A 54,936-nucleotide genomic window follows, 5' to 3' on the forward strand; every position below is an offset into this window, starting at 1 on the left:
TGCCTATATTTCTCCTTTGAAGAATCCGCCAACCAGTTGCTGCGCAACATGCAGTCGGTGGGCATCGATCTGGGCGGTTATCAGGACAGCGGTCTGTTAAAGATCGAATCGGCGCGACCGAGTTTGTACGGGCTTGAAGTGCACTTGGCCCGCATGCACCGCGAGATCAAGACCTTTCAGCCTCACGCCGTCGTCATCGATCCGATTTCGGCGTTCCGTGGCCCGGAATCCGAGGTGCATGCGACATTGCTGCGGCTGGTCGACCTGCTCAAATCCCGTGGCATCACCGCTATTTTCTGCAGCCTCGCCGATGTTGCGGTGCGCTCTCCGGGCCTCGAACGCGAGATTTCCTCGCTGATGGACACCTGGATTTCCCTGACCAACATCGAGGCCGATGGCGAGCATAACCGCTTGCTGTTCGTGCTGAAGTCCCGGGGCATGGGCCACTCGAACCAAGTGCGCGAATACCAGATCGGCCATGACGGGATCAACCTGTTGCAGCCTTATATCGGGCCGAACGGCGTGTTGACCGGCACGGCGCGCTTGCGTCAGGAAGCGTTCGAACAGCGCGCGGAAGATGCCCGGATTGAAGCGGTCGAACGGCGCAAGCGGGAGGTCATCAAGAAGCGGGCTGAGCTGGAACGGCAGATCGCCGCGATGCAGGCTCAGTTGGAGACCCAAGACCTGGACGAAGCCTTCCTCTCCAGCGACGAGGCCAACCAGGCCAGCGCTGAAGATCGGACCCGCAAGACGCTGGCGTCCGTTCGGGGGTTCACCGAGTGAGTAACGACCCGCAAGCCATCGACCCCGAACAACCCGGCGACACCGGTCACTACGCGTTGCGCCTGTACGTTGCGGGCCAGACGCCGAAATCCATGATCGCGCTGAACAATCTGAAGAAGATCTGCGAAACCTACCTCGCTGGCATCTACAGCATTGAGGTCATCGATTTGCGAGAGCACCCGCAACTGGCGGCCGGTGACCAGATTCTCGCGCTGCCGACCCTGGTGCGGCACCTGCCGACGCCGTTGGTGAAGATTATCGGCGACCTGTCCAACACGGAGAAGGTACTGGTCGGACTCGACATCCGTCCTCGGCAGACCCTCGCGTGAACGGCGAACCGGCGGTGAAGGAGGGCCAGCCCACAGAGGCTTCTGTCCAGCACCTGAAGCTGTACATCTCGGGCAATACGTCCCGGTCCTCCTTTGCCGTGCATCAGCTCAAGGCCGTGTGCGAAAAGTACCTTACCGGGCGCTATGTGCTCGAAGTCATCGACATTTATCAGGACAGCAGCGCCGCTCGGGAAGACCGTATCGTGGCGGTGCCGACCCTGATGAAGCTCGACCCCGATTTCAGCCGCCGACTCATCGGCGACTTGTCGGACGTGGAAAAACTGAAGCTGTTCCTGGGGATTGCCCCGGGCACTGAGAGCGCGTCTTGATCGCCCGGCCCGTCGGCATGACGGACGCCCAGTACATCGAACTCCTGAGCCGTCGCTTGCAGGAGGCCGACGATGTGCTGGAGGCGATCAGGACCGGCAGCGTCGACGCATTGTTCATTCAGGGCGAACAGGGCGAGACCGTCTACACCCTCGACAACGCTGACAAGCCCTACCGCCTGCTCGTCGAACAGATGCAGGAGGGCGCCGTGTCTATTTCCGCTGACGGCACGATCCTTTATGCCAACCAGCGCTTCAGCGAGATCATTGGCGCGCCCCTCGAACAGATCTTCGGGCATGCGTTTCAGGATTACCTGACCCGTGCCGATGCCGATCATTTCAGCGTCTACCTGTCCACGGACAGCGATAAGGCCATTCGCCGCGCCGCTTCATTCAATCGCCCCGATCAAACGGTGTTTCCCGGTCATCTGTCATTCAGCAAACTGCCGGACGACTTCTCCGGGGAAGCGATCTTCTGCGGGGTGATCACCGACCTGACCGACCAAAAGCTGATGGAGGCCCGCCTGCATCAGTCGCAAAAAATGGAAGCCCTGGGGCAGTTGACCGGTGGCCTCGCTCACGACTTCAACAACCTGTTGCAAGCCATTCAAGGCAGTTTCGACCTGATCATCCGTCGTCCGGATTCGGAGAAAGTCACGCGCTGGGCGGAAAGCGGCTTGAGGGTGGCGGACCGGGGCGCCAAGCTGACGTCGCAACTGCTGGCGTTCTCCCGCTCGCAGAAGCTGGAATTGAAAGTCTGCTCGGTCAATGCCGTGATTCACGGCATGTCGGACCTGCTCATCACGACCTTGGGACAGGGCATCAAGCTGGTGTTCGAGCTCGACGTGACCGACAGCCACGTCCTCACCGACCCGGTGCAGCTCGAACTGGCGATCCTCAATCTGGCGATCAATGGCCGGGATGCCATGGGCGGTTCGGGCCAGTTGCTGATCGGCACACGGCACCTGCAACGCCATGAATTCCTGTCGTCCGCATCCGGTTTTCTGGAAGTGCGCGTCGTCGACACCGGCGCGGGCATGAGCGAGCAGACGCGCCTCAACGCCTTCAACCCGTTCTTCACCACCAAGGACGTGGGGCAGGGCACGGGGCTGGGGCTGTCGCAGGTCGAGAGCATCGTGCAGCAGTCCAGCGGTGCCGTCAGCATTGCATCGGAGCTGGGCAAGGGCACGAGCATTTGCCTGGCCTTTCCGTGCGTGGACGACGCGAGAGTGCCTGAGGAGCACCTGCCATCGGCATTGGCCGACGCGGCAGGTGACCTGAAGATTCTAGTGGTCGATGACGATGACGAGGTGCGCCGGACCTTGGTGGACATGCTCGACATGTTGGGTCACGAGGTGGTTGAAGCCGCCAGTGGTCCCGCCGGGCTCCACGCCATCGTGCAGCAAGCGTTCGACCTGGTGATTCTCGACTTCGCCATGCCTGGCATGAATGGCGCCCAAGTCGCACTGGAAATCCACCGCTTGGACGCCCTCAAGCCTATCGTGTTTGTCAGCGGCTATTCCGACACCGACCAGCTGCGGCCTGTGATGAACACCAACACCGCGCTGCTGCGCAAGCCGTTCACCCTAGACGGGTTAAAGGCCACGCTGCAGGCGATGGTGCAGCACTAGGCACGTTTCGCTTTGCCTTCCAGCAACTCCGCCACCGCCGTCAACGCCATCCGGTAACCCAGCGCGCCTAGCCCGGCGATCACGCCGGTGGCGGCCTTCGACACATACGAGTGATGCCGAAAGCTTTCGCGCTTCCAGATGTTGCTCATGTGCGCCTCGATGATCGGACCGTCGAACGCGAGCAGGGCGTCCAGAATCGGAATCGAGCTGTAGGTCAGCCCCGCCGCGTTGATGATCACCGCGTCGGCGCGCAGACGGGCTTCTTGAATCCAGTCCACCAGCACGCCTTCGTGATTGCTCTGGCGAAACTCCAGGGTCAAGCCCAGCGCGATGGCGTGTTTCTGGCAGCCGGCTTCGACGCTGGCGAAGCTTTCCGTGCCGTAAGTGCCGGAGGTGTCCAGGCCGTAAAGGTTGGCGTTGGGGCCGTTCAGGAAAAATACGGTGTAAGGCATGGTGACTCCGGGGCGTTATTCGAAAGGGCGGGTGGCGCGCATGGCCGGGTGTTGATCGAACGCGGCGAACCAGTCGGCAGTGGCAGGGTGCGCCGCGCGCCAGTTCAGGTGCGGGAAGCGGAAATCCAGATAGCCGAGGCCACAGCCCAGGGTGATCAGCCCGATGTCATCGGGGGTGCGACTGAACTGCGCGGCGTGGGTTTCAACGTCATCAAGGACGGCGCGGACCTTGGTCAGTTGCCCGTCGAGCCAGCGATCCCAGTGCTTGTCCGGTGGTCGTGCCACCGTCTCGTAGCGGGCGAGCAACGCGGCGTCCAGCAAACCATCGCCCAACGCGTGTCGGGTCAGGCTGACCCAGCGCCGGTGGCCGTCTTGGGGAAACAACGTGCCTCCGGCGTGATCGTTCAGGTATTCGCAGATCACTCGGCTGTCGTACAGCGACAGGCCGTCAGCGGTTTGCAGGGCGGGTACTTTCGCCAGCGGGTTGAACACGGCAATGCGCTCATCACGATTGACCGGGTCCGCCGTCGAATCGAGGCGTTCGATCTGCCCGTCCAGCCCCAGGCAATGGGCGACCACCATCACTTTGCGCACGTAGGGCGAGGTCGAGGCGTAATACAGTTTGAACATCGGAATCTCTCGGGTCATGACACTGCGCCGGTGACCAACAGCACCTTGCCCAGATTGGCGTTGCTCTCCAACAGCCGATGGGCGTCGGCCGCCTGATCGAGGGGCAGGCACGCATGGATCTGCGGCGTGACCTGCCCGAATGCGAGCCAAGGCAACACGTGCTCACGAATGCAAGCGGCCAGCCGCGCCTTTTCCTCGGGGCTTTTGGGGCGCAAGGTGGACGAGGTCAGGCTCAGGCCCTTGCGCATCACCGTTTGCAAGTCCACTTCCACCTTCGCGCCTTGCAGGAACGACAGGCTGACGTGACGACCGCCCATGGCCATGGCCTGAAGGTTGCGCGCCACGTAAGGCCCGCCGACGTTGTCGAGGACCACGTCGACGCCACGGCCCTCGGTGCAGGCTTCGATAACCGCGACGAAATCCTCGGTGTGGCGATCCACCGCTCGCCAGACGCCTATGGCCTCCAGCATCGCGACCTTTTGCGCGCCGCCCGCCGTGGCAATGACCCGCGCACCGGCGGCGTGGGCGCATTGCACCGCAAAGCTGCCGACACCACTGGCGGCGCCATGGATCAGCACGGTGTCACCTGCGCTCAACCGGCCCAATTCGAACAGGTTGTGCCACACCGTAAACGCCGCTTCGGGCACGCCAGCGGCATCGATCAGCGACAACTCGGCAGGAACGGGGAGGCACTGATCCGGCCGTGCGACGCAAAATTCCGCATAGCCACCGCCGCTCAACAGCGCCATGACCCGATCCCCCACGGCCACCCCGACGACATCGCTGCCGAGCGCGACGACGGTACCCGACACTTCCAGTCCCAGCACGTCCGTGATTCCCGGTGGGACGGGCATGCCGCTGCGTTGCATCAGGTCGGGGCGGTTCACGCCCGCTGCTGCCACCCTTATCAAGACCTCGCCTGCGCCGGGTTGCGTCATCGGACGTTCGACTGAGGTCAGCACCTCAGGGCCACCAGGCTCGCGGGCGATCACGGCCCGAAGGATGTCGGGCAAAGCGTTCATGAGTGACGCTCCGTTGAAAGAGCGCGCTGAGCGATGCAGGAAAAGGCCGTCATGGAACATCCGAATTCAAAGAGGAGAAGGGGGCTCTGCCGCCACCGCGCTGAGCCCCTGTACGTCGAAACTCAACCCGGCCGCCGCGCCGATGGGCCAGCGGGTGAGGGCGTCGATGCCCGGTTGTCGCACGAACAGATTCGAGCCCAGTGCCGGAACATCCACCTGGATCTCGACGTGGTCGCCGTGAACCACATGAGCAATGACCGTGGCGCTGAGCAAGGTGTCCGGCCCCAGTGCATCGAGACGAATGCATTCAGGGCGTAGCGAAATCGTCAGGCGTTCACCGACGTCGGCCCGGACCCGCTCGAACGGCACCCGCAACAACGCACCGCCGAACGCCAGCACGGCCCCGTCGTCACGGCTCTGGTAACGCCCAAAGAGCCGGTTGACGCCATCGAGGGCATTTGTCGTCAGTGTTTCGAGTGGCGCGTTGTGTGGGCTGGCCATGGGAGGCTCCGGTGGCGAGGAAACGCAGGAATCAGGCGGCGGTCCAGTCGTCCGGGATCACGGCAATGACGTCGATTTCCATCAGCCATTCCGGCTGACCCAACCCGGAAATCACCAGCCCGGTAGAGATCGGGAACACCCCCTTGAGCCACTTGCCGACTTCGCGGTACACCGGCTCGCGGTAGCGCGGGTCGATCAGGTAGGTGGTGGTCTTGACGATGTGCGAGAGGTCCGAACCGGCCTCTTCCAGCAGTTGCTTGACGTTTTTCATCGCCTGTTCGGCCTGTGCCCGTGGGTCGCCCAGACCCACGAGATTGCCCGCAAAGTCGGTGCCGATCTGGCCCCGGACGTACACCGTGTTGCCAGCGCGCACGGCCTGGCACAGGTCGTTGTCCAGCGACTGATTGGGGTATGTCTCTTTGGTGTTAAACATGCGGATGCGAGTGTGGGTAGGCATGGCGTAGCTCTCGTTGAAATAGCGCTCGTTGAAATAGATCGCGTTGAAGTCGGTCGCGTGGAAACAGGTCGCGTGAAAACCGTGAATGGCCCCAGCTTCACACTGCCCCCAACAGGGCGAAACCAGCATTTGCGTGGGGCAGTGATTAGGAAAAACCGAAGGGCATGTAAACCCTCATCCGGCGCGACGTTTCGTGGGTCAGCGCCGGCCGGCCATTCAGTGTCAGGAGCGCTCGTAGGTCATGTAGCCGTTCTGCAGCACGATGTGGTCGGCGATGTATTTCGCGTCGTGCCACACGCCGTAGATGAATGAGGATGCGCGGTTCACCAGGTTCGGCAGGCCGAGAAAATAGATCCCGCTTTCCGCGCAGATGCCCCGCTTGTGGAAGGGTTCGCCCTTGTCATCGAAGGCGTTGACCTGCAACCAGCTGAAGTCGAATTTGAAGCCGGTGGCCCAGAGAATCGTGGTGATGCCTGCGGCTTCCAGATCGAGGCTGAGGATCGGGTTGATCAGGCAATCCGGGTCCGGCAGCAATTCCCAGGCGTCGGGTTCCGGCGGGAACGGCAGGCCGTTCTGTTCAATGTACGTGTCGGCATCACGCAATACGTCGAAGTAGGCGCGGTCGCCTTCGGCCACGTTGGCGGCCAGCCCCGGTTCGAAGCTCATCACGCCGTTGTCGAAGGCTTTCGTCAGCCCCACCAGGTTGATCCCTTGGTGCGCCAGACGACGGAAGTCCACGGTCTTGCCGCCTTCATAACCGCTGACCGCAAACGCCACGTGCTTCTTTTTCGGCGTGATCCGCACTTCGTCCCACAGGCCCAGCGCGCCCAGCCACCAGCAGTAATCACGGCCACGGTAAGCGCGGGGAGGGCGGTAGTGTTCACCCACCGAAAGGTAGACGGTCTTGCCGGCCTTTTGCAGTTCTTCGGCGATCTGCGAGCCGGAAGCCCCGGCACCCACCACCAGCACGGCACCCTCGGCCAACTGGCCCGGGTTCTTGTAGCTGGAGGAGTGCAACTGCTGAACCTTGGCGGCCTCGGGCACGATGTTCGGCACGGCAGGGCGCTGGAACGGCCCGGTCGCGGCCACCACGTTGTTGGCTTCGATCACGCCTTGGGAGGTGGTCACCTTGAAGCCGGGGCGGCCGACGTGGCGCTCGACTTTCAGCACCTCGACGCCAGTGCGCACCGGTGCCTTGAGCATGGCCACGTAGTCTTCGAAATAGTCCGCCATGCGTTCTTTCGGCGGGAAGGCTTCAGGCGACAGGTCACTGAATTTCAGGCTCGGAAAACGATCGTGCCAGGCCGGGCCGTTGGCGACCAGCGAGTCCCAGCGCTCGGAGCGCCAGCGTTCGGCGATGCGGTTGCGCTCCAGGACGATGTGCGGCACTTCCATCAGCGAGAGATGCTCGCTCATGGCGACACCCGCCTGGCCTGCGCCGACCACCAAGGTGTTGATTTTTTCGACTGACATGTGAACTTCCTAAAGAGAGCGACCTTGATCGGTTGGGCCGATGCCTGGGCACCGACAGCGTGTCGAGAAGGCACAGGCGCCTTGCAGACGTCGTCCATCTGCGAGGGCAGTGTGATCAAGGGGCTGTCGTATAGGAATTCTGCTTTTTGAACGTAGAGCTTAGGAAAAACCGAACCCTGCTTCGGCACCCCGCACTGGATGATGGCACTTCGTCGCATGCTGTCGGGGTCACGAACGACCCGGCATGAAGCGTGCAAATGCAGTCAGTCGAGGGGCCGCGCAATCCTGCGCCCTGTCGTCAACATCGCGGAGGGCGTGATGCTCAGTCGTATTACTCAACGTCAGTTGGAGTATTTTGTCGCATCCGGGGAAGCGGGCAGTATCAGCGCCGCGTCGGAACGCATTCACGTGTCGTCGCCGTCCATTTCGGCCGCCATCACCCACATGGAATCCGAGCTGGGCATTCAGTTGTTCGTCCGGCACCACGCCCAGGGCATCTCGTTAACGGCCGTGGGCCGGCAGGTGATGCAAGAGGCCAAACTCATTCTTGAACAGATGAGCAACCTTTATACGATCGCGTCGGAATCCTTGAACACCGTGCGCGGGCCATTGCGCGTCGGCTGCATGCATTCGCTGGCACCGATGATCACCCCCGAGCTGGTGTTCGGCTTTGGTCGGGCGTTTCCGGGCGTGCGCATCAGCCAGGTCGAAGGCGACCATGAACAGCTGCTGGACAAGCTGCGCAGTTCGGAAATCGACATCGCGTTGACCTACGATTTGATCGCCAGTGAAGGCATCGATTTTCAACCGCTGGCGAAGCTCCCGCCGTACGTGATGGTCGGCGAACACCACCCCTTGGCCAACGTTTCGGCGGTGGGTATTCAGGACCTCGAACCCTATCCCATGGTGCTGCTGGACATCCCGTGGAGCCGGGAATATTTCCTCAGCCTGTTCATTCCCGCAGGCGTCACGCCCAACATCGTGATGCGCTCCAGCAACCTCGAAACCGTGCGCGCTTTGGTCGGCAACGGCATCGGCTACAGCATTGCCAACGCCCGGCCCAAAGGCAACATTTCCCAAGACGGCAAGCGCCTGATCCGCATCCGTCTGGCCGGTGAACAGCACGCCTTGCAACTGGGTTACGCCACCGCCAGCAACGCGCAGCCGTCCCGCGTGGTGTCAGCCTTCATCGAACGTTGCCGGATGTTCGTGTCGGACCAATACATCCCCGGCATGGCCGCGCCAAGCTTCTTCGACCCCCACGCCGTGCGGGCCGCCGCCGACGCCGAGTGATCGACCGCGCACCACGGTCGATCATCCCGCGCCGCCTCCGCTGCTTCGGATTTTCTCGCCCCAGTTCCAAGTCAGAAACGAATTTAACCGACGCCACCGTGCCTGCAGACTGCAGGCACAGGATGAGCCCAGGGACGATCACGGACACGCCGCACTGAAATGTGGCGCCCGCCGGAAGGCGGCCTGAGTGATGCGCCATTGCGGGGCGTTTTCGTTGCACGCCGATCGAGTGCGTTCCATCGCACATTTTTTGATCGCACGGCTGCATCGGATCTGCCTACTCACTGGTCCGGTTAATCCTAATTGACCGTTAGCGCGTCTCTCCCCGAATCTCGTTTCAACGGTGCAGCCGTGAGACGGGGTCGAGCGAGACGCCCGGTTGGACTTTCTGATTTTTTGGTAGAGCGCGGCGACGATGACATTCGACTGGAATTACATGTTTGGTTTGCTTTTCGATGCCGAGTTCTGGCGTGCGACGTGGACCGTCATCAAGCTGAGTTTCGTGACCTGGCTCGTCAGTATCGGCCTCGGGTTTTTCGTGGCGCTGGCCAAACAGTCCAAACGCCCGTTGCTCAGTGCCCCGGCCCGCGCCTACATCTGGCTGTTCCGCAGCGTGCCGCTGCTGGTGCTGCTGATTTTCGTCTACAACATTCCGCAGGCCTTTCCCTTGGCGTCAGTGGTCCTGGGCGACCCGTTCTGGGCCGGCTTGCTGGCGATGGTGATGTGTGAAACGGCATACGTGGCGGAGATTCATCGCGGCGGGTTGCTGTCGATTCACAAGGGGCAGACCGAAGCCGCACGGGCCCTCGGGCTGCGCTTTCTCGGCACGCAATGGCGGGTGGTGATCCCCCAGGCATTGCGGGTCGCGTTGCCGTCGCTGGCCAACGAATACATCTCCATCGTCAAGCTCAGCTCGCTGGTGTCGGTGATCTCGCTGACCGAGATTCTCATGGTCGGTCAGCGCCTGTATTCGCAGAATTTTCTGGTGATGGAGACGATGGCGGCGGTGGCGTTCTATTACGTGCTGATCGTCACCGTGTTCGACTTCCTGCTCAAGCGGCTGGAGACATACCTCGACGTCAACCAGCGCAACGTGTCCCGCGTCCCCGATGCCGCCGTGCTGGCCCTCGCCACGCAGCAACGTGAAGCCGTGCAACGCCCGATCACCACGGGTTTGCAAGCTCCGGCGTTGCAGGCCAACCGGTTGCACAAGGCCTACAACGACGTCGAAGTGCTGGGGGCGGTCAGCCTGAAGATTCAGCCCGGTGAAGTGGTGTCGGTGATCGGCCCGTCCGGTTCCGGCAAGACCACGCTGATTCGCCTGCTCAATGGCCTTGAGCAGATCGACAACGGCGACATCCAGATCAACGGCCAGCCGTTCATTCACCTGAACAAACAAGGTGCGCAAAAGCCGCAATACGTGGAGCACGCCGAGCACCGGTTGAACATCGGCATGGTGTTCCAGAGCTTCAACCTGTTCCCGCACCTGACCGTGCTGGACAACCTGCTCATGGCGCCGCGTTACCACCGTCTCGGTCGTCTCGATGACCTCAAACAGCAGGCCTACGCCTTGCTGCACAAGGTCGGGATGCTCGACCACGCCTGGAAATACCCGAGCCAGTTGTCAGGCGGTCAGCAGCAGCGCGTGGCGATTGCCCGGGCCTTGATGATGCGCCCGCAGATCATGCTGTTCGACGAGCCGACCTCCGCGCTCGACCCGGAAAAAGTCAACGAGGTGCTGCAGGTCATCGAAGCCCTCGCCCAGGAAGGCATCACCATGGTGATCGTCACCCACGAAATGAACTTCGCCTTCAAGGTGTCCGACCGGATCGTCTTCATGGAGAAGGGCCGCGTGGTGTGCGACGACGAGCCTCAGGTGCTGCGCAACGGCCATAACCCACGCGTCGACGCATTCCTCAAGGATGTCTCGCTGGCGTGATTCCCCCCATCGTCCACATTTGAAGAAAGGTAAGCAGATGATCGAGCAAGCGCAGATTGAGCAGTTCCACCGCGACGGCGTTCTGGTGGTGGAAGGGGTCCTCTCGGCGGACGAAGTGGCGGCATTGCAGCACGACTTCGACCAGTGGGTGGAAGAGAGCCGCAGCCACGAACAAGGCTGGGGTGAAACCATCGACGGCCGGGCGCGTTTCGACCTCGAAGGCGACCACCGTGCGGATCACCCGTCACTGCGTCGGGTCAGTTCGCCGACCGAGATTTCGGCGGCTTATTTCCAGGTCGCGCTGCAATCGCGCATGGCGCAAATCGCTGCGCAATTGATCGGTGGCAACGGCACGCGCTTTCACCACAGCAAGATCAATTCGAAGCTGCCCCACACCGCGACTCAGGTGAAGTGGCACCAGGACTTTTTGTTCACGCCCCACAGCAACGACGACATCGTCACCGCGTTGTTGATGGTCAGTGAAGTGACCCCGGAAAACGGCCCGTTGAATGTCATCCCCGGCAGCCACAAGGGGCCGCTGTGGTCCCACTGGCATGACCAGCGTTTCACCGGTGCCGTGGACGACGAGGTCGTCGATGAGCACTGCCAGACGCCTGTGGCCTGCTTCGGCCCGGCCGGTTCCGTCTGCTTCATGCACACCCGTTTGCTGCACGCTTCAAGCCCTAACGAGACCGAACTGCCGCGCACCCTGTTCATCGGTGTTTACGCCGCTGAAGACGCGCTGCCATTCGGCGAAAACCCTCTGCCCAGTGAGCACGCCGGCCTGATGGTGGCCGGTCAGGAAAGTGGCCTCGTGCGCTCCACGGCCAACCAGATGCGGTTGCCGCAGAAACCCCGTGGCGCTTCTTTCTTCGTGCAACAGGCCGGGCAAGACCGAACCACTGCCTAACTTCTCTTAACCTTGCGGGGATTCACCATGACAGCGTTGCACCAGATTGTTCGCCCTATTGCCCTGAGCCTGGTTGGCGCAGCGGTTGCGATGACCTCGTTGGCGGCCTCGGCCTTCCAGCAGGATGGCAAGATCATTGCCGGTTCCGATGTGACGTTTTTCCCGTACGAGTACATGGACAACAACCGTCCTGCCGGCTTCGACATCGAGCTGATGGATGGGTTGGGCAAGGTCATGGGGCGCAAGGTGGAAACCCTCGACACGCGCTTCCCGAACCTGATCACGGGTCTTCAGGGCGGTCGTTTCGACGTCACCAACTCGTCGATGTACATCACCGGCGAGCGGGTAAAAGTCATCGACATGATCCCCTACCTGAAAAGCGGCGAGTCGATCCTGGCAGTTAAGGGCAGCGCTTATCAGCCCAAGCGTCCAGAAGATTTCTGTGGCCACAAGATCGGCTCCATGGCCGCCACGTCGTGGTTGCAGCAGATGCACAAACTCTCCGATGAGTACTGCGTGAAAAACGGCTTGCAGCCGATCGCGATCAGCGAATACGCCACCGACCCGCAGACCACCCAGGCGATGCTCGCCCACGCCGTCGAAGCGCAAATCACCGACGCCGCCGTGGCCCGTGGTGTGGTGGACAAGCTCGGCACCCGCGTGGTGATTTCCTCCGACACCCTGATCTACCCGGTGCTCAACGGCTTCGGCGTGAAGAAGGGCAACGATGCGGTCAAGACGGCACTGGTCGATGCGTTGGCCAAGTACCGTGCCACCCCGGAATACACGGCGCTGCTGAAGAAGTACAACTTCGAAGCCCCGACTGACGAAGACATCGCCGCACTGATGCCAAAACCCTGACACCAGCCGGTAGCGTGCGCCGCATCCCACGGTGCGGCCACGCCCTGTGGAGACCTGATTCATGGCGTTATCACTCGAAGAGCAGGCGCGCATCGACCTGGCCGCGACCTTTCGCATCGTCGCCCACTTGGGCATGCACGAAGCGGTCGCCAACCATTTCAGCGCCGCCGTCTCGGCCGATGGCAAGCAATTCCTGATTAACCCGAAGTGGAAACACTTTTCCCGCATCCGCGCCAGCGACCTGTTGCTGCTGAACGCCGATGACCCGGCCAGCGCCGAGCATCCCGACGTCGACTCGACCGCGTGGTCGATCCACGGACAGATTCACCAGCGCCTGCCGGAAGCCCGCGCGGTGCTGCATTTGCACCCGGTCTACACCACCGCCGTGGCCTGTCTGGCCAAGCCTCAAGTGCTGCCCATCGACCAGAACACCGCCCGCTATTTCAACCGCATCGCCGTGGACGACATGTACGGCGGCATGGCCGACACCGAAGCCGAAGGCGCGCGCCTCGCCGGTCTGCTCGACGGCAAACGCCGCCTGCTGATGGGTAACCACGGCGTCATGGTCATCGCCCCGAACATCGGAGAAGCATTCGACGATATCTGGACCCTGGAACGCGCCTGCCAGATCTACGTGACAGCCCTGTCCACCGGCCAGCCGCTGCGGGTGCTGGCCGATGACGTGGCGGAAAAGACGGCGAAAGGTTGGGAGAAAATCACCGACTTTTCTCGGCGGCATTTTGAAGAGATGAAAGAACTGATGATTGAGATGGATGGGTCGTTGGTGGATTGAATCCGCGAGTGGGCGCCGGTTGCTGTTCCAAGGTGGACGGCGCCCAGGCGGGTTCAGGTGCTTGCCCCTGTGCGTTCCAATGCTGCGTTCTCTCGCACCGGCCAGCTCTGAGCAATCCCGAACGCCACCTCAAACACGGTAAAGCCCAGCAGCAGAAAGCTCGCCCCGTGGGTCACGGCATACAGTTGCCACAGGGCGAACAACCCACGGGCCAGCGCATCGTAGAGGCCCACGATTCGGCTGGCATGTCTCAAGCGCCACAGGGACCAGACCACCACCACGCTGCCCAGCAAATTGGCGAGCAGCATGGCCGTGACGTCCAGCGTCGGTATTGGGCGATCCAGTCCCAGCGTGTCGGACATTTTCGCAAACCCCTCGAACACCCACGTCGCCGTCCAGGGCGTCATGAAGCCTGCCGTCACCACCAAGTCATATCCGGCGCTGGCCCGGACGATCTGTTTATTGCGCTTTACGCTGACCATCGTCATCCCTCACAGTTTGAGCCCGCAGGCTAAAGCCTGGTCCTAAGTCCAGAGTCAATACGGGCGTCGAGCATCATGAGAATTGGCGAAGTGGCAGCGCTGACCGGGGTCTCGGTGGATGCGTTGCGGTTTTACGAAGAGAAGCAGTTGATCAAGCCGCAACGGACGGCCAACGGTTATCGGCTGTACCCCGAGCAGACCGTGCAGTTGGTGGGGTATATCAAGCTGGCGCAGCAGTTGGGGTTTTCACTGGCAGAGATTGGTGAAAATTTGCCGCTCTTGTGGAACAGCGAGGCGGTGTCGGCAGAGGTGCTGGCGCGGCTGTTTGCGGAGAAGATCGCGGTACTGGACGCGAGGATCGCGCAGATGAGCATGTTGCGAGGGTTGTTGGTGGAGCGGGCAGGGCAGGTGTGTCCGTTGTTGGCGTCGAACTAAGAGGGTTCTTCGGCACGCTGCAGATCCCTGTGGGAGCGAATTTATTCGCGAAAGGACTTGGCAAGCGACACATTCGTGTCGGATGTACCACCTTCGCGAATGAATTCGCTCCCACAGGGTGATGTGGATTGCCAGGATTTTGTGACTGAACCGATGACTTTTTAGCGGCACGGTGTGCTGCAGGGTGTGGGTCATTCAAAGGGCTTCGGCACGCCGCCAATCCCTGTGGGAGCGAATTCATTCGCGAAAAGGTTTGGTAAGCGACACATCTGGGTCGGATGTACCGCCTTCGCGAATGAATTCGCCCCTACAGGTTCCGAGGCTCAACGAGTATTGATCGACGCGCTGGCCCATGCATTCACTTGCTCAAAAACTTCGCCGCATAGATCGCCCTGGCCCGGTCCATGTGGCCGTAGGACAGGCGGTCGAGGCGTTCGCGGTCGCAGGTGCGCAGGGCGTCGACCATGTCGGCGTGTTCCTGACAGGCTTGCGCCAAGGCTTCGGTGTCGGCCACGCCGTAGGCGCGGGCGGGGAAGCTGAGCCAGTCGTGGAGGCGGATGGATTCGGCGAGGTAGGGGTTGTCGCACAGGCCGTACAGCTCGCGATGGAACTGCATGTTGGCGCGGTTGATCTGGATGATGTCGCCACTCTGGGCGGCGTCGGCGTGGGCCTGCATCGCGGCGGTCACCCGGTCGAGACGTTCGGGGTCGACCGGCAGTTTCATCATCGTTACGGCGGCGCGGTGCAGCACGCTGCGCATGCGATAAAGGTCGTCGAGGGCCTGGGCGTCGAAGCGGCGGATCTGCGCGCCAAGGTGCGGCGGTTTCACCACCACGCCCAGTCGTTCAAGCTCCACCAGCGCAGCGCGAACCACGTGGCGTTTGGCGTCGTAATCGTCCATCAGATGATCTTCGATCAGCCGCGTACGGGGCAGAATCCGGCCTTTGATGATGTCCGTTTCAATCGCTTCGATCACCGCCGCCACCGGTTCGGGCAGGGCGTGGTGGCTGTGTTCCGCGCTCATGTGGCCGTCAAACTTGCTCATCGATTGTTCTCGTTATTCTCAAATTCGTTCATCCGGGATTGGCAGATCGATGCCAGATCCCTGTGATTTCACGACCGTTCCCTGGAGGATGGCAGCAAGGCGTTATCAATAATCTTATCACCATTAATGGCGACAACGTGCTGGTTGTTTCGGCGCCGGACATGCACGCAGACTGGCTTCAATCAACAAGAACTGGAGCCGTCATGAACGCTTTCACACCCGAAGAATTCCTCATCAGCACCGACCCTGCCACCGGCCTGCAAGTGGGCAGGGTACGGGTGACGCCGGTCGACGAACTTGACGCCATTGTCGCCCGTGGCTGGAAGGCATTCAACGAGTCCGGCTGGAAAGCCCTGTTGCCCCATCGCCGCGCGGCGGTGTTGCGTGCCATCGCTGACGGCCTGGCGGCGGAAAAGGAAACCCTCGCGCAACTGCAAATGCGCGACAACGGCAAGCCCATCGGCGAATGCCGTGGCATGGTCGATTCGGCCGTGGGTACCTTCCTGTATTACGCCTCGGTGTGTGAAACCCTGGAAACCGACGTCACCCCGGCGCGGGGCGATTACGTGTCGTTCACCGTGCTCGAACCCTACGGTGTGGTCGCGGCCATCACCCCGTGGAACTCACCGATCATGAACGACGCCACCAAGGTCGCCCCGGCTTTGGCGGCGGGCAACGCGGTGCTGCTCAAACCTTCTGAAGATTCGCCGCTGCTGGCCCCTGAACTGCTGCGCATCGCCCTGGCCGCCGGTCTGCCGGAGGGTCTGCTGCAAGTGGTGCAAGGTCGCGGCGCCACCGTCGGTGCGGCGCTGGTTGCGCACCCTGGCGTACGCATGGTGTCGTTCACGGGCGGCACTCAATCCGGTCAGGCCATCGGCAAGGTGGCCGGCGAACGTCTGATTCCGGTGGCGCTGGAACTGGGCGGAAAATCTCCTCACGTGGTGTTCGCTGACGCCAACATCGAACACGCTGTCGCTGCCGTCGTGGCCGGGATTTTCGGCTCTGCCGGGCAGTCTTGCGTCGCCGGTTCGCGCCTGTTCATCGAAGAAAGCATTTACGACGACGTCCTTGAGCGTGTGGTGCAGCGTGCACGAGGACTCAAGGTCGCGGCCCCTGACGCTCAAGGCGTGGAAATGGGCCCACTGGCCTCGTTCCACCATCGTGAGCGGGTGATCCGTTTCGTGGACCGCGCCCGCGACGAAGGCGGCCGCATTCTGTGTGGCGGTGGCGTGCCGGTGGGCGTGGAGTACGCGAAGGGCGCCTATTACCTGCCGACCGTGATCGACGGTCTGGGTCCGGACGCATTGTCGTGTCAGGAGGAAGCCTTCGGCCCGGTGCTGGTGGCGCTGCCGTTCAAGGACGAGGCCGATCTGATCGCTCAGGGCAACGGCACCGCCTTCGGTCTGGCCTGCGGCATCTGGACCGAAAGCTTCAAGCGCGCGTGGCGCATCGGCCGTGCCCTCGAAGCCGGTTCAGTGTGGATCAACACCTACAAGCAGTCGGTCACCAGCACGCCGTTTGGCGGGTTCAAGAACAGCGGCATTGGCCGCGAAAAAGGCATCGATGGCCTGCGTCTATACGCGCAAGTGAAGAGCCTGTACTTCGGCCTCCACGAGAGCCCGCTGGCAGTCGCCAAGTAATGCGGGAATGCGGGTGATCGGCGCCTGGCGGAGCAGGGCCGATCACCCGTCGAACACGTCCGGATCTGCCGACCGTTTTGTGTGCAGCGGTCATCGAAAATAACAATAGCCACCTTAAGGTGATGTCATGTCCGAAGCGAATCGCTTGCTTGAATCCACGACCATGAAACGCGTGATGTTTCGCGTCGTGCCGTTGTTGGTCATCTGCTACATCGTGTCTTACCTCGACCGGGTCAACGTGGGTTTCGCCGCGTTGACCATGAACCAGGAGCTGGGCTTTTCTTCGGCGGTGTACGGGCTGGGGGCGGGGATTTTCTTCCTGACGTATTTCCTGTTCGAGGTGCCGTCGAACCTGATGCTGCACCGCTTCGGCGCCCGTCGCTGGATCGCCCGCATCATGTTCACCTGGGGCATCTTGTCGGGAGCGATGGGGCTGATCCCGCAAATCTCCCACGCCACCGGCCTGAGCACTGAAACCGTGTTCTACACCCTGCGCCTGTTGCTCGGCGCGGCGGAAGCCGGGTTCTTTCCCGGTGTGATTTTCTTCCTCACGCTGTGGTTTCCCAGCGCGTACCGGGCGCGGGTCGTGGGCTATTTCATGACCGCGCTGCCGTTCTCCAGTGTGATCGGCGCGCCGCTGTCCGGCTGGTTGCTCGGCATGGGCAGCCACGACGGGCTCTCGGGCTGGCAGCTGATGTTTCTGCTGGAAGCAGTCCCGGCGTTGATTCTCACCGTCGTCGTGCTCAAGTGCCTCACCGATCATCCCCAACAAGCGACCTGGCTCGCTCCTGAACAGCGCGACTGGCTGACTCAGCGCCTGGCCGATGAAGAACGCGCCGGTCCGCAGGACAGCAAACCGGGCGTGTGGAAGACCCTGTCCCACCCGATGGTGCTGCTGCTCGGGCTGGTGTATTTCAGCGTGGTGTACATGAACTACACCATGGGCTTCTTCCTGCCGACGATCATTCGTGACTTCGGCCTGACCACCTTGCAGACCGGTCTGGTCGCAGCGATCCCGCCCATCGTCGGCACCCTGAGCATGGTCTTCTGGGGCCGTCGTTCAGACCGCCATGGCGAGCGCAAATGGCACCTGGTGTTCGCGTTGGCCGTCGGCGCCAGTTGCTTCGCGGCAGCGGCGCTGGTGAGTTCGCCGGTGTTGATGATGATCTGCTTCGCCGTCGCCGCGTTCGGCATCTACGGCTGCCAACCGGTGTTCTGGACCTTGCCGGGCACGTTCCTTTCGGGCGGCGCGGCGGCCGCGGGGATCGCCACCATCAACGCATTGGCCAACCTGTCCGGTTTCATGGGGCCGTCGGTGATGGGCTGGATCAAGACCTCGACCGGCGCCTACAGCGGCGGGCTGTTGCTGGCCGCTGGCATGGCGGCACTGGCGACGCTGGTGGTGGCGAGTTTCGGTCGCGAACGCTTCCCCGTGCGCACCGTCGTCACCGGTCAATAAAACAAAAAGGAGCGCTTCATGAAGTGGGAAATCTACGCGTTGCGTTATGGCATGCAGAACCGACAGGCCGGTGACAATTTCTTGCATGCCCCGGACCCCCATGACGCCGACATGCCCCTCGATTATTTCGTCTGGCTGTTGCGCGCGGACGGGAGGGAGATTCTGGTGGACACCGGGTTCAGCATCGAGACCGCGCAACAGCGTGCGGCCAAGGCGCCCAACGACCGCCGCACCCGGACTATCCTGCGCCCGGTGGACGAGGCGTTGCGCGCCATGGACTGCGACCCGGCCTCGATTCGCGACGTGGTGATCACGCACCTGCATTACGACCACGCCGGGAACCTGAACCTGTTCCCCAACGCGCGCTTCCATTTGCAGGACCGTGAGATGCAATTCGCCACGGGCCGGCACATGTGCATGGGCTGCATGCGCGGCGCGTTCGATGTCGAGGACGTTGTGACCATGGTCCGCGCCGTGTACGCCGAGCGGGTGGAATTTCACGACGGCAACGCGACCATCGCCCCCGGCGTCAGCCTGCACCACGTCGGTGGTCATACCGATGGCCTGCAGATGGTGCGGGTCGAAACGGCGCGAGGCCCCGTGGTGCTGGCCAGCGATGCCGCGCACTTCTACGGCAACCTGGAGCGCAAGGACCCGTTCCCGATCTACTTCGACCTCGGGGCCATGACCCAAGGCTGGCGCGTGGCGCGGGCGCTGGCAGGCGGTGATGACACGCGGGTGATCCCGGGCCACGACCCGCAGGTGCGGCTGTCGTTTCCACCGTTGCCCGGTTCCGACGGGGAGACTGTGCAGCTGCACTTGCCGCCGCTCAGATCCTGAACATCGGCGCTGAACGGCCTGAGTCTGAATTGACCATAAAAAGGATAAAAACCATGACCACTCTGTCTGCCACGCTGGCCGCCGAGGACAACTCGGCGATGAAGTCGGCGGTGCGCAAGTTCTACCAGCGCATGGTGCCGCTGACCGTGCTAATGCTGCTGATCAACCAGATTGACCGCACGAATCTGGGTTTCGTCCAGGATGCACTCAAAGCCGATCTTGGCATCGGCGCCGCAGCATTCGGGCTGGGCGCCGGGCTGTTTTTCATCGGCTACGCGCTGTTCGAAGTGCCGAGCAACCTCTACCTGAAAAAGCTCGGCGCGCGGGTGTGGCTGACCCGGATCATGATTTCCTGGGGCCTGGTTACGCTGCTCATGGCGTTTACCCAGGGCGAGACCAGCTTCTACGTGCTGCGTTTTCTGCTGGGGGCGATGGAGGCCGGGTTTTTTCCGGGGGTGATTTACTACTTCAGCGTCTGGCTGCCGGACGCCCATCGCGGGCGGGCCGTGGCAATTTTTCTCAGTGCGTCGGCCCTGGCCTACATCGTCACTGGCCCGGTCAGCGGCGCGCTGCTGGAAATGCACGGCTGGCTGAACCTGGCAGGCTGGCGCTGGATGTTTCTGATCGAAGGCGGCGTGTCGATCCTCATCGGTCTGGTGAGCATTCTGTGGCTGGTGTCGAACATCAAGGATGCCAAATGGCTGAGCGCGGAAGAGAAGGACGCCCTGCAAACGGCGGTCGATGCTGACGATGCGGCGCGGGTCACGGACCAGCAGCACCAGTCGCAGCTCAAGCTTTTGATGCAGCCCACGGTGCTGAAACTGTGCGCGATCTACTTCACCTCGACCATGACCGGCTACACCGTGACGTTCTGGCTGCCGGGGATTCTGCGTCAGATCGATGGCATCAATAATTTCCAGGTGGGGCTGCTGTCGGCGGTGCCGTGGATCTTCGCGGTGATCGCGATGTACACCCTCGCCAAGCTCACCGATAACAAGGGCCATCGCAAGTTGCTGGTCGCCGGGGCATTGCTGCTGATGGCCATCGGCATGCTGCTCGCCACCTTTGGCAGTCCGTGGTTTGCGCTGTTTGCGCTGACCATCGCGGCGGTCGGTTACAAGTCCTGTAACTCGGTGTTCTGGTCCATGACCGCAGTGTCGCTGGAGCCGAAAGCGCTGGCCGCAGGCATCGCGCTGATCAACTCACTGGGCAACCTCGGCGGGTTTGCCGCGCCCGCCACGTTGGGCGTCATCAAGGAACAGACCGGTTCCATTCAAGGCGGCTTGCTGGGCCTGACGGCGTGCTCGCTGATCGGCCTGGCGTTGGTGCTTTCCCTGAAGACGCGCAAGGGCGTCTGACTGTTTTTTCGGCGTCGTCAGGTTCGAACCGGCGCCGATCTTTTTTACATTCGTTGGAGATCGATATGCAAAACGCAGTAGCCGTCTATGGCCTGGGTAACATGGGTTTTCTGATCGCCGAGCGCATCGCCAAGGCGTTCCCGGTGAAAGTCGCCGATCTGGATCAGGGGCTGATCGCTCGCGCCGCCGATCAGTTTTCCGCCGTGGCCATTGGTGGGCCGGAGACGCTGAGCGAAACGTCGGTGATCGTCCTGTCGCTGCCCAGCCCGAGCATTTCCCAGGCGGTGGTCAAGCAGATCGCGCCGCACCTGAGCGCAGGGACCGTGGTGGTCGAAACCAGCACCGTCAACCCGGAAGACATGCACGCCTTGCAGCGCCTGCTCAAACCCCACGGCATTGAAGTGATCGACGCGTCGGTGCTGGCCGGTGTGGGGCAAATGGCGGCAGGCACGGCGTCGCTGGCCATTGGCGGTTCTGCTCAGGCGGTGGAAGCGGCAAAGCCGGTGCTGGATGCGATTGCCGACAAACAGATTTATTTCGGTGAGACCGGTGCGGGCGCCGCAGCGAAAGTCATCAACAACGCCGTCGCCCACGCAGTGATGGTGGTGATTGCGGAAGCAGGTTCGATGGCGACGGCGGCGGGGGTGGATACGCAAAAACTGATCGCCATGCTGTCCGACGCGCAAATGGGCATCCAGCGCCCGCTGACCCACCGCTACGCCGAGCGCATCGTCGACGGCAATTACAGCGGCGGCATGCCACTGGATGCCGCGCGCAAAGACTCGGTCCTCGCCCTGCAACTGGCGCAAAACCTCGGCGTACCGCTGTTCGCCATTCAGGGTTCGCATTCGGTTTACGAGATGGCCGCGAATGCCGGTTACGGGCGTGAAGACTACGCCGCCATCGCCAAGCTCTGGGCCGATTGGGGGCGTCCGGCGGTGCCGGGTTCGAAGGGCTAAGCCCGATTTGCAAATGACATCTGTGGGATTCTGAGGTGTTCACACGTCTTCGGCACGCCACCAATCCCTGTGGGAGCGAATTCATTCGCGAAAGGATTTGGCAGGCGACACATGTGCGTCGGATGTACCACCTTCGCGAATGGATTCGCTCCCACAGGGTTATGTGCATCGCCAGGATTTTGTGAACGACGCCATGCCTCTATAGCGGCACGGCTTGCCGGCGGTGGCGCACTCACGATCGCTGCCGCCAGCAAACAGGACGTTTACGGAATCACAACTTCGGCAATTGCCCGATCCGTCCAAACATCTCGGTCACGATCTGCAAGTCCAACAAAAACTGCTCGGTGGTCTTGAACTCGCTGTCGGTGTGGCCGGTGTATTTGACGTCGGGGCGGGCCAGGCCGAATTGCACGCCGTTGGGCAGTTCATGGACCGAGGTTGCGCCCGCCGAAGTGCCAAATGTATGCGCCATGTTCAGGTTTTCACTGGCCACGGTCAGCAGCGCCTTGACCCATTCGCCTTCCGGATTGCGGTACATCGGCTCGGCAATCGACACGTCGAACGCCGGAGTGATGCGCGCTTTCTCGGTCCAGGCATCGAGCTTTTTACCGATCTCGGCCTTCAGGCTTTCCGGCGACTTGCCCTTCGGCACACGCAGGTTGACTGCCAGCTTGAACGCTTTGTCGTCCTGCGCCACGTAGGTGAGCGAAGCCGTCAGCGGGCCCATGAAGGCATCCGAAAAACCAACGTCCAACTTCTCGCCCAGATAACCCAGCCCCCAGTTGTCCGTCGCATAACGGGCCGCGTCGGTAATCGCGTTGTGTTTGAGCGCCACCTTGCCGTCGAGGCTGTTGAGGAAGCCCAGCATCCGCGCCACCGGATTCACACCCGATTCCGGCTCGGAGGAGTGCGCCGACACGCCGGTCACGGTCAGGCTGACGCCTTTGCCCTCGACCTTGGTGTTGATGTCGAAATTGCCGCCGTTGCGCTGCACGTAATCGACCCCGGCTCTTTGCAGCTCGGCTGCCAGCGCTTCGGGTGTGTCGGTGACGAAGGTGGCCACCGAGCGCGACGGAATCTGGTTCGTCGCCATGCCGCCGGTCATCGACGTCACCTCGGCGCCTTGACCTTCAGCGGCACGGCGAGGAAAGGTCGCCATGACCGTGCCGTAGCCTTTCTCGGCGATCACCACCGGGTAGCTGCCGTCCAGCGCGAGGTTGTATTCCGGCACCGGGTTGCGCTCGAAATAATAGGGAATCGCGTCGCCTGCGGTTTCTTCCGTGGTGTCCACCAGCAGCTTGAACGTGCGGGCCAGCGGCAGCTTTTCTTCCTTGATGATCTTCATCGCGTACAGCGCCACGACGATGCCGTTCTTGTCGTCCTCGGTGCCCCGGCCGTACATGCGGTCGCCGATCAGCGTGACCTTGAACGGGTCGAGGTGCGTGCCGTCTTCCAGCACCCAGTTCTCCGGCGTCACCGGCACCACGTCAGCGTGGGCGTGAATGCCGACCACGTCCTTGCCCGCGCCTTCGAGGGAAATCTCGTAGACCCGATTGTCGATGTTGCGGAAGTTCAGGTGGAAGGATTCGGCGAGGCTTTTGATCTTCGCCGCGATCTCGATGAACGCGGGGTTCTCGTGCTGTGGCACGCCGTCTTTACGAACGGTTGGAATCGCCACCCACTCACGCAAGGTTTCGGTGGCCGCTGCGCCGTACTTCACGCGGGCGTACAGCCCGAGCAGACGATGAATCTCGTTTTGCTGTTCGGCGGTCAGGGGTTTGTTGGCGAGAAACGCAGTGATGGCGGGCGTGAGTGCGTCGGTTTTTGCGAGGTCGCTCTTGCCGACACGGTCGAGGAACTGCCTGAAGTCCTTGACCGATGCATCGTTGAACGAAGAGAGAATCGCGGTGCCCTGTTGGGGAGTAAGGTTGGCGAACGCGGCAGGGCTGAACGACGAAAAACTCGCCAGCACCAGCGTGGCCGCAGCCAGGTGCTTGAGGGAAACATTCATTGCGTAGGGCATTCCTTTGCAGGCTTTTTTGAGGGATTTCTGATCGCTTGATCAGAATGATCTGCACGCTAACAGCGCAGGGGAGGAGGGGAAACCTTTGTCAGCTGATGTGTCGCGATGATGAGAGGAAGTGGCGCAGATTTGAAAAAAAAGCACGCTATTGGTTGGGCTGCCTCTGTAGGAGCGAATTCATTCGCGAGGGGCCGGTACGGCCGATACACAAATATCGCCTGTGCTGCCGTCTCGCGAATGAATTCGCTCCTACAGGTAGTCCGTGTATTCAAGGGCGTGCCGGGAATAAGCGATTTCCCTGTAGCAGTCCCACGCTGTGCGATGCGATCAATCCTGTAGGAGCAGCCGGAGGTTACGACGGCCGCGGAGGCGGTGTATCAGATAGCCTGAAGCGCGCTAATACACCGCAGATCTTCTTTACTCGTTGATCCGCGGATGCTGTTGCACCAGCTCTTTGCGCTTGGCTTCCAGCTCCGCGATCTGCTGATCGAGGTCTTCGATCTTCTGTTCGATGTTGTCGTGGTAGTCCTCCAGCAGCTCTTTGGCTTCTTCAAGGTTGGAGGCCGCCGGGGCTGCGCCGCGCAGGGGTTTGTTGGCGGTTTCTTTCATGGTCAGGCCGGTCACCAGACCGATCACCGCGACCACCATCAGGTAGTACGCCGGCATGTACAGGTTGTTGGTGGTTTCCACCAGCCAGGCGGCGAGGGTGGGGGTGACGCCCGCGATCAGCACCGAGACGTTGAAAGCACTGGCCAGCGCGCTGTAACGGATGTGCGTGGGAAACATCGCGGGGAGGGTGGACGCCATCACACCGATGAAGAAGTTGAGCACCACGGCGAGGATCAGCAGCCCGGCGAAAATCAGGCCGATCTTGCCGCTGATGATCAACATGAACGCTGGAATCGCCAGGATGAACAGCGCGATGCTGCCAACGATGATGAAGGGTTTGCGGCCGATCTTGTCGCTGATGAAACCGATCAGGGGCTGCACGAACAGCATGCCGACCATGATCGCAATGATGATCAGCACACCACGGTTTTCGCTGTAGTGCAGGTTGTGGGACAGATAGCTCGGCATGTACGTCAGTAGCATGTAGTACGTAACATTGGTCGCGACCACGATGCCGATGCAGGTCAACAGGCTACGCCAGTGCTGGACGGCGACTTCCTTGAACGAGACTTTCGGGCCGTGGGACAGGCCCTCGCGGTCACCCTGTTCGAGCTTCTCCACGTGCTGCTGGAACGCCGGGGTTTCTTCAAGGGCGTTTCGCAGGTACAGACCTAGCATGCCCAGCGGCAGGGCGAGGAAGAACGGCAGGCGCCAGCCCCATTCCTGGAATTTGTCTTCGCCGATGACGGCGGAAATCATCACCACGATGCCCGCGCCCAGGACAAAACCGGCGATGGAGCCGAAGTCCAGCCAACTGCCGAGGAAGCCGCGTTTGCGGTCCGGCGCGTACTCGGCGACGAAGATCGACGCGCCGGTGTACTCACCACCCACCGAAAAGCCCTGGGCCATTTTCGCCAGCAACAGCAGGATCGGCGCCCAGATGCCGATGGAGGCGTAGGAGGGGATCAGGCCGATGGCCGTGGTGCTGAGCGACATGATGACGATGGTCGCGGCGAGGACTTTCTGTCGGCCGTATTTGTCACCCAACGCGCCGAAAAACAGGCCACCCAGTGGGCGAATCAGGAAGGGCACCGAGAAGGTCGCCAGCGCGGCAACCATTTGCACGCCAGGCGAGGCGCCGGGGAAAAACACCTTGCCGAGGACGTAGGCGACGAAGCCGTACACGCCGAAGTCGAACCATTCCATGGCGTTACCGAGGGCGGCCGCGGTGATCGCCTTACGCATCTTCGCGTCATCGACAATCGTGATGTCCTGCAGCCCAATCGGTTTGACTTTTTTCTTGCCTAATTTCATACGGGTCACTCAGTTGCGGAATCGGTCTAGCCTGCAGATGCCATCGTAGTGGTGGCACCGCTCTACCCGATCAGATACATGAGGACACGAAATAATTCAGCGAGGGGAGTGAATTCATTCGCCAAAAGGGGCTGTACAGTCGATACATCCCTGTCGCTTGATCCATCATTCGTCGGTATGCCGCCCAGAATAAATTCGCTCCCACAAATGTCCAGCGCCGCCGCGAAGGTTGGGGTCTGGCACGGGTTCAACTGTGGGAGCGAATTCATTCGCGAAGGGGGCCTTACAGTCGATACATCCTTGTCGCCTGCTCCGTCTTTCGTCGGTATGCCGCCCAGAATGAATTCGCTCCCACAGCTTTTTCACGGGACCGGCATCTTGCGCTGCCGGTCCTGCGAAGCCTTAAGGGCGAATGTCAGCCTTGAACCACTTCTCGGACAGGCGTTTCACGGTGCCGTCTGCCAAAGCTTCTTTCAGCGCACCGTCGAATTTCTCGCGCAGGTCGTTATCCGCCTTGCGGAAGCCCAACGCTTCGCCCGGGCCCCAGATGTCGCCGCCGATTTTCGGGCCGATCATTTTCACGGCGGCGTTATCCGGGGTTTCGAGAGCAGAGGTGAAGAAGGTCACGTCGTCGAACGCGAAGTCGATGCGACCGGCGTTCAGATCGAGCAGGTGCTCGGCGGACTTGGCGTAGGTGCGAATGTCCGCCACGCCGGTGAAGTTGTCTTCGACGAATTTGGTGTACGCCGTGCCCGTCTGGATACCGAGGGTTTTGCCCTTGAGCATCACTTTCATTTTGTCGATGGCGGCTTTGTCTTTCGTCGGATCGCCGCTCAGTTTGAGCACTTCATTGCTCGGCATGCTGGCGATGATCTTCGGATCGGCGCTGACGAACACGGCCTGGGTGTTGGCGTAAGGGATGGAGAACGCGATCTCGTTCTGACGCTCGGGGGTGATGACGATGGCGTCCATCAACACGTCGAACTTGCCCGCGTTGAGGCCGGCGATCATGCCGTCCCAGTTCTGCGCTTGCAGCTTGCATTCGAGCTTGATGCGGGCGCAGACGTCTTTCAGCAACTCAGGCTCGAAACCGGAAATCTCACCGCTGGGCAGGGTGATGTTCCAAGGCTCATAGGCCCCTTCGGTTGCAACGCGAACCGAAGTCCATTCCTTGGCGCAAGCCGCTCCGCCGAAGACCAGGCTGCCGCCCAGTGCTGCACACGCGAGGATTTTTTTAGTGACGTTATAGGTGTGGCCCATGTATTTCCCCATCTGGTTGAAAGGACTGGCAGGTCAAGCTAGATCAAAAGCCGCGAATCGTCTGTTTTTATTATGCTGCTGTGTTTTCGGTATTTGGCTGGGCCGCACGCCCATAAAAACCGATCTGCTCTTCGGCGCTGAACATCACGCCAGGCTTTTCGTAGTACGAGAACACCGCGACCATCCGTTCGCGTTGACCCTGTACCGGCGTCACCCGGTGCGCGGTATTTTTCCCACGAAACACATTGAGAGTGCCAGCGCTCAGACGCAGTTTCTGCACCTCGGGGTCGTTTCCACGCAACAAGTCGGCCACGCCGTCGTAATTGGGATCGTCCGCCGTGCGCAGGTCGGTGCGGTATTCGAACTCGCCTCCGGCTTCCGGCGCCTGGAGCATCAGCGTGGTGGTGAACTCCGAACGGTCGAAGTGCCAGTTCAGGGTTTCGCCTTCGCGATAGCTCATCACATTGACCCGCGCCAGAGGGTCGGCCATGACGTACAGCGCCGGTTTTTCCATCACCGCGCTGAGGAACCCCACCAGCGGCGGGTATTCGTAAACCTCGGTGACGACCGTGCTGGCGAGCTGATCGCCGCACAAGGTATGGCTGACCGTCTCGACCTTTTTCAGGGCCGGGTGATCGGCGGGCAATTCCGGGATCTCCGGCTTAAAGTAGATGTTGTGCGAGCGTTTGTGCGTGTGGGAATCGGCGTCCATGGTCGGTTGAATCTGCCGAGCGGCCAGTCCGACGTGTTCGTTCTGAATGAAGCCTTCAAGGCTGAACATGCCGTTGCGGGCCAGTTCGTCGCGCGCCTTGTCGACCAGCGCGTTCCATTCCTCGCTGCCGACGCGGTCGAGCGGGTAGCGTTGAAGATTGATGACGGTGTTCATATCGGCACTCCTTGTTGAAGGGCGGCCTGTTCGTGCAAGGCCGCTGAGGTATGGCCTAAAGCTAACGTGGGGAAATCTTCGCAACAACGGCAAAAATTGTTAGCCTCCCCCTAGAAAAACTTGGGGAAGACGCTCATGAAACGATTGCCACCCTTGAATGCCGTGCGCACCTTCGAAGTGGCAGCGCGGTTGGCGAGCTTCGTCGCAGCCGGGAAGGAGCTGGGGGTTTCCGCCGCAGCGGTGAGCCAACAGGTGCGCCATCTAGAGGAATACTTCGGCAAGAAGCTCTTCGTGCGCAGCGGTAATCGCCTGTCGTTAACCGACGCCGGGCTGGCCATTTTCCCGCAGACCTCACGGGCGCTGGACGACATCGCCGCCATGACCGTTCGCCTCCTGGAAGGGGAAATGCGCACACGGTTGATCGTCAGCGTGCCGTTCTCCCTGGCGGAGGTGTGGCTGGCGCCGAAGCTCGCGGCCTTGCTCGAAGGCTACCCGCAATTGTCGGTGGACGTGCGGGTCGAAGACGATCCCGTGGACCTGGCCCGGCACGACGTCGATATTCGCGTCAGCTATGGCGACTATCACTACCCCGGCCTCGAAGCGATCCCGCTGGTGCACGATCACGTCGTGCCACTGTGCGCGCCGGAATGGTGGTATCGCCACGGCAACAGCGAGTTCGACCTCACGCGGATTCACGAAAGCCTGTTCATTCACACGCAATGGGGGCCGAATTACGCGTCCCATCCGACGTGGAGCGACTGGTATGCCAGTGAGATCGGCCAGCCGTCGCCAGACCCGGCACTGGGCCGCCGCTCCGGGCTGTCGAGCCTGTCGATCACCTTGGCAAAGCTCGGATGCGGGATTGCGCTGGGGCAAAAGCTCATCGCCCAGCCTGATCTGGCGGCGGGGCGGTTGATCGTGTTGTCTGCGCGTTCGCTGCCGCTGGGGCACCCGTACTGCGCGTTTGTGCCGACCGAGAAACGCAAGCGAGCGAATGTGCAGAGTTTTCTGGGGCTCTTGTCTGACGCATGAGGTGATATCGAGACTACCCCGCAGGGCATCGCTTTGGCGATCCTACGTGTTACACCCCGACGCACTCCAATGGCGCCAGATGTTTCCCACCGCCCCAAACCGATGCGTCCTACGCGGCCTGAACAAAATACCCACATACCCCGCTACGGAACCTTATCCCCCTTCAAACGCCTGAACAGAGGGGTTGCAGCCCGATCGGCAACGACCCCAAACGATCTGGCAATCAAATTGCATATGCTTGTAAAGACAAGTATGTATGAGTTGGGGGTGTCGCCAGACACCGGACCTTGAACTGTTTGCGGCGGGAATGACGCTATGGATCTCTTACAGCTGCTCAGCTTCGGTAACGGCGGGTGGGGCGCGGCCTTGCTCAAGGCTGCGGGCATGACGGTGGTGCTGACATTGGCGGCGTTGCTGGTGGGGGCGGTGGCTGGCAGTGCCGTCGCGGCGGCCAAACTTTCGCGCCGCCGCTCGTTGCGTTACCTCGGCGACGCCTATTCGATCCTGTTTCGCGGGATTCCTGAATTGCTGGTCATCTACCTGTTCTACTTCGGCGGCGCCACCGTGATGGGGGCCATCAACCATTGGTTCGGCGGCGAAGGGTTCGTCGACACGCCACCGTTTCTGGTGGGCGCGCTGGCGGTCGGGCTAATCTCCGGCTCCTATCAGGCGGAAGTCTACCGGGGCGCCTACCTTGCCATTGTGAAGGGCGAACTTGAAGCCGCGCTGGCCATCGGCATGACCAAGGGCATGCGCATCCGTCGCGTGCTGATCCCGCAAGTGTGGCGTTACGCGCTGCCGGGGCTGGGCAACGTCTGGCAGATGACCCTCAAGGATTCGGCGCTGATTTCGGTGATCGGCCTCGTCGAACTGATGCGCGCCAGTCAGGTGGCAGCGGGTTCCACGCGCCAATACTTCACGTTCTATATCGTCGGCGGCGCGTGTTACCTGATCCTCACCGGGTTGTCAGGACGCCTGTTCAACATTGCCGAAAACCGCGTGCAGCGCACCCAGCGCCGCAACCCGAACGCCTGAGAGGGGAACCACGATGATCGATTTTGCCTTTCTCAGTGACACGATGCTCAAGCTGCTGGCGGCGTTGCCCACCACCCTGAGCCTGTTCTTCGCCAGCCTGTCCATCGGCCTGTTGCTCGCCGTGGGCGTGGTCTCGCTGCGCGTCAGCCGCTGGCCATTTCTGAGCTACCCGGCACGCTTCTACATCTGGCTGTTTCGCGGCACGCCGCTGCTGATCCAGATGTTCCTCATCTATTACGGCCTGGGCCAGTTCTCGGCCATCCGCAGCAGCTTCATGTGGGAAATCCTGCGCTCGCCCTATGGTTGCGCGGTGGTCTCGCTGGCGATGTGCACGGCGGGTTACACCGCTGAAATCCTGCGCGGCGGACTGCTCGCCGTGCCTCAGGGCCAGATCGAAGCGGGCAAGGCCGTTGGCATGAGCCGCTGGACCTTGCTGTACCGAGTAATTGGTCCGGTCACGTTGCGTCAGGCGTTGCCCGCCTATTCGACCGAAGCGGTGTTGATGGTCAAATCCACGGCCATTGCCAGCCTGGTGACGGTGTGGGACGTGACCGGCGTCGCCCAGCAAATCATTCAGCGCACCTACCGCACGATGGAAGTGTTCCTCTGCGCGGCGGTGATTTATCTGGTGCTGAACTTCCTCATCGTTCGCTTCATGTCGTGGATCGAGTACCAACTCTCGCCGCACCTGCGCGAACGCCCTGTACAGCCGGTGGCCACCCCGGCCGCTGAAACGCCTCCATCCCTTTGAACACTGCGGAGCCCGTCATGAATTCAACCATCGAGACCGCGCTGTCGGTCACCAACATCTGCAAATCGTTCGGCTCGGTTCAGGTGCTTAAGGGGATTTCGCTGGACGCCCACCGCGGCGACGTGATCTCCATTCTGGGGGCCAGCGGCTCGGGCAAGAGCACCTTCCTGCGCTGCATCAACCTGCTGGAGTCTCCCGATGAAGGCCGCATCGTGCTGGGCGGTGAAGTCATCGAAATGAAGCAGAACGGCAGCGGGCGACTGATGCCGAGCAACACCAAGCAGGTCGAGGCGATGCGCAGCAAACTGGGCATGGTCTTTCAGAGCTTCAACCTGTGGTCGCACATGACCGTGATGCAGAACATCATCGAAGGCCCGATGCGCGTGCTCAAACGCTCCCGCGCCGAGTGCGTCGAAGAGGCCGAACAACTGCTGCACAAGGTCGGCCTGTATGACCGCCGCGATTACTACCCGGCGCACCTGTCGGGCGGTCAGCAGCAACGGGTGGCGATTGCCCGCGCGCTGGCGATGAACCCGCAGGTGATGCTGTTCGACGAACCGACCTCGGCGCTGGACCCCGAATTGGTAGGCGAAGTGTTACGGGTCATGCGCTCGCTGGCGGAAGAGGGCCGCACCATGTTGGTGGTGACCCATGAAATGGGTTTCGCTCGGCACGTGTCGAATCGCGTGGTGTTCATGGCGCAGGGGCTGATCGACGCCCAAGGCACGCCGGATGAATTGTTCGAAGGCTTGCCCACCGAGCGTTTCCGCCAGTTCGTCGCCAGCCACAACCAGCGCGCCGCAGAGTGATCGCGGCCTGGCGCCCCATGCATTTGCTGGGGCGTAGGGAGCACCGTAAGCTAGCGCCTTTCCCACGAGAGGCCCGGCCATGGCGACGAACATCATAACCAGAGAAGGCCACACTGCCTTGAAGGCGGAGTTGGACCATCTGTGGCGGGTGTATCGCCCGGAAATCACGCAGAAAGTGGCCTGGGCGGCGTCCCTCGGCGACCGCAGTGAAAACGCCGATTACCAGTACAACAAAAAGCTGCTGCGCGAGATCGACCGCCGCGTGCGCTACCTGCGCAAGCGGCTTGAGGACGTCAAGGTCGTGGACTATTCGCCGGAGCAGGAGGGGCGAGTGTTCTTCGGCGCGTGGGTCGAGATCGAGAACGACGAAGGCGAAGCCAAACGCTTTCGCATCGTCGGGCATGACGAGATCTACGGGCGCCTGGATTACATCTCCATCGACGCGCCCATGGCCCGCGCGTTGTTGAAAAAGGAAGAGGGGGATGAAGTCACGGTTCAGACGCCGAGTGGCGAGGCGAACTGGTATGTGAGCGGGATCAGGTACGGCGCGGAGGGATAAAGCTGCGAACCCTTCTGACCGACTGCAGTTTGATAACGGGTGCGGCCGCTGGCTCTTCATCGCCTGACCCACCTTCGCGAATGAATTCGCTCCCACAGGAGTTAGTGTCGCCGGGGAGTTCTGGGCCTGGCTCCGGCTCAACTGTGGGAGCGAATTCATTCGCGAAGGGGCCAGTACAGGCTGTACATCTCCATCGCCTGACCCATTTTTCGCGAATAAATTCGCTCCCACAGGAGCTAGTGTCGCCGGGGAGTTCCGGGCCTGGCTCCGGCTCAACTGTAGGAGCGAATTCATTCGCGATGGGGGCCGTCCTGACGATACATCTCCAGCGTCTGGCCCCTTTTCGCGAATGAATTCGCTCCCACAGGAGTCAGTGTCGCCGGCGAGTTCCGGGCCTGGCTCCCACAGGTTCAATCTCGGCGCTCAGCCTGCAAAACCTCCCGCCGATACTGCCCCGGCGATTTCCCGTGCACTCGCCGAAACGCCACCCCGAATGCCGCGTCGGAAAGGTAACCCAAGGACGCCGCAACGGTGGCGACACTTCCGGTGCCAGTGGCCAATCGTGCAGCGGCCACGCGCATGCGCCAGCGGGTGGCATATTCCACGGGAGGCTGGCCGACCCGTGCCTTGAACAGGGCCGCGAAGCTCGAACGCGAAAGGCAGGCGATGTCGGCCATTTCGGCCAGTTTCCAGGGCTTTTCCGGGGCGCTGTGGATCGCGCGCATGACGTTGGCAACAGCCGGTTCCCGCAACCCCGCAAGCCAGGCGAGATCAGCAACGTTGGCGGTGCTGATGTGATGGCGCAGCGCGTGAACGAAGATCAGCCGCAGCAGGTCGTTGCACATCGTGTACGCCCCGGCTAGCGCCGATTGCCACTCCCGGTCCAGTTCATCCAGCAGCCAGGCGAAGGAAGATGCTCCCCCCGACTCGGCGCGGATGACGATCGCCGGTGGCAACAGCGCCAGCAAGTCGCTCGCACCGGGGCTGACCAGCGAGACGCTGCCACCTAACAGCTCCACCTCATCTCCGACGCCAAAACTCGCCGACGCACCCGACGGCCCGAAAACCTCGGACGCATTCACGGCTTCAAGTTCGGGGGCGCTCGCCAGCACGAACGGCGTGCGGGACACCACAAAACAATCCCCCGCCTGCAAGCGGCGGGGCGGCTGATCGGGCAGGCACAGCCAGCATTCGCCCCGACGCACCACGTTGAATTTCAGCTCGATGGGCCGGAAGCGCAACGCCCATTCGCCACCGGCTTGCAGCCGCACCGAACACGCGGCGCGCAGGCCCGCCAGGGAAAGGATGTCGGAGAGAGGATCGGAAACTGGGCTTTGGATGATCACGACAGAAAACCGGATGATATGAACTGGTTCGTCCCGGCAGCTTAAAGAAGAATCGAGCGCTCCGATACCCACCGAGAACATACCCATGACGACCCTTCAACAACCGCTTCCTTCACCGTTCAACGCCGCAAGCACCGCCGACGACGTGATGACAGGCATCAACCTGAGCGGGCGCCTTGCCATCGTCACCGGCGGGCATTCCGGACTGGGCCTGATCACCACGAAAAGTCTCGCGAACGCCGGGGCGCAAGTCATCGTGCCTGCCAGAGACGTCGAACGTGCCCAGGCTGCATTGGCGGGCATCAAGGGTGTCAGCGTTCAGCCCATGGACCTGATGGCCCCGGCGTCCATTCGGACCTTCTGCGAGCGCATCGTCCAGCAGGGCCACCCGCTTTCTCTGCTGATCAACTGCGCGGGCGTCATGGCATCGCCCCTTGCCCGAGACGCCGACGGTCATGAAAGCCAGTTCGCCACCAACCACCTCGGCCATTTCAGCCTGACCTGCGGCCTGTGGCCGGTGTTGAAGGCAGCAGGTTCAGCGCGGGTGGTGTCCGTTTCATCCCGAGGCCATCAGATCGCGGGCATCGATTTCGACGACCTCGATTTCAACCGTCGCCCGTATGACAAGTGGGTCGCCTACGGCCAGTCAAAAACCGCCAACGCGCTGTTCGCCCTGGCGCTGGACGCTCGCGGTCGTGATCTTGGCATTCGCGCGTTTTCGCTGCACCCGGGCCAGATTCTGACCGACCTCGGGCGCCATTTGAGCCGCGCCGAGATCGACGCATTTGACGTATTCGATGAAAACGGTCGGCAGAAAATCGCCCCTGAACGCGGCCTCAAAACCCTTGAACAGGGCGCGGCGACCGGCCTGTGGTGCGCGACCAGTTCGCTGCTGGACGGCAAGGGCGGTGTGTATTGCGAAGACTGCAACATCGCGCCGGTGAACGATCCCGCGTCAGGCCGCAAAGGCGTTGCACAATGGGCGGCCGATCCCGAACTCGCTGAGCGCTTGTGGCGCGTGTCGGAGCAGTGGACAGGTGTGACGCTCTGACGCCCGACACGCGCACCTCAACGCGATTCCGATGCCCCTCGGCCACTGTCATCCCGAGGCGTGCGGCCGAAAAACGCCTTGTACGCCCGGCTGAACGCGGCTTCGGATTCGTAGCCGATGGCGAAGCCGATTTCCCCGATGCGACTGTCGTGTCGGGCCAGCATGGTCTTGGCCAGCGTCAGCCGCCATTCGTTCTGATAACGCAGCGGTGAGCGGCCTACCAGCGCGGTGAAGCGGTCGCAGAAACTGGAGCGCGACATACCGGCCACGTCGGCCAGCGCGTCGATGCGCCACTGTTGACCGGGTTTTTCGTGAATCGCACGAAGGGCGCGGGCGATGCGTTCATCCGACAATCCGCCGAGCCAGCCCGACGCCAGGCCTTGTTGAACCCACGTGCGCAGGATGCGAATGACCACCAGGTCGATCAGGCGCGAGATCATCAAGGCGCCGCCCGGCTGGGTGTCGTTGGCCTCCAGCAGCATGAAATGCAGAATGCCTTCCGACCACGGCGCGGCGTCGGCGTGGCGGATGTGAATCAGCCACGGCATGGCGAACAGCATCGCCTGAAAGCTGCCCGCATCGAACCAGAACCGGCAAATGACCAGCGTCGCGGGGCCGTCCGTTGCCGTGATGGTCAACGGCGACGGATCATGGGGCAGCAGCAGAATGTCGCCCTGTTCGACGACGATGGCCTGTCGATCCGTCCCCTCGATGCGCAACTGCCCGGTTTGCAGCACGCAGACGTGGGCACTTTTTTCGTCCAGATCCAGACGTTCCCCCTGCGCCACGCTGGACGAATAGACCCGGTCCCCGGTGAGGCGAATCTGCGCCAATACCTGAGACAGCAAGTCACCTGCCGCCAACCCCTCCAGTTGCATTTCCGGAAGAATGATCAAATTTTCCAGTAAATCCGTCATGTCCGTTCGACCGCGCCTTCAATAACCTGAACGCCGGAATCATAACGCTTCAGCGCTGACAAACCGAAACGCTCTCGTCGTCTTTCGGTGTCGAGCCGTTGTGCACATCATCCAATAAAACAGGACGCACCCCATGTTCGGCATTTCTCCCCTCGGCTGGGTACACACCCTCGGCAGCCTGCCCGCCATTCCGCTGGCGGCGTACATGTTCATTAAGCACGGGCGCATCGTGCCGAGGTCAGGACCGGGCCTGGCGTACTTCCTCTTCATGCTGCTCGGCGGCAGCACGGTGTTCCTCGTGGCGAAACAGCCCATCAGCCCGGTGATTGGCGCAATCACGCTGGTGCTGCTGTTCGCGGGCTATGGCGTCGGATTCATCGGCGCACTGGGCCGGGCGCGGGTGTACCTGGAAACGGTCCTGCTGAGCCTGACGGCGTTTTTCCTCATGGTGCCCAGCGTCTCCGAGACCCTGCGCCGTGTGCCGGACGGCCATCCCATCGTCACCGACCCTGAGTCGCCGCTGCTGAAAGGCGCGCTGGGGTTCATCGCCCTTGCGTTGGTGGTGGGCGTCGTCGGGCAGATGATTCATCTGCGCCGGGAAGGCAAGCGAAATGCCCAGGCTGCTCAGGCAACTCCGGCGGGCGCCACCAAGGTGCTCTAAACGCGTTGCCATACACCGGGCGTACCCCCTGCGCCCGGTGAATAACATTTGGTTATGCACGGCGATATTTCTCTCATTTGACAGTATGGTCGCCACGTTCCAAATTGAGGCCACGACCACCGGCCACTTCGGCTGACACTGGAGCCTCGATTTGAACCCGCAGCCATCACCCGTAGTGCTCAGAGTCGATGCCCTGCACAAGCAATTTGGCGACGTGGCGGTGCTCAAGGGCATCGACCTGAAAGTCCGCCAAGGCGAAGTGCTCTCCCTGATCGGCTCCTCGGGCTCCGGCAAAAGCACGTTTCTGCGCTGCCTCAATTTCCTGGAAATGCCCACCTCGGGCGCCATCGAAGTCAATGGTCGCGGGCTGCACATCGAGACCCGCAGCAACGGCAGCGTGCACCTCAGCAACCCGCGTCTGGTAGATGATTTTCGCGCCGAACTGGGCATGGTGTTTCAGAGCTTCAACCTCTGGCCGCACCGCACGGTGCTGGAGAACGTCACCGAAGCGCTGATCTGGGTCAAGAAGCTGCGCCGCGACGAAGCCCGCGACCGTGCGATGCAGGTGCTGACCCGCGTCGGCATGGCCGAGAAGGCTGCGGCGTTTCCTTCGGCCTTGTCCGGGGGGCAGCAGCAACGGGTCGCGATTGCACGGGTGTTGGCCATGCAACCCCGCATCATGCTGTTCGATGAACCGACGTCTGCACTCGACCCCGAACTGGTGGGCGAAGTGCTGAGGGTCATCCGCGAGTTGGCGGAAGAGGGTAACACGATCTTGCTGGTAACCCACGAGATGCGTTTCGCCCGCGAAGTGTCCAGCCGGATCATTTTTTTGCACAAAGGGGGCATCGAGGACGACGGCACCCCCGAAGAAGTCTTCAATCACTCCACGTCCGAACGTGTCAGGGCTTTCCTGTCACACCCTTGAATCGCTGCTGCCGCCACTGAAATGATCTTAGGTATCTCTCGATGAAGAAGACTTTGCTCGCGTTCGTTTGTGGCTCTGCGTTGATCGGCCTCACCTCCGGGGTCAACGCAGCAGAAGATACCTTGACGGTCGGCACCGAGGGCGATGCCCCGCCGTACAGCATGGCCGACGTCAACGGCAACGTGACCGGCTATGACGCCGACATCGCCAATGCCGTGTGCAGTGAAATGAAGGTCAAATGCCGTTTCGTCGTGCAGTCGTTCAGCACGCTGATTCCCTCGCTGAGCACCGACCGTTTCGACGTGATCGTCTCGGGCCTGGGCATCACCGAAGCGCGCAAGAAACAGATCGATTATTCGATTCCCTACGGCGGCGTGCCGCAGTACTACGTGATCGCCAAGGACTCGCCGATTGCCTCCCTGGGTTCGATCACCGAGATCGAGAAGCAGCTCGACGGCAAGACGGTGGGCGTGGTCAACGGCACTACCTACGCCAAGTACGTGCAGAAGCACCTGCCCAAGTCCGAGGTGAAAACCTACGACGCCACGACGCAGATGCTGGCCGACCTGGAAGCGGGCCGGATCGATTCCGCCTACAGCGATTCGCCGACCTGGACCGACTTCTTCAAAACCCCCGGGGGCGCGAAGTTCACCCGCGTGAAAGTCGCCGTGCGCCAGGCAGATGACCCGACGGTGCTCGGTTATGGCATGGGCGTCGGCATCCGCAAGGGCAACAGCACGTTGCAGGCCAAGGTCGACAGCGCGTTGTGCGACCTGTCGAAGAAAGGCCAGCTCACTGCGATCAGCAAAAAATGGTTCGACGAAGACTACGCCATCCCCTGCAAACAGTAGAACGCCAAGGGGGACGCTTCACGCGTCTGAGGCAGGGGCAGCGTTCGCGCAGTATTGAATGAGTCGGGTGGTCAATGACGGACGTATGGCGGTTTTTATTCGAGCAGGGCTGGGCAGTTTCCTTGCTCAAGGGCAGTGCCGTAACACTGGGGTTGGGCCTGCTGGGCATGTGTGTGGGCCTGATCGTCGCACTGCCGCTGGCCATCGTCCGCTGGCGTGAGGTGTACCTGTTGGGCCGTCTGGTCGAGGCCTACACGATGCTGGTGCGCAGCATTCCGGGGTTGTTGATCATTTACCTGATCTTCTTCGGCTCGGTGCAGGTGGTGGATCAGATCGGCGCGTTCTTCGGGTTTCAGTCGGCGTTGCGCAACGCCTATCCGTTTCTGATGGGGGTGTTGGCGATCAGCATCATTTCCAGCGCGTATTCGGTGGAAGTGTTGCGCGGGGCGCTGGCGACGATTCCGGAAGGGCTGATCGAAGCATCGAAGTCATTGGCCATGCCGCGCAGGGCGATCTACTTGCGGATCGTCCTGCCGTTGATGCTGCGCAGCGCGTTGTCGGGCCTCAACAACGTCTGGCAGATGACCATCAAGGACACCTCGCTGGTGTCGGTGGTGGGCTTGGGGGAATTGATGCGCACGGCGGCGCTGGCGGCGGGTATTTCCCGCAGTCCGCTGGCGTTTTACCTCATCGCCGGGCTGGTGTTTCTGTTGATCACCTGGCTCAGCCAGCGACTGTTTCGGGTGTGTGAAGTGCACCTGAATCGCGGATTTCGGGGGGCGCGTTGATGGACATGGACTTGCTGCAAGAGGCCATTCCCTTTCTGCTCAAAGGGGCGCAGGTGACGTTGCTCATCGGCCTCTTCGGGGTGCTCGTGGGGTTGCCGTTCGGGGTGTTGCTGGCGCTGCTGCGCCTGTCGGGCCGGCCGTGGGTCGTGGCGTGTTGTTCGGCGTTCAGCGGTTTTTTTCGCGGCACGCCGCTGCTCGTCCAGCTGTTCATTCTCTATTACGGGTTTGGGCAACTGGAGTTCGTGCGGCACACCCCGATGCTGTGGTGGGTGGTCGGCAGCAGCCTCAACTGCGCGGTCCTGACTGTAGTGCTCAACACAGTGGCCTACACCTCGGAAATCTTTCGCGGAGGGTTTCAGTCAGTTCCCCACGGCCTGGTAGAAGCGGCGCAGGCGTGCGGCATGTCGAAGTGGGTGACGTTCCTGCGAGTGCGCTTTCCGCTGGCCTTGCGTCAGGCACTCCCCGCATACGGCAACGAGATTGCAATCATCGTGAAGGAATCGAGCCTGGCCTCCACCATCACGGTGCTGGAAATCACGGGCTACGCGAAACGGCTGATGAGCGAGACCTTCGCGATCATCGAGATCTTCGTCATCGCCTCCGTGTTTTACCTGGTGATCAACCTGGTGGCGATGCTGCTGGTGCGCCAGTTCGAGCAGTACCTGTCGGGCGGCGTGAAAGCCACCCGCAAAATTAGGATCTGATTCCCGCGTCCGCGGGATGTCATTAGTGCGCGCGGCGCCTGTCGCGCTCTGCTCAAGGGTCGGTTCATGAAACACATCATTGTCGTCGGCGCTGGCGCCGTCGGGCTTTCCTGCGCGCGTGCCGCACTGAAACGCGGGCATCGCGTCACGGTTCTGGAGCAGGGGGCCTTGCCCAATCCGCAAGCGGCCTCCTACGACCAGCACCGAATGATCCGCTACCAATACGGCGACGCCGAGGGCTACACGCGGATGGTGGGCGAGGCGTTCGGTGCCTGGGAGCGTCTCTGGCAAGACATCGGTGAACAGCACTTCGTGGCCACCGGCACCTTCGGCGTGTCGATGGAAGCGAATGACGAGATTCAACTGACGCTGCCGACCTTTCGCCGTCTGGGCATCCCTCATGAGGTGATGAGCAGCGACGCGGCCGAGCGGCTCTGCCCGCAACTGATGCTCCCGGCGTCCGCCCAAGGCTTGTATCAGGCCGACGGCGGCGTGCTGTTCGCCGATCGCATCGTGGACAGCCTGCTGGCCTGGGTGCGAACCCACGGCGCAACGCTGCTACCCCACTGCAAAGTCATGCACGTCAACACCGTTGCCAGTCGCGTGACCCTCGACGACGGCGAAGTCGTGCAGGGCGATGCGGTGATCGTGGCGGCCGGTGCCTGGTTGCCGGGCCTGATGCCGCAGATCGACGACCTGCCGATCTGGCGCCAGGCGGTCTGTTACGTCCAGGCCCCGCAGCAGCAGCAGGTCCATTGGGCCAACGGCCCTTGCCTGACGGATCTGGGCGTCGGCGACAACTACGCGCTGGCGCCCGCAGGCGGGACCGGGCTGAAGTTCGGTTCGGGCCTGCATCGCCGCGCCGGCTCGCCGGAGCTGACCGGGTTCAAGGCCGACGTGAGCGAAGGCTACGACGTCATCGCCCATTTCGCCCCTTACCTGCGCGATGCCGCCGAGTACCGGCCCCTGCGCATGGCGGTGGGGTATTACGTCAAGGACGCCACCGCCAAATTTCGCGTGCAGCAGGATGGCCAGGCCGTGGTGGTCACCAATTGCGATGGCCAGATGTTCAAGTTTTCTTCGTTGATGGGCGAGCGCGTGCTGGCCTGCATCGACGGAGAGCTGGCTGCCGATGCGCTGACCCGCTGGGCCGCCGGTGAGCTGTGATGCCGTTTTCAACACCCCAATTTCAATCCATTCAACCGACAGGGCACCGTCCATGAGCTATCTGACCCATTTCAATTTTTCCGACCTTGGCGAAGGCCGCAAAGGCGAGCCATTGCCGGATCGGTTGGTCGAGGGCAACCCGATATTCACCACCTGGGACATCGAAAAAAGCGCGGACGGCCGGGTCCGGACAGGCGTCTGGGAAGTGACCCCCGGCGCCTACTGGTCGATCAAGGGCGAGAGTTGGGAATACTGTGCGATCCTCTCGGGCGTCTCCGAGCTGGTGGAAGAAGGCCAGCCGGTCAAACGCATTCAGGCCGGTGACACCTTCATCATGCGCCCCGGCTTCAAAGGCATCTGGCGCGTGCTCGAAACCACCCGCAAAGTCTGGGTCCAACTGGATTGACGATCATGAGCTTTGTCTACAAGGCCGAGCCGGAACGCGGCGAAGAATGGCGCGCGCTGTTTCGACAGCTCGCGCCGGACATGCCGTTTTATGTCTGGCCTGAAACCGGCCCTGCCCACGAGGTGCGCTACCTGGCGGTGTGGGAGCCGCCTGACCGGCTGATGGAACGCTTTCCCAACCTGGAACTGTTGTTTTCGGTGGGCGCCGGGGTCGATCAACTGAAAGGCGCAGGCATTCCCGAACACGTTCCGGTGGTGCGCATGACCGAGCCGGGCATCGCTCAGGACATGGCCGAATACGTCACGCTGGCGGTCCTGGCGTTGCATCGGGACTGGCCTGTGTACCTGGAGCGACAGCGGCAGAAGGTCTGGCAGGAACAGCGCAACGTGCCCGCGTCCCGGCGCCGTGTCGGGGTGCTGGGGTTGGGCATGCTGGGCCGTCAGGCGTTGCGACAGTTGCAGCCGTTCGGCTTTCCGCTCGCAGGCTGGAGCCGTTCGGGAGGCGAGATCGAAGGCGTCGAGGTGTTCGCCGGTGAAGCGCAGTTGTCGGCATTTCTGGCGCGCACCGACATCCTTGTGTGCCTGCTGCCGCTGACCGATCAGACGCGAGGCTTGCTCAATCGTCAGCTGTTCGCGCAATTACCTCAAGGGGCCGCGTTGGTGAACGTGGGCCGAGGCGCGCACCTGATCAACGACGACCTGCGGGCGGCCTTGGACGACGGGCAGTTGCGCGCCGCCGTGCTGGACGTCTGCGACCCCGAGCCGCTGCCCGAAGACCACCCGTTCTGGCACGACCCGCGCATTCTCATCACCCCCCACGTCGCCAGCATGACCCGGCCCGAAACCGCCGTTGCGACCGTGCTGGAAGTGATCGGTCAGCACCGGGCCGGTCTGCCGCTCACTGGGCTGGTTGACCGACGCAAGGGTTACTGAGGCGGCGAGAGGTCCAGCCCGGTCTGTGCGATCAGGTCGTTGTGCCAGTCCATGAACTGTTTGCGGAACAGGTCAACGATGGCCGAACGGTTGCGCCCTGACTGACGAAGCTCGGCAAAACTGGCGTCGATGAAGACGCCGAATGGCCGGATGGTGATGCCTTTGTCGAGAAAATCGAGGGTAGCGGTGGGGTCCAGAATAGTGATCCCGGCCCCCGCCGCGACCATGATCAGCGCGGTGTGAGACAGCAATGCTTCGAGCGTGACGGTGCGCGGCACGCCCGCCAGCGCCACTTCGACGCGCATGGCGAACAGGCTGCCCGGCTCCAGCGCAATCATCTTTTCCCCGGCGAGATCGGCGGGGTAAATCACCTGTTTCTGCGTCAGCGGATGCCCGTCGGGCAATGCCACGACGGCGGCAATCGGCTGCATCGCCACGTCAAAACCGGAGCGGTCGATGGGGCCGTCGGCGTATCCCAGATCCGCCTGCCCGGACGCGACCGTTTCGATGACTTGCGGTGAACCGAGGCCCGTGACCGCGACGTACAGGTTCGGCTTGTCGAGGACGAACTGCGCGACGAAGCGCGGCAGGATGCCACTCGCCAACGCGGGCATGGCCGAGATGCGCAGCGAGCCAGCGGAGTGACGGCCAATGTCGGCCGCCACTTGGGTCAGTCGGTCGAGGCCGACAAACGAGCGGGTGACTTCCTTGATCAAGGTGAACGCCGCCTGGGTCGGAATGATCTGGTTGCCGTGGCGCTCGAACAGCAGCAAGCGAGTGGCGGCCTCGAAATCGCGAATCAGTCGGCTCACTGCGGGTTGGGTCACCGACATCAGTTCGGCGGCAGCGGTCATGCTGCCCGTGGTCATCACCGCCCGAAAGGCTTCGACCTGTCTGAAATTCATCCCACGGCTCCATCATATTGGCTTATGCACGAGGCGTTTTTCGGCATTTGACCGCATGCTCGGCGAATCGCACATTAAGCGCAACCCGCACATTCGGTGCAGTGAACTCAATCGGGAAGCGGTGTGGAAGAACGCGAAATAGTCATCATCGGCGGTGGCCTGATGGGCGCCGCGCTCGCCTGGGGGCTGGCGGGGCTGGGCCATGACGTGCTGGTACTGGACGGCGGCGACCTCGATCCCTGCGCCTCACGGGCCAACCTCGGTCTGGTGTGGGTCAGCGACAAGGGCCTGGACCAACCCGCTTATGCGCTGTGGTCCCGGGACGCGGCGTTGCAGTGGCCGGCCTTTGCCAAGATGCTGGAACAGGAAACCGGCATCGACCTGCAATTGCAGCAGCCGGGGGGCTATAACTTCGCGTTGTCCGAGCGTGAGCTACAGCAGCTCGACGCGAACATGGCGACCATCGCAGCCCAGACCCAAGGCGGTCTTGGCGACTACGAGATGCTTAGCCGGGATGAGCTGCGCGCCCGCTTGCCACACCTCGGCCCGGACGTCGTCGGCGCGTCGTTTTGCCGATACGACGGTCACGTCAATTCGCTTCGGCTGTTCAACGCCTTGCACTTGGGCATGACCCAGCGTGGTGCCGAATACCGCGCTCATCATCCAGTCGAGCGCGTGGAGCCGTTGAGCCAAGGCTTCAACGTGATCGGCACTTGGGGAGTGATTCGGGCACGCAAGGTCGTGCTGGCGGCGGGGCTGGACAACGCGCGTCTTGCGCCGATGCTGGGGATGTCGGCGCCGCTGGTGCGCTCCAAGGGGCAAGTCATCGTCACTGAAAAGTGTCAGCGGTTTTTCGATTCGGTCGCGGGCTCGTTGCGCCAGACCGGCGAAGGCAGTGTGTTGATCGGCGAGAGCCAGGAAACCCACACCGGCGCGATGGCGTTGAATCACGGCATCAGCGCGGTGCTCGCCGAACGGGCTGGGCAGATTTTCCCGATTATCAGGGACTTGAATGTCGTCCGCATCTGGACCGGGTTTCGGGTCAAGACACCGGACGGCATGCCGCTCTACGAACAGTCATCTCCGTATCCCGGCGCGTTCGTGATGCTGTGCCATTCCGGTGTGACCCTGACCGCGCTGCATGCGCTGCAGATCGCCCCGCAGATTGCGGCAGGAGCGCTGGACGACACCTTGCTGCCTTTTCATTCGCGGAGGTTCCATGTTTCGTAGACTCGCGCCGATTACGCAGGGCCTGTCCTTTGAATTTGAAGGCCGAACCCTCACCGCTGAACAAGGCGAAAGCGTTGCGCTGGCCTTGCTCGCCTCCGGCATCGAAAGCTGCCGCGACAGTGTCGTCCACGGCAAGCCCCGTGCGCCGTATTGCCTGATGGGCGCGTGCTTCGAATGCCTGGTGGTGATTGATGGCGTGCCCAGTCGCCAGGGCTGTCAGGTCGAGGTGCGAGAAGGCATGGTGATCGCCCGACAGCCCGGGGCTCGACCCGTGAACGGAGCGGTGCGGTCATGAGTGCAGTGTCGGTGGAACACGCGAAGGACCTGGCCGGGTTTTATGACGTGATCGTTGTGGGGGCGGGACCAGCGGGCATGAGCGCCGCCACACTGCTTGCCGTCGAGGGTGTGTCGGTGCTGGTGCTGGACGAAAATCCGGCGCCCGGTGGGCAGATCTATCGGGCGATCACCCTCAACACGCCTGCCCGTCGAGGGTATTTGGGCGAGGCGTATTGGGCTGGACAGCCGATCGCCGATGGGTTCCTGCGCAGCCCCTTAACCTACGCGGCGCGCTGCCGTGTCTGGAGTCTCGACAGCGCCAGCCCGGAAGCCGATGAGCCGTATGCGCGGGTGGGGGTGTCATTGGGTGGCGTGGCCCGGCACATTCAGGCGGCAAAAGTGATCCTGGCGACCGGCGCATTGGAGCGCCCGATGCCCCTGCCGGGCTGGACGCTGCCAGGTGTCATGACGGCTGGCGCCGCGCAAATCGCGTTGAAAACGTCGGGGCTGGTGCCAGCGGGACGGGTGGTGTTGGCGGGGTGTGGGCCGCTGCTCTATCAACTGGCGGTGCAGCTGCAGGACGCCGGGGCGAACATCGTCGCGTTGCTCGACAGCGGGGCTGGGCTGCGTTCGGCGTGGCGTTATTTGCCCGAGTTCGTGTTTTCTCCATATGCCTTGAAGGGCTTGGCGTTGCTGGCTCGGGCACGGCGCCACCTGCGGGTGATCAGTGGCGTGACGCGGTTGGACATCATTGGAGAAGACCGTGCCACGGGCATTCGTTACCAGACTGCGAAGACAGAAGACACGCTGGCGGCTGATCGGGTGTTGCTGCATCAGGGCGTGATTCCCGACACCGCGCTGGCAAATTCGGCCGGGTGTGCGCTGGTGTGGAACGAGGCGATTCGGGCGTTCCAGCCGCGTACCGATGCACAGGGCCGCAGCTCGCTGCCCGACGTTTTCATTGCGGGGGATGGGGCTGGAATTGCGGGCGCGCTGGCATCGGCGGAAGCGGGGCGTGCAGTGGCGTTGGCGGTGTTGCTCGATTCGACACGGGTTGATGCTCGGTCGCTCGAACAACGACGCCAACGCAGCCTGGACCTTTGCGCACGTTGGCAGCGTGGTCGGCGTTTCATCGACGCCGCCTACCTGCCGATGCGCTCGTTTTTAGTGCCGCAAGACGATTCGACCCTGGTCTGTCGCTGCGAAGAAGTCACGGTGGGCACTGTTCGCGATGCCGCCCGTCGCGGACTCACGGGGCCTAATCAATTGAAAGTCTTCACCCGCTGCGGCATGGGGCCGTGTCAGGGGCGTCTGTGCGGGCCAACGGTGGTCGAGATGCTCGCCGACGAGTGGAGCGCCGGGCCCGCTGAGGTCGGCACTTACCGCCTGCGTCCGCCGATCAAACCCCTGCGGCTGGGGGAAATCGCCGCGCTGTCTCATACCGACATTAATACTCACGCTGTGACCGGTCTGTGGCCGGAGTCCTCCGCTGCCAATTTCCCCCTCGAACGAGAAACCCTGAATGACCACTAGACACCTGCAAACCCCGATCATGCACCGCGTTGTCGAACACAACGGCGTCGTCTACCTCGGGGGCGTGACCGCTGATGACGAAAGCCTCGGCATGGAAGGGCAGACCCGTCAGGTGCTGAGCAAGATCGATGGCTACCTGGCGCAGGCGGGCACAGACAACACACGTTTGCTCAGCGCGACGATCTTCGTCACGGACCTCACGCAGAAACCGGCCATGGACACGGTCTGGAAGGCGTGGGTCGAGGGGCAGGATTTGCCCGCACGGGCGACGGTCGGGGTCGCTGATCTGGGCGGAAACGCCTTGATCGAAGTGGTGATCACGGCCGCTGTTTGAGGCTGGAGTCAGACCGATAAGGGCCATGAACGCCCCCTTGTCGGCCTGCCATCCGCGAGCGGAATCTACCCCTCGCGCAACACCGTCAACGGGCTGGCATTCAGCGCACGCCGGGTGCCGAACACGCCCGCGCCGCCGACCAGCAGGGCGCCAATCAGTGGCAACAGCAGCAGCCACGGATGTGGCGACCACTCAAGGCTGAACGCGTAGCGGTACAGGACGAAACTCACCAGCTCGCACCCCAGCGCCGCCAACACCCCGCTGACCGCACCCAGCAAGCCGAACTCGATGCGCCGCGCCTTGATCAGCAACGCCCGATTGGCTCCCAGCGCCCTCAGCAGCGCGCCTTGGCGAATGCGTTCGTCCAACGTGGCCTGCAAGCCCGAAAACAGCACCGACAAACCCGCCGCCAACACGAATAGCAGCACGTACTGCACCGCCAGCGTTACCTGGCCGAGGATGCTGCGCAGTTGCTCCAGCAACGCTTCCACTTGCAGGATCGTCACCGCCGGAAAGGCGCGGGACAGCTCGACAATCTGCTGATCGTGGCCGGGAGCGAGGTAGAAGCTGGTCAGGTAGGTGGTCGGCACATCTTCCAACGTGCCGGGCTGGAAGATCACGAAAAAGTTCGGCTGGAAGGTGTCCCAGTTGATGTCCCGCAAGCTCGTGACCTTCACATCGTGAGTGGCGCCGCCGATGACGAAACTCAGGGTATCGCCGAGTTTCATGTTCAGGCTCTTGGCCAGTTTGGCCTCCACCGACACGCCGGGAACGACGTCGGCAGCGGGCGGCTGATCGCCCCACCACTGGCCTTCGGTGATGCTGTTCCCTTCCGGGAGATTGGCCGACCACGTCAGGTTAAGGTCGCGCTGGGTGGCGTTTTCGCCGCGCGAGTCTTTGGTCACGAACTTGCTCACCGGCTCGCCGTTGATGCTCATCAGTCGCCCCGGAATCATCGGGTACAGCGGCGCGCTGTGGGTCGATAGCTGGCTCATGCGCTGGGCGAAGTTGTCGCGTTCGGTGGGCAGGATGTTCAGCGCGAAATAGTTCGGCGCGTCCTTGGGCAATTGGTTTTGCCACGTGTCGAGCAATTCGCCGCGCAGCAGCGCAATCAGCCCCATCGACAGCAGGATCAGACCGAACGCGAGGGACTGGCCAGCCGCTGCCATTGGATGGCGCAGTAGCTGACCCAACCCCAGCCGCCAAGGCAGCGAGGCATTGGCCAGCAAGCGACGCAGGCTTTGCAGCGCCAGCAACAGCACGCCGCCGAGGATCGCCGCGGCGATCAGCCCACCGCCGAGCAGGGCGAAAGTCAGCACCAGATCGAGGCTCAGGCGCCACATGATCAGGCCCAGCGCCAGCAGCGCGGCGCCGTAGACAAGCCAGGTGCTCGCGGGGATCGGCAGCATGTCGCGGCGCAACACCCGCAATGGTGGCACGCGACCCAGCGCAGCCAAAGGCGGCAGGGCGAAACCGGCCAGGGCGATCAGCCCGGTGCTGATCCCCGCCAACGCCGGTAGCCAGCCACCGGGCGGAACTTGCGCGGGCAGCAGGTTCTCCAGCAGGTAGAACAGGCCGAGTTGGGCGAACCAGCCGAGGAGGGCGCCCGTCACGCTGGCCACGATCCCGAGCATCGCCAATTGCAGGCTGAACAGCACCAGCGCTTCATTGCGCGAAAGACCCAGGCAGCGCAGCAAGGCACTGGCGTCGAAGCGCCGAACCGCAAAGCGCGCCGCCGACAGCGCCACCGCGACCCCGGCCAGCAGCACGGCGACCAGGCTCGCCATGTTCAGGTAACGCTCGGCTTTGCCCAGCGCGCCGCCGATCTGTTGATTGCCGTCCCGGGCGTCGTCGATTTTCTGGTTCGGTGCCAGGTCAGGCTCGATGGCCTTGCGGTACGCCGCCAGATTCTCGGGCGTGCCGCGCCACAGGTCACGGAAATTGACCCGGCTGCCCGGCTGCACGACTTTGGTGGCTTCCAGGTCGGCCATGTTGATCAGAACCCGAGGCGTCAGGCTGTAGAAATTCCCGGCGCGGTCCGGTTCGTAGGTCAGCACGCGAGTGAGTTTCAGTGTCGTGGAGCCGACATCGATGCTGTCGCCAACCTTGAGGTTCAGCGCCGCCAGGACCCGCGATTCTGCCCAGGCTTCACCTTGCTGCGGTTCGCCGCCGCTGACTTCAGGCTGATAGGGCGCTTCGGCGCTCTTCAGCTCGCCGCGCAACGGGTAGGCCGCGTCCACCGCCTTGACGCTCGCCAACTGGATGCCGTTGTCGGTGGCGACCACGCTGGAGAAGATCACGATCTGCGAATGATCCAGCTTGAGGGCAGTGCCCGCTTCGATCTGTTCGGGTTTGGCGGGGGTCGAGCCGATGAGAATCAAGTCCGCGCCAAGGAATTCGGTGGCCCGCAACAGCATCGCGCTATTCAGTCGCGACCCGAAGTAACCAATGGCGGTGCTGGCGGCAACCGCGATCACCAGGGCGAAAAACAGCACCCGCAATTCCCCGGCGCGGGCGTCGCGCATCAGTTGGCGGGCCGCGAGGCTCAGCAAACGGGCAAACGGCAAGCGTGCCATCAAGGCTCCATGGGGGTGACCAGTCGGCCACCTTCAAGACGGATCAGGCGCCGGCAGCGATGGGCCAGGCGTTCATCGTGGGTCACGAGTACCAGCGTGGTATTGCGTTCCTGGTTCAGTTCGAACAAAAGGTCGCTGATGCGCTCGCCAGTGTGGCTGTCGAGGTTGCCGGTGGGTTCGTCGGCGAATAGCACGTCCGGGTCGGCGGCAAAGGCGCGGGCGATGGCCACGCGTTGCTGTTCACCGCCGGACAGCTGTTTCGGCGTGTGGGTCAGGCGCTGGCCGAGACCGACCCGCTCCAGCAGGTGCCGCGCGCGTTCGCGAGCGTCTTTGCGGCCTTCGAGCTCCATCGGCAACATGACGTTTTCCAGGGCGTTGAGGCTGTCCAGCAATTGAAAGGACTGAAACACGAACCCGACGTGCTCGGCGCGGACGCGGGCGCGTTGGTCTTCATCCAGTTCGCTGAGGTTGCGCCCGGACAGCGTCACGGCGCCTGCGCTGGGCAGGTCGAGGCCGGCGAGCAGGCCGAGGAGGGTGGATTTGCCGGAACCGGACGCGCCAACGATGGCCAGGGTGTCGCCCTTGTTCAGTTCCAGAGAAAGTTCGTGCAGGATGGTCAAGTCACCTTCGGTGCTTGGGACCACTTTGCTGAGGTTCCGAGCACTGAGAATACTTTCGCTCATGGAGAATCCGATGCGTGCGTGGTTTTTAAGTGCTGGCCTGGGGTTGCTGCTGTTGTCTCAAGGAGCCATGGCAGGCACGGTGCTGATCGTGGGAGATAGTATCAGCGCGGCTTTCGGCCTGGATACCCGTGTAGGGTGGGTCAGCCTGCTGGAAAAGCGCCTGGCAGAGCAGGGCTACACAGATAAAGTGGTGAACGCGTCGGTCAGCGGCGACACCAGCGCCGGTGGCCAGGCACGGCTGCCGGCGCTGCTTGCGCAGCACAAGCCTGACCTGGTGATCCTCGAACTGGGCGGCAACGACGGCCTGCGCGGGCAGCCACCGGCTCAATTGCAACAAAATCTTGCATCGATGATCGACAGTTCCCGGGCGGCCGGGGCGAAAGTGCTGTTGCTGGGCATGCAGATTCCGCCGAATTACGGGGCGCGTTACACCGAAGCGTTCAAGGCGGTGTACGGCAATCTCGCGACCGAGAAGAAAGTGGCGCTGGTGCCGTTCATGCTGGAAGGCGTGGGTGGGGTGCCGGAGTTTACTCAGGCCGATGGGCTGCACCCGGCGGCGAATGCGCAGCCGCGGTTGCTGGAGAACGTCTGGGCAGAGTTGAAGCCGCTTTTGTAGTAGGCTCAAGCCCACCTCAAAAATCAACACGCATCCGCCAAAATTAAAGGCCTCCAGCCCTTTTCCGGACGAGGCCTTTCGGCTAATGTGGCGCCCCCGATTCGGAGCCCCCCGATGCGCCGCCCTGCCTGGTCCCTGTTTGCCTATCAACTGATCGAACCCGATGAGCAACTCGACCTGTTCGCGTGCCAGGAAGTGCGTGTGCACCTGGTCGCCCGGCAACTGGAGCTGGCCGGTTCCGCCGACCGTACCCTCTGCGGCACTTTGCTCCCGGCGCAGCCGCGCTGGTCCGACGTCCAGCAGGGGATCTACCAGGACGAACGTCTCTGCCCCCTGTGCCGGGCGATCATCGACGCCCAACGCCGGGGCTGGCACCCGATCTGGCCCGAGCTGGACCAGACTCTGTAAATTTCGCTTCATGTTGCACACCGTCGCGCCTACTCCCGAAGGCCGTGGGGTGGGTGTACAATCGCGGCCATTCAAGCCTCCCGTTTATCCAAGGACTTCCCGGATGTTGTCGCGCATTCCAGCTTTCGCCCGCTGTCTGTCGCTTGCTGCACTGTGTGCGGCCGGCCCTGTCTCCGCTCTGGAGTTTCCGTTGCCGCCGCCCGGTGAAGACATCATCGGCCAGGTGCAAACCGTCACCGCCAAGTACGAAGACACCTTCGCCGACCTCGGCACGAAGTACGATCTGGGCTATCTGGAAATGATCGCCGCCAACCCTGGCGTCGATGCATGGCTGCCGGGCGCGGGCACTCAGGTGATCCTGCCGACCCGCTTCATCCTGCCGCCCGGCCCGCGTGAAGGCATCGTCATCAACCTGGCCGAGTATCGTTTGTACTACTACCCGAAAGGCCGGAACGTCGTGTACACCTTCCCGCTGGGCATTGGCCGTGAAGGCTGGGGCTCGCCGGTGTCGACCACCAAAGTCACCGCCAAAACCCCGAACCCGACCTGGACCCCACCGGCGTCGGTCAAGGCCGAACACGCCGCCGACGGCGACATCCTGCCCAACGTCGTGCCGGCCGGTCCGGACAACCCGCTGGGGCCGTTCAAATTCGGTCTGGGCTTGCCGGGTTACCTGATCCACGGGTCGAACAAGAAGTTCGGCATCGGCATGCGCACCAGCCACGGCTGCTTCCGTATGTACAACAACAACGTGCTGGAAATGGCGGACATGGTCCCGGTCGGGACCACCGTGCGCATCATGAACGAGCCGTACAAGTTCGGCATCAGCGGTGGCAAGGTCTATCTGGAAGCGCACACGCCGCTGGATGAGAGCGGTAATCCGTCGGTGGTCGACAAGCACACGGCTGTGATCAATGCCTTGCTCAAGCGCGAAGACCTGGCCAACAACCTGCGGATTCAGTGGGATTCGGTGCGTGACGTGGTGGCGGCCGAAGATGGCATGCCGGTCGAGATCGCGGTGCCGGGCGTAGCAGCCCCTGCGGTGAGCCCTGCGCCGGTGACCATGCAGTAAGCCGGAGCGGTCTCTGATACCCGTTCACCGGGCCTCGCGAGGCAGGGTGAACGGGTTTTTTATTGCCTGAAACATCACCAGTGAGGGCGCCTCAAGGGACGTCAGGCAACAAAAAAGCCGATCCGAAACCGGACCGGCTTATCAATAATCCCGAGGGACTATTACTTGCGGCTTGCCTTGTCGAGCATGCGCAGAGCGCGCTCGTTGGCTTCGTCAGCAGTTTGCTGAGCTTTTTGAGCAGCAGCCAGAGCTTCATCAGCCTTGCGGTAGGCTTCGTCAGCACGGGCTTGGGAGCGAGCGGCTGCGTCTTCAGTTGCAGTCAGACGAGCTTCAGTTTCTTTGGATGCGCTGCTGCAACCGGTAGCCAGAACTGCGGCCAGGGCCAGAGCAGAGAATTTCAGAACGTTGTTCATCGTGTTCCCCTTAAAGGACTTCTATCAAAATTAGTCATCTCTCGAAAATGAGAAAATGACCGGCGTACATACTACCCATTGTTTGTAGTAAGTAAACGGACTATGCGCAAGAACCGCATAAAATTCTTTGGTTTGAACGTGTTCCGTGCAACTCCTCACGCTTTTTATACGCAAAAAATCCTTCACCGTCAGACGATTACGGTCGTGGGTGAGACCGGTTAAAACCTGCGAATCGGCGTAAGTTCATGCTCGTCAAACAGGGCGGTTTACCCTGGAACAACATGACGCCCGCTCGGACTCCCGCGCCTCTCAGCCTTTTTTGTATAGACGATGATTGGCAAGAGTGCTTGTTCTGACGTGCTTTAAGTGACTCAAGCGCACCGTTCGCGTCTCAATGGACATTCGTCGGCGGCGTCAGGTTCAACCCAAGTGGTGTCAGATGTGCGGCAGTGCATATTCTCCCCATTTCCTTGAGCGAATTCTGCAATCGAGCCTACTATCTGGGGGTGCTCATTTGTTTGAGAAGCCAAAGCCTTCTCGGTGTCCAAATCAGGCACGGGGTGCCGGATCAGGCGGTTTGAAACCGTAGCGAGCGAAGACAAGACAAGGCAAAAAACGGCGGGAAACGGCCGGGGTCGCGACCGACTCTAGGTTCTAAATGAGCATTTCCCGCCGTTTTTTAACGCCGTATTGTTGAGCGCAGTAGGTTTCACCCGCCTAATAGTTCCTTCGCCGGACAAACATGGGTAAGGTAGGGGTCAAATTTTAAGACCCGCGAGGAGTAGTGATGAGCGAGGCGTTGTCCATACACCATGACAAGACCGGTCACCAGTTCGAAATCAACATCGACGGTCACCGCGCTTATCTGACGTACATGGATCTGGGGAAGCAGACCCTGGACATTTATCGTACGTTCGTGCCGAACGCATTGCGGGGGCGGGGTATCGCTGCGGCGTTGACCGAAGTCGCGCTCGATTATGCCGAGAGCAACGGTTACACCGTCATTCCATCGTGCTCTTATGTCGAGCGCTACATGGAACGCAACCAGCGTCAGGCCGCGAAGATCTGATCGGTCTCAAAAACACAGCTGCAATAGAAAACGCCGAGCATTTGCTCGGCGTTGTCGTTTTCGGCCTTCGGATCAGCCGCGCTTGCGCTTCGGCAACACGTCCTTGAGCTTGGCATGCATGCTGCGCAGGGTCTTCTCGGTGGTTTCCCAGTCGATGCAGGCGTCGGTGATCGACACGCCGTATTCCAGGTCGGCGAGGTCTTTTGGAATCGACTGCGCGCCCCATTTCAAGTGGCTTTCCACCATCAGGCCGATGATCGATTCGTTGCCTTCCAGGATCTGGTTGGCGACGTTTTCCATGACCAGCGGTTGCAGCGCCGGGTCTTTGTTGGAGTTGGCGTGGCTGGCATCGACCATGATGTTCGGCTTGATCTTCGCCTTGTTCAGCGCTTGTTCACACAACGCAACGCTGACCGAATCATAGTTCGGCTTGCCGTTGCCGCCGCGCAGCACCACGTGACCGTAGGCGTTGCCTTTGGTGGTGACGATGGACACGCCACCTTCCTGGTTGATGCCCAGGAAACGGTGCGGGCTGGAGACCGATTGCAACGCGTTGATCGCCACGGTCAGGCCACCGTCGGTGCCGTTCTTGAAGCCGACTGCCGAGGACAGGCCGGAGGCCATTTCGCGGTGCGTCTGGGATTCGGTGGTGCGGGCGCCGATGGCCGACCAGCTGATCAGGTCCTGCAGGTATTGCGGGGAGATCGGGTCCAGCGCTTCGGTTGCGGTCGGCAGGCCTTTCTCGGCCAGGTCCAGCAACAGCTGACGGCCGATGTGCAGACCGTCCTGAATCTTGAAAGAGTCGTCCAGGTACGGGTCGTTGATCAGGCCTTTCCAGCCGACGGTGGTGCGCGGTTTTTCGAAATACACGCGCATCACCAGATACAGGGTGTCGGACAGCTCGGCCGACAGGGCCTTCAGGCGCTCGGCGTATTCGTGAGCCGCCTTGATGTCATGGATCGAGCACGGCCCGATCACGATGAACAGGCGGTGGTCCTTGCCATCGAGAATGTTGCGGATAACTTCGCGGCCCTTGCTCACGGTCGCCTGCGCAGCAGGGGTGAGGGGAATTTCGCGCTTGAGCTGATCCGGAGTGATCAGTGTCTCGTTGGAGGCAACGTTGAGGTCGTCAATCGGTAAATCAGCCATCGTGTTACTCATCAGGGGCACGGTGCCAGGCGCCAGGTGCGGCGGGCCCGGCAGTATTGAGGGCAGGGGGAGCGGAACCTTAGCGCGTTAACCCGTACTTCGACAATGGGTAAACGAGGCTTTTGTCCAACGGTTCCGGGATTGTGGGCCGGAAGTTTGGAAAGGGGCGCGCGGGTGCGGATATAGTGTGCGGCACACCTGGGGGAGATCGGCGTGGATCAACTGCAACTGACGGATTTTGACGTCGATCAGCAACTGCTGGCATTGCCCGGCGTCTCTTTATTGATCTTCACCAGCATCGGCTGCTCCAGCTGCCGCTGGGCGCGGCATCATTTGCCTGAATTGCTACTGCCCATCGACCGGCTGTGCTGGATCGACGCGGAAGAAAACGGCGGGGCCGTGCAGCGTTACGGCGTTTTTCATCTGCCAACGCTGTTCGTCATCCGCGACGGCGAGTTCTACGGGACATTGCGTGGCACGTTGTCCCTGGACGCCATCGTTGCCGGTCTCGAACAGGCGCTGGCGCAGGCACCGGACGATCTGCCCTGAGTGAGTCACGGACAGAAGCAGTCATGAACATGCAGCCATCGACGAGGAAAGCATGAGCGAAACCACACAAAAGCCCCGCATCGGGATCATTGGCACCGGCGCCATCGGCGGTTTCTACGGCGTTATGCTGGCCCGTGCCGGCTTCGACGTACATTTTTTACTGCGCAGCGAATTCAGCGCCGTGTCAGCAAACGGCCTGCGTATAGACAGCCAAGTGCACGGCCTCCTGACGCTGGACAACGTTCAGGCCTATTCCTCGGCCGCCGACATGCCGCTTTGCGACTGGCTGCTGGTAGGCGCGAAAAGCACCGGCACCCATGGCGTGGCGCCGGCGATCATTGAGGCGGCGGCACCTGGCGCCAAGGTGCTGATGCTGCAAAACGGCCTTGGGGTTGAAGAAGACTTACGGGCCGCGCTCCCGGACAGCCTGCACCTGCTAGGCGGGCTGTGTTTCATCTGCGTTCATCGCACGGCAC

At 62.0% G+C, this 54,936-nt stretch carries 58 protein-coding genes (2 of these 58 running past the window's edge); 39 read left to right on the top strand and 19 right to left on the bottom strand.

Features of this window, described 5'->3' with window-relative positions:
* The 4 genes in view from kaiC to ACIQAL_RS14595 are tightly spaced (at most 17 nt apart) and all read left to right on the top strand, a layout consistent with a single transcriptional unit that may run on beyond the window.
* A protein-coding gene (gene kaiC / locus ACIQAL_RS14580; protein ID WP_401146491.1) for a circadian clock protein KaiC crosses the window boundary here: on the top strand, positions 1-783 show its end. The gene continues 933 nt to the left of window position 1, outside the view; 783 of the gene's 1,716 nt are visible here — the last part of the coding sequence; the start codon falls outside the window, past its left edge; it ends in the stop codon at positions 781-783.
* Positions 780-1,112: a circadian clock KaiB family protein gene (locus ACIQAL_RS14585; RefSeq protein ID WP_401146493.1), complete on the top strand. Its 333-nt coding sequence runs from the start codon at positions 780-782 to the stop codon at positions 1,110-1,112. The genes kaiC and ACIQAL_RS14585 overlap by 4 nt, the downstream gene beginning before the upstream one ends.
* Positions 1,109-1,441: a circadian clock KaiB family protein gene (locus ACIQAL_RS14590; protein WP_401146495.1), complete on the top strand. Its 333-nt coding sequence runs from the start codon at positions 1,109-1,111 to the stop codon at positions 1,439-1,441. The genes ACIQAL_RS14585 and ACIQAL_RS14590 overlap by 4 nt, the downstream gene beginning before the upstream one ends.
* Before the next feature lie 17 nt (positions 1,442-1,458).
* Complete coding sequence (locus ACIQAL_RS14595; protein ID WP_401146497.1) at positions 1,459-3,069, top strand: response regulator; 1,611 nt, start codon at positions 1,459-1,461, stop codon at positions 3,067-3,069.
* On the opposite strand, the gene ACIQAL_RS14600 is transcribed toward ACIQAL_RS14595, so the two are convergent.
* The 6 genes from ACIQAL_RS14600 to ACIQAL_RS14625 all read right to left on the bottom strand — a co-directional run bounded on the left by ACIQAL_RS14600 (position 3,066) and on the right by ACIQAL_RS14625 (position 7,604).
* The gene (locus ACIQAL_RS14600; RefSeq protein ID WP_401146499.1) at positions 3,066-3,521 is read right to left on the bottom strand and encodes a type II 3-dehydroquinate dehydratase; all 456 of its coding nucleotides are present in this window, start codon (positions 3,519-3,521) and stop codon (positions 3,066-3,068) included. The genes ACIQAL_RS14595 and ACIQAL_RS14600 overlap by 4 nt on opposite strands.
* A 15-nt stretch (positions 3,522-3,536) precedes the next feature.
* Entirely contained in the window at positions 3,537-4,169 is a 633-nt protein-coding gene (locus tag ACIQAL_RS14605; protein WP_401146501.1) for a glutathione S-transferase, read from the bottom strand.
* Positions 4,166-5,173, bottom strand: a complete 1,008-nt coding sequence (locus ACIQAL_RS14610) for an NAD(P)H-quinone oxidoreductase (RefSeq protein ID WP_401146503.1) — start codon at positions 5,171-5,173, stop codon at positions 4,166-4,168. The genes ACIQAL_RS14605 and ACIQAL_RS14610 overlap by 4 nt, the downstream gene beginning before the upstream one ends.
* A 66-nt stretch (positions 5,174-5,239) precedes the next feature.
* On the bottom strand, positions 5,240-5,674 hold the full coding sequence (locus ACIQAL_RS14615) for a TOBE domain-containing protein (RefSeq protein WP_401146506.1): 435 nt from the start codon (positions 5,672-5,674) through the stop codon (positions 5,240-5,242).
* A gap of 31 nt (positions 5,675-5,705) precedes the next feature.
* Positions 5,706-6,131, bottom strand: a complete 426-nt coding sequence (locus ACIQAL_RS14620; RefSeq protein WP_341964221.1) for a RidA family protein — start codon at positions 6,129-6,131, stop codon at positions 5,706-5,708.
* A 222-nt stretch (positions 6,132-6,353) separates the two neighbouring features.
* A complete protein-coding gene (locus ACIQAL_RS14625; RefSeq protein ID WP_401146508.1) occupies positions 6,354-7,604 on the bottom strand; it encodes a flavin-containing monooxygenase in 1,251 nt (416 codons plus the stop codon).
* 318 nt (positions 7,605-7,922) lie between these two features.
* On the opposite strand from ACIQAL_RS14625, the gene ACIQAL_RS14630 reads away from it, so the two are divergent.
* From ACIQAL_RS14630 to ACIQAL_RS14650, 5 genes are all read left to right on the top strand, one after another.
* Entirely contained in the window at positions 7,923-8,897 is a 975-nt protein-coding gene (locus ACIQAL_RS14630; protein ID WP_166595425.1) for a LysR family transcriptional regulator, read from the top strand.
* Between the two features lie 415 nt (positions 8,898-9,312).
* Positions 9,313-10,836: an amino acid ABC transporter permease/ATP-binding protein gene (locus tag ACIQAL_RS14635; RefSeq protein ID WP_401146512.1), complete on the top strand. Its 1,524-nt coding sequence runs from the start codon at positions 9,313-9,315 to the stop codon at positions 10,834-10,836.
* 37 nt (positions 10,837-10,873) lie between these two features.
* Positions 10,874-11,746 (top strand): phytanoyl-CoA dioxygenase family protein, encoded by an 873-nt coding sequence (locus ACIQAL_RS14640; protein ID WP_401146514.1) that lies wholly within the window; start codon positions 10,874-10,876, stop codon positions 11,744-11,746.
* 27 nt (positions 11,747-11,773) lie between these two features.
* Complete coding sequence (locus ACIQAL_RS14645; protein WP_401146516.1) at positions 11,774-12,607, top strand: ABC transporter substrate-binding protein; 834 nt, start codon at positions 11,774-11,776, stop codon at positions 12,605-12,607.
* A gap of 61 nt (positions 12,608-12,668) precedes the next feature.
* On the top strand, positions 12,669-13,400 hold the full coding sequence (locus tag ACIQAL_RS14650) for a class II aldolase and adducin N-terminal domain-containing protein (protein WP_401146519.1): 732 nt from the start codon (positions 12,669-12,671) through the stop codon (positions 13,398-13,400).
* A gap of 53 nt (positions 13,401-13,453) precedes the next feature.
* On the opposite strand, the gene ACIQAL_RS14655 is transcribed toward ACIQAL_RS14650, so the two are convergent.
* Positions 13,454-13,882 (bottom strand): hypothetical protein, encoded by a 429-nt coding sequence (locus ACIQAL_RS14655; protein WP_401146522.1) that lies wholly within the window; start codon positions 13,880-13,882, stop codon positions 13,454-13,456.
* Positions 13,883-13,957: 75 nt separating this feature from the next.
* On the opposite strand from ACIQAL_RS14655, the gene ACIQAL_RS14660 reads away from it, so the two are divergent.
* On the top strand, positions 13,958-14,317 hold the full coding sequence (locus ACIQAL_RS14660; protein ID WP_401146525.1) for a MerR family transcriptional regulator: 360 nt from the start codon (positions 13,958-13,960) through the stop codon (positions 14,315-14,317).
* A 358-nt stretch (positions 14,318-14,675) separates the two neighbouring features.
* Here ACIQAL_RS14660 and ACIQAL_RS14665 read toward each other — a convergent pair whose 3' ends face one another.
* Positions 14,676-15,362 carry a GntR family transcriptional regulator gene (locus tag ACIQAL_RS14665; RefSeq protein ID WP_401146527.1) on the bottom strand — a complete coding sequence of 229 codons (687 nt, stop codon included), beginning with the start codon at positions 15,360-15,362 and terminating at the stop codon, positions 14,676-14,678.
* Between the two features lie 203 nt (positions 15,363-15,565).
* Here ACIQAL_RS14665 and ACIQAL_RS14670 point away from each other — a divergent pair, with 203 nt between their 5' ends.
* The 5 genes from ACIQAL_RS14670 (at position 15,566) to ACIQAL_RS14690 (ending at position 21,618) form a co-directional block, all read left to right on the top strand.
* Positions 15,566-17,002, top strand: a complete 1,437-nt coding sequence (locus tag ACIQAL_RS14670) for an aldehyde dehydrogenase (protein ID WP_401146529.1) — start codon at positions 15,566-15,568, stop codon at positions 17,000-17,002.
* Between the two features lie 127 nt (positions 17,003-17,129).
* Positions 17,130-18,461, top strand: coding sequence for an MFS transporter (locus ACIQAL_RS14675; protein WP_401146532.1), 1,332 nt, complete (start codon positions 17,130-17,132; stop codon positions 18,459-18,461).
* Positions 18,462-18,479: 18 nt separating this feature from the next.
* Positions 18,480-19,301 carry an N-acyl homoserine lactonase family protein gene (locus tag ACIQAL_RS14680; protein ID WP_401146533.1) on the top strand — a complete coding sequence of 274 codons (822 nt, stop codon included), beginning with the start codon at positions 18,480-18,482 and terminating at the stop codon, positions 19,299-19,301.
* Positions 19,302-19,354: 53 nt separating this feature from the next.
* Positions 19,355-20,659 (top strand): MFS transporter, encoded by a 1,305-nt coding sequence (locus tag ACIQAL_RS14685; RefSeq protein ID WP_401146536.1) that lies wholly within the window; start codon positions 19,355-19,357, stop codon positions 20,657-20,659.
* A 65-nt stretch (positions 20,660-20,724) separates the two neighbouring features.
* On the top strand, positions 20,725-21,618 hold the full coding sequence (locus ACIQAL_RS14690; RefSeq protein ID WP_401146539.1) for an NAD(P)-dependent oxidoreductase: 894 nt from the start codon (positions 20,725-20,727) through the stop codon (positions 21,616-21,618).
* 271 nt (positions 21,619-21,889) lie between these two features.
* On the opposite strand, the gene ACIQAL_RS14695 is transcribed toward ACIQAL_RS14690, so the two are convergent.
* From ACIQAL_RS14695 to ACIQAL_RS14710, 4 genes are all read right to left on the bottom strand, one after another.
* Positions 21,890-23,629 (bottom strand): dipeptidase, encoded by a 1,740-nt coding sequence (locus tag ACIQAL_RS14695; RefSeq protein WP_401146542.1) that lies wholly within the window; start codon positions 23,627-23,629, stop codon positions 21,890-21,892.
* A 429-nt stretch (positions 23,630-24,058) separates the two neighbouring features.
* Entirely contained in the window at positions 24,059-25,564 is a 1,506-nt protein-coding gene (gene proP / locus ACIQAL_RS14700; RefSeq protein ID WP_166595443.1) for a glycine betaine/L-proline transporter ProP, read from the bottom strand.
* Between the two features lie 402 nt (positions 25,565-25,966).
* Positions 25,967-26,824 (bottom strand): transporter substrate-binding domain-containing protein, encoded by an 858-nt coding sequence (locus ACIQAL_RS14705; protein WP_401146545.1) that lies wholly within the window; start codon positions 26,822-26,824, stop codon positions 25,967-25,969.
* A 70-nt stretch (positions 26,825-26,894) separates the two neighbouring features.
* On the bottom strand, positions 26,895-27,710 hold the full coding sequence (locus ACIQAL_RS14710; protein ID WP_401146546.1) for a 2OG-Fe(II) oxygenase: 816 nt from the start codon (positions 27,708-27,710) through the stop codon (positions 26,895-26,897).
* A gap of 135 nt (positions 27,711-27,845) precedes the next feature.
* Here ACIQAL_RS14710 and ACIQAL_RS14715 point away from each other — a divergent pair, with 135 nt between their 5' ends.
* The 5 genes from ACIQAL_RS14715 to greB all read left to right on the top strand — a co-directional run bounded on the left by ACIQAL_RS14715 (position 27,846) and on the right by greB (position 31,896).
* Positions 27,846-28,742 carry a LysR substrate-binding domain-containing protein gene (locus ACIQAL_RS14715; RefSeq protein WP_341964233.1) on the top strand — a complete coding sequence of 299 codons (897 nt, stop codon included), beginning with the start codon at positions 27,846-27,848 and terminating at the stop codon, positions 28,740-28,742.
* A gap of 315 nt (positions 28,743-29,057) precedes the next feature.
* The gene (locus ACIQAL_RS14720) at positions 29,058-29,777 is read left to right on the top strand and encodes an ABC transporter permease (RefSeq protein ID WP_401146548.1); all 720 of its coding nucleotides are present in this window, start codon (positions 29,058-29,060) and stop codon (positions 29,775-29,777) included.
* Positions 29,778-29,790: 13 nt separating this feature from the next.
* Positions 29,791-30,528, top strand: a complete 738-nt coding sequence (locus ACIQAL_RS14725) for an ABC transporter permease (RefSeq protein ID WP_166595448.1) — start codon at positions 29,791-29,793, stop codon at positions 30,526-30,528.
* 17 nt (positions 30,529-30,545) lie between these two features.
* Positions 30,546-31,337 (top strand): ABC transporter ATP-binding protein, encoded by a 792-nt coding sequence (locus ACIQAL_RS14730; protein WP_166595449.1) that lies wholly within the window; start codon positions 30,546-30,548, stop codon positions 31,335-31,337.
* A 79-nt stretch (positions 31,338-31,416) separates the two neighbouring features.
* Positions 31,417-31,896, top strand: a complete 480-nt coding sequence (gene greB / locus ACIQAL_RS14735; RefSeq protein WP_401146553.1) for a transcription elongation factor GreB — start codon at positions 31,417-31,419, stop codon at positions 31,894-31,896.
* Positions 31,897-32,306: 410 nt separating this feature from the next.
* On the opposite strand, the gene ACIQAL_RS14740 is transcribed toward greB, so the two are convergent.
* On the bottom strand, positions 32,307-33,242 hold the full coding sequence (locus ACIQAL_RS14740) for an AraC family transcriptional regulator (protein WP_401146556.1): 936 nt from the start codon (positions 33,240-33,242) through the stop codon (positions 32,307-32,309).
* Between the two features lie 85 nt (positions 33,243-33,327).
* On the opposite strand from ACIQAL_RS14740, the gene ACIQAL_RS14745 reads away from it, so the two are divergent.
* Entirely contained in the window at positions 33,328-34,293 is a 966-nt protein-coding gene (locus ACIQAL_RS14745; RefSeq protein WP_401146558.1) for an oxidoreductase, read from the top strand.
* A 17-nt stretch (positions 34,294-34,310) separates the two neighbouring features.
* Here the strand turns inward: ACIQAL_RS14745 and ACIQAL_RS14750 are convergent, their stop codons facing one another.
* Positions 34,311-35,210 carry an AraC family transcriptional regulator gene (locus ACIQAL_RS14750; protein WP_401146561.1) on the bottom strand — a complete coding sequence of 300 codons (900 nt, stop codon included), beginning with the start codon at positions 35,208-35,210 and terminating at the stop codon, positions 34,311-34,313.
* Between the two features lie 133 nt (positions 35,211-35,343).
* On the opposite strand from ACIQAL_RS14750, the gene ACIQAL_RS14755 reads away from it, so the two are divergent.
* The 8 genes from ACIQAL_RS14755 to ACIQAL_RS14790 all read left to right on the top strand — a co-directional run bounded on the left by ACIQAL_RS14755 (position 35,344) and on the right by ACIQAL_RS14790 (position 41,647).
* Entirely contained in the window at positions 35,344-35,871 is a 528-nt protein-coding gene (locus ACIQAL_RS14755; protein ID WP_401146563.1) for a hypothetical protein, read from the top strand.
* Between the two features lie 151 nt (positions 35,872-36,022).
* Entirely contained in the window at positions 36,023-36,799 is a 777-nt protein-coding gene (locus tag ACIQAL_RS14760; protein ID WP_401146566.1) for an amino acid ABC transporter ATP-binding protein, read from the top strand.
* Positions 36,800-36,840: 41 nt separating this feature from the next.
* A complete protein-coding gene (locus tag ACIQAL_RS14765) occupies positions 36,841-37,650 on the top strand; it encodes a transporter substrate-binding domain-containing protein (RefSeq protein ID WP_401146569.1) in 810 nt (269 codons plus the stop codon).
* 74 nt (positions 37,651-37,724) lie between these two features.
* Positions 37,725-38,438, top strand: a complete 714-nt coding sequence (locus tag ACIQAL_RS14770; RefSeq protein WP_401146571.1) for an ABC transporter permease subunit — start codon at positions 37,725-37,727, stop codon at positions 38,436-38,438.
* Positions 38,438-39,142 carry an ABC transporter permease gene (locus ACIQAL_RS14775; RefSeq protein ID WP_401146573.1) on the top strand — a complete coding sequence of 235 codons (705 nt, stop codon included), beginning with the start codon at positions 38,438-38,440 and terminating at the stop codon, positions 39,140-39,142. Before ACIQAL_RS14770 ends, ACIQAL_RS14775 begins: the two co-directional genes overlap by 1 nt.
* Before the next feature lie 66 nt (positions 39,143-39,208).
* The gene (locus tag ACIQAL_RS14780) at positions 39,209-40,309 is read left to right on the top strand and encodes an NAD(P)/FAD-dependent oxidoreductase (RefSeq protein ID WP_401146576.1); all 1,101 of its coding nucleotides are present in this window, start codon (positions 39,209-39,211) and stop codon (positions 40,307-40,309) included.
* Between the two features lie 52 nt (positions 40,310-40,361).
* A complete protein-coding gene (locus tag ACIQAL_RS14785) occupies positions 40,362-40,715 on the top strand; it encodes a cupin domain-containing protein (RefSeq protein WP_166595458.1) in 354 nt (117 codons plus the stop codon).
* Between the two features lie 5 nt (positions 40,716-40,720).
* Complete coding sequence (locus tag ACIQAL_RS14790; RefSeq protein WP_401146579.1) at positions 40,721-41,647, top strand: 2-hydroxyacid dehydrogenase; 927 nt, start codon at positions 40,721-40,723, stop codon at positions 41,645-41,647.
* On the opposite strand, the gene ACIQAL_RS14795 is transcribed toward ACIQAL_RS14790, so the two are convergent.
* A complete protein-coding gene (locus ACIQAL_RS14795; protein WP_401146582.1) occupies positions 41,641-42,552 on the bottom strand; it encodes a LysR family transcriptional regulator in 912 nt (303 codons plus the stop codon). The genes ACIQAL_RS14790 and ACIQAL_RS14795 overlap by 7 nt on opposite strands.
* A gap of 123 nt (positions 42,553-42,675) precedes the next feature.
* Here ACIQAL_RS14795 and ACIQAL_RS14800 point away from each other — a divergent pair, with 123 nt between their 5' ends.
* Genes ACIQAL_RS14800 through ACIQAL_RS14815 form a run of 4 tightly spaced genes read left to right on the top strand, consistent with a single transcriptional unit; the run spans position 42,676 to position 45,925 of the window.
* Positions 42,676-43,782, top strand: a complete 1,107-nt coding sequence (locus ACIQAL_RS14800; protein WP_401146584.1) for an NAD(P)/FAD-dependent oxidoreductase — start codon at positions 42,676-42,678, stop codon at positions 43,780-43,782.
* A complete protein-coding gene (locus ACIQAL_RS14805; protein ID WP_401146585.1) occupies positions 43,772-44,077 on the top strand; it encodes a (2Fe-2S)-binding protein in 306 nt (101 codons plus the stop codon). The genes ACIQAL_RS14800 and ACIQAL_RS14805 overlap by 11 nt, the downstream gene beginning before the upstream one ends.
* A complete protein-coding gene (locus ACIQAL_RS14810) occupies positions 44,074-45,591 on the top strand; it encodes an FAD-dependent oxidoreductase (RefSeq protein ID WP_401146586.1) in 1,518 nt (505 codons plus the stop codon). The genes ACIQAL_RS14805 and ACIQAL_RS14810 overlap by 4 nt, the downstream gene beginning before the upstream one ends.
* Entirely contained in the window at positions 45,581-45,925 is a 345-nt protein-coding gene (locus ACIQAL_RS14815) for a RidA family protein (RefSeq protein ID WP_401146589.1), read from the top strand. The genes ACIQAL_RS14810 and ACIQAL_RS14815 overlap by 11 nt, the downstream gene beginning before the upstream one ends.
* 65 nt (positions 45,926-45,990) lie before the next feature.
* Here ACIQAL_RS14815 and ACIQAL_RS14820 read toward each other — a convergent pair whose 3' ends face one another.
* Entirely contained in the window at positions 45,991-48,501 is a 2,511-nt protein-coding gene (locus tag ACIQAL_RS14820; RefSeq protein ID WP_401146591.1) for an ABC transporter permease, read from the bottom strand.
* A complete protein-coding gene (locus ACIQAL_RS14825) occupies positions 48,501-49,184 on the bottom strand; it encodes an ABC transporter ATP-binding protein (RefSeq protein WP_166595465.1) in 684 nt (227 codons plus the stop codon). Before ACIQAL_RS14825 ends, ACIQAL_RS14820 begins: the two co-directional genes overlap by 1 nt.
* 10 nt (positions 49,185-49,194) lie before the next feature.
* Between ACIQAL_RS14825 and ACIQAL_RS14830 the strand changes: the two genes are divergently transcribed.
* From ACIQAL_RS14830 to ACIQAL_RS14840, 3 genes are all read left to right on the top strand, one after another.
* Entirely contained in the window at positions 49,195-49,800 is a 606-nt protein-coding gene (locus ACIQAL_RS14830) for an arylesterase (RefSeq protein WP_401146593.1), read from the top strand.
* A 114-nt stretch (positions 49,801-49,914) separates the two neighbouring features.
* Complete coding sequence (locus ACIQAL_RS14835) at positions 49,915-50,208, top strand: hypothetical protein (RefSeq protein WP_166595467.1); 294 nt, start codon at positions 49,915-49,917, stop codon at positions 50,206-50,208.
* 103 nt (positions 50,209-50,311) lie between these two features.
* Positions 50,312-51,280 carry a L,D-transpeptidase family protein gene (locus ACIQAL_RS14840; RefSeq protein ID WP_166595468.1) on the top strand — a complete coding sequence of 323 codons (969 nt, stop codon included), beginning with the start codon at positions 50,312-50,314 and terminating at the stop codon, positions 51,278-51,280.
* Between the two features lie 161 nt (positions 51,281-51,441).
* Here ACIQAL_RS14840 and oprI read toward each other — a convergent pair whose 3' ends face one another.
* Positions 51,442-51,693 (bottom strand): outer membrane lipoprotei OprI, encoded by a 252-nt coding sequence (gene oprI / locus ACIQAL_RS14845; RefSeq protein ID WP_003199355.1) that lies wholly within the window; start codon positions 51,691-51,693, stop codon positions 51,442-51,444.
* A gap of 787 nt (positions 51,694-52,480) precedes the next feature.
* Here oprI and ACIQAL_RS14850 point away from each other — a divergent pair.
* Complete coding sequence (locus ACIQAL_RS14850) at positions 52,481-52,762, top strand: GNAT family N-acetyltransferase (RefSeq protein WP_166595469.1); 282 nt, start codon at positions 52,481-52,483, stop codon at positions 52,760-52,762.
* 72 nt (positions 52,763-52,834) lie between these two features.
* Here ACIQAL_RS14850 and ACIQAL_RS14855 read toward each other — a convergent pair whose 3' ends face one another.
* Positions 52,835-53,911 carry a 3-deoxy-7-phosphoheptulonate synthase gene (locus tag ACIQAL_RS14855; RefSeq protein WP_401146596.1) on the bottom strand — a complete coding sequence of 359 codons (1,077 nt, stop codon included), beginning with the start codon at positions 53,909-53,911 and terminating at the stop codon, positions 52,835-52,837.
* Positions 53,912-54,124: 213 nt separating this feature from the next.
* Here ACIQAL_RS14855 and ACIQAL_RS14860 point away from each other — a divergent pair, with 213 nt between their 5' ends.
* Positions 54,125-54,460, top strand: a complete 336-nt coding sequence (locus ACIQAL_RS14860; protein WP_401146598.1) for a thioredoxin family protein — start codon at positions 54,125-54,127, stop codon at positions 54,458-54,460.
* Between the two features lie 52 nt (positions 54,461-54,512).
* Positions 54,513-54,936: the 5' portion of a putative 2-dehydropantoate 2-reductase gene (locus tag ACIQAL_RS14865; RefSeq protein WP_401146601.1), read on the top strand. Its footprint extends 533 nt past the window's final position; 424 of the gene's 957 nt are visible here — the first part of the coding sequence; its start codon is at positions 54,513-54,515; its stop codon lies off the right edge, out of view.

It is taken from the genome of Pseudomonas sp. NPDC088368, assembly GCF_044753445.1.
Lineage (GTDB): Bacteria > Pseudomonadota > Gammaproteobacteria > Pseudomonadales > Pseudomonadaceae > Aquipseudomonas > Aquipseudomonas bambusae.

Coding starts and splice junctions, on each gene's coding strand:
- ACIQAL_RS14705 (WP_401146545.1), bottom strand. CDS start 26,824: ATGGGCCACACCTATAACGTCACTAAAAAAATCCTCGCGTGTGCAGCA.
- ACIQAL_RS14745 (WP_401146558.1), top strand. CDS start 33,328: ATGACGACCCTTCAACAACCGCTTCCTTCACCGTTCAACGCCGCAAGC.
- ACIQAL_RS14695 (WP_401146542.1), bottom strand. CDS start 23,629: ATGAATGTTTCCCTCAAGCACCTGGCTGCGGCCACGCTGGTGCTGGCG.
- ACIQAL_RS14685 (WP_401146536.1), top strand. CDS start 19,355: ATGACCACTCTGTCTGCCACGCTGGCCGCCGAGGACAACTCGGCGATG.
- proP (WP_166595443.1), bottom strand. CDS start 25,564: ATGAAATTAGGCAAGAAAAAAGTCAAACCGATTGGGCTGCAGGACATC.
- ACIQAL_RS14785 (WP_166595458.1), top strand. CDS start 40,362: ATGAGCTATCTGACCCATTTCAATTTTTCCGACCTTGGCGAAGGCCGC.
- ACIQAL_RS14635 (WP_401146512.1), top strand. CDS start 9,313: ATGACATTCGACTGGAATTACATGTTTGGTTTGCTTTTCGATGCCGAG.
- ACIQAL_RS14645 (WP_401146516.1), top strand. CDS start 11,774: ATGACAGCGTTGCACCAGATTGTTCGCCCTATTGCCCTGAGCCTGGTT.
- ACIQAL_RS14770 (WP_401146571.1), top strand. CDS start 37,725: ATGACGGACGTATGGCGGTTTTTATTCGAGCAGGGCTGGGCAGTTTCC.
- ACIQAL_RS14605 (WP_401146501.1), bottom strand. CDS start 4,169: ATGACCCGAGAGATTCCGATGTTCAAACTGTATTACGCCTCGACCTCG.
- ACIQAL_RS14815 (WP_401146589.1), top strand. CDS start 45,581: ATGACCACTAGACACCTGCAAACCCCGATCATGCACCGCGTTGTCGAA.
- ACIQAL_RS14725 (WP_166595448.1), top strand. CDS start 29,791: ATGATCGATTTTGCCTTTCTCAGTGACACGATGCTCAAGCTGCTGGCG.
- ACIQAL_RS14665 (WP_401146527.1), bottom strand. CDS start 15,362: ATGAGCAAGTTTGACGGCCACATGAGCGCGGAACACAGCCACCACGCC.
- ACIQAL_RS14850 (WP_166595469.1), top strand. CDS start 52,481: ATGAGCGAGGCGTTGTCCATACACCATGACAAGACCGGTCACCAGTTC.
- ACIQAL_RS14775 (WP_401146573.1), top strand. CDS start 38,438: ATGGACATGGACTTGCTGCAAGAGGCCATTCCCTTTCTGCTCAAAGGG.
- ACIQAL_RS14750 (WP_401146561.1), bottom strand. CDS start 35,210: ATGACGGATTTACTGGAAAATTTGATCATTCTTCCGGAAATGCAACTG.
- oprI (WP_003199355.1), bottom strand. CDS start 51,693: ATGAACAACGTTCTGAAATTCTCTGCTCTGGCCCTGGCCGCAGTTCTG.
- ACIQAL_RS14680 (WP_401146533.1), top strand. CDS start 18,480: ATGAAGTGGGAAATCTACGCGTTGCGTTATGGCATGCAGAACCGACAG.
- ACIQAL_RS14640 (WP_401146514.1), top strand. CDS start 10,874: ATGATCGAGCAAGCGCAGATTGAGCAGTTCCACCGCGACGGCGTTCTG.
- ACIQAL_RS14855 (WP_401146596.1), bottom strand. CDS start 53,911: ATGGCTGATTTACCGATTGACGACCTCAACGTTGCCTCCAACGAGACA.
- ACIQAL_RS14650 (WP_401146519.1), top strand. CDS start 12,669: ATGGCGTTATCACTCGAAGAGCAGGCGCGCATCGACCTGGCCGCGACC.
- ACIQAL_RS14655 (WP_401146522.1), bottom strand. CDS start 13,882: ATGGTCAGCGTAAAGCGCAATAAACAGATCGTCCGGGCCAGCGCCGGA.
- ACIQAL_RS14730 (WP_166595449.1), top strand. CDS start 30,546: ATGAATTCAACCATCGAGACCGCGCTGTCGGTCACCAACATCTGCAAA.
- ACIQAL_RS14710 (WP_401146546.1), bottom strand. CDS start 27,710: ATGAACACCGTCATCAATCTTCAACGCTACCCGCTCGACCGCGTCGGC.
- ACIQAL_RS14595 (WP_401146497.1), top strand. CDS start 1,459: ATGACGGACGCCCAGTACATCGAACTCCTGAGCCGTCGCTTGCAGGAG.
- ACIQAL_RS14820 (WP_401146591.1), bottom strand. CDS start 48,501: ATGGCACGCTTGCCGTTTGCCCGTTTGCTGAGCCTCGCGGCCCGCCAA.
- ACIQAL_RS14625 (WP_401146508.1), bottom strand. CDS start 7,604: ATGTCAGTCGAAAAAATCAACACCTTGGTGGTCGGCGCAGGCCAGGCG.
- ACIQAL_RS14675 (WP_401146532.1), top strand. CDS start 17,130: ATGTCCGAAGCGAATCGCTTGCTTGAATCCACGACCATGAAACGCGTG.
- ACIQAL_RS14615 (WP_401146506.1), bottom strand. CDS start 5,674: ATGGCCAGCCCACACAACGCGCCACTCGAAACACTGACGACAAATGCC.
- ACIQAL_RS14805 (WP_401146585.1), top strand. CDS start 43,772: ATGTTTCGTAGACTCGCGCCGATTACGCAGGGCCTGTCCTTTGAATTT.
- ACIQAL_RS14780 (WP_401146576.1), top strand. CDS start 39,209: ATGAAACACATCATTGTCGTCGGCGCTGGCGCCGTCGGGCTTTCCTGC.
- ACIQAL_RS14715 (WP_341964233.1), top strand. CDS start 27,846: ATGAAACGATTGCCACCCTTGAATGCCGTGCGCACCTTCGAAGTGGCA.
- ACIQAL_RS14610 (WP_401146503.1), bottom strand. CDS start 5,173: ATGAACGCTTTGCCCGACATCCTTCGGGCCGTGATCGCCCGCGAGCCT.
- ACIQAL_RS14795 (WP_401146582.1), bottom strand. CDS start 42,552: ATGAATTTCAGACAGGTCGAAGCCTTTCGGGCGGTGATGACCACGGGC.
- ACIQAL_RS14835 (WP_166595467.1), top strand. CDS start 49,915: ATGCGCCGCCCTGCCTGGTCCCTGTTTGCCTATCAACTGATCGAACCC.
- ACIQAL_RS14690 (WP_401146539.1), top strand. CDS start 20,725: ATGCAAAACGCAGTAGCCGTCTATGGCCTGGGTAACATGGGTTTTCTG.
- ACIQAL_RS14825 (WP_166595465.1), bottom strand. CDS start 49,184: ATGAGCGAAAGTATTCTCAGTGCTCGGAACCTCAGCAAAGTGGTCCCA.
- ACIQAL_RS14755 (WP_401146563.1), top strand. CDS start 35,344: ATGTTCGGCATTTCTCCCCTCGGCTGGGTACACACCCTCGGCAGCCTG.
- ACIQAL_RS14720 (WP_401146548.1), top strand. CDS start 29,058: ATGGATCTCTTACAGCTGCTCAGCTTCGGTAACGGCGGGTGGGGCGCG.
- ACIQAL_RS14630 (WP_166595425.1), top strand. CDS start 7,923: ATGCTCAGTCGTATTACTCAACGTCAGTTGGAGTATTTTGTCGCATCC.
- ACIQAL_RS14660 (WP_401146525.1), top strand. CDS start 13,958: ATGAGAATTGGCGAAGTGGCAGCGCTGACCGGGGTCTCGGTGGATGCG.
- ACIQAL_RS14840 (WP_166595468.1), top strand. CDS start 50,312: ATGTTGTCGCGCATTCCAGCTTTCGCCCGCTGTCTGTCGCTTGCTGCA.
- greB (WP_401146553.1), top strand. CDS start 31,417: ATGGCGACGAACATCATAACCAGAGAAGGCCACACTGCCTTGAAGGCG.
- ACIQAL_RS14670 (WP_401146529.1), top strand. CDS start 15,566: ATGAACGCTTTCACACCCGAAGAATTCCTCATCAGCACCGACCCTGCC.
- ACIQAL_RS14830 (WP_401146593.1), top strand. CDS start 49,195: ATGCGTGCGTGGTTTTTAAGTGCTGGCCTGGGGTTGCTGCTGTTGTCT.
- ACIQAL_RS14600 (WP_401146499.1), bottom strand. CDS start 3,521: ATGCCTTACACCGTATTTTTCCTGAACGGCCCCAACGCCAACCTTTAC.
- ACIQAL_RS14765 (WP_401146569.1), top strand. CDS start 36,841: ATGAAGAAGACTTTGCTCGCGTTCGTTTGTGGCTCTGCGTTGATCGGC.
- ACIQAL_RS14790 (WP_401146579.1), top strand. CDS start 40,721: ATGAGCTTTGTCTACAAGGCCGAGCCGGAACGCGGCGAAGAATGGCGC.
- ACIQAL_RS14810 (WP_401146586.1), top strand. CDS start 44,074: ATGAGTGCAGTGTCGGTGGAACACGCGAAGGACCTGGCCGGGTTTTAT.
- ACIQAL_RS14620 (WP_341964221.1), bottom strand. CDS start 6,131: ATGCCTACCCACACTCGCATCCGCATGTTTAACACCAAAGAGACATAC.